This is a genomic window from Idiomarina abyssalis (assembly GCF_900116625.1).
GTDB lineage: Bacteria > Pseudomonadota > Gammaproteobacteria > Enterobacterales > Alteromonadaceae > Idiomarina > Idiomarina abyssalis.
In genome coordinates this window covers 114,082-169,007 of record NZ_FPBE01000006.1, presented here as the reverse complement: position 1 = coordinate 169,007, position 54,926 = coordinate 114,082, and the positions used below count along the sequence as shown (strand labels likewise).

The following is a 54,926-nucleotide window of genomic DNA, read 5'->3' as shown; positions in this document are numbered from 1 at the left end:
TACCCAGTGTATAACCAAAGCCGCGTTCCAGAGGCTCCAGTGTCACCTTGGCATGAGTCGGGCTGATTTGCTCGATGTCGACTAACCTCGGCTTTAGGAATTCGGTAACAGAACCCTGCATTGTGTCCTCTCTCTATGCTTAAGCTTTACTTAGAGTAAAGCTCTACGATCAACTGTTCGTTAATTTCAGCAGACAAGTCGCTACGTTCTGGAAGACGTTTAAATTCACCTTCCAATTTGCTGTTGTCTACTTCTATCCAGACTGGCTTCTCGCGTTGTTCTGCAAGCTCCAGTGCTGCTCCGATACGTGCCTGCTTTTTCGCTTTTTCGCGAACAGAAACGACATCTTCAGGACGAACCTTGAACGATGGAATGTTCACTACCTGACCATTCACAACAACTGCTTTGTGACTGACCAGCTGACGAGCTTCTGCGCGTGTTGACGCAAAACCCATGCGATACACTACGTTATCCAAGCGCTGTTCCAGCAACTGCAACAGGTTCTCACCGGTATTGCCTTTCAGTCGTGCAGCTTCTTTGTAGTAGTTACGAAATTGCTTTTCCAGAACGCCGTACATACGACGAACTTTCTGTTTCTCACGCAACTGAACACCGTAGTCTGACAAACGGCCGCGACGCGCGCCGTGTTGTCCTGGTGCAGTCTCGATCTTACATTTAGAATCGATTGCGCGAACGCCGCTTTTCAGGAACAAATCTGTTCCTTCGCGACGGCTCAGCTTGAGCTTAGGACCCAAATATCTTGCCATGATCTTTCTCCAACTATCGATTCACGCCTTAAACGCGACGTTTCTTAGGCGGACGACAACCGTTGTGAGGAATCGGTGTCACATCGGTAATATTTGTGATTTTGTAACCAACGGCGTTCAGGGCACGAATCGATGATTCACGACCTGGGCCTGGACCATTCACAAATACTTCCAGGTTTTTCAGTCCGTATTCCTTCGCCATTTCACCTGCTCGTTCTGCTGCAACCTGTGCTGCGAACGGCGTTGATTTCCGTGAACCACGGAAGCCCGATCCACCTGCGGTAGCCCACGCTAATGCGTTACCCTGGCGATCAGTAATGGTAATAATGGTGTTGTTGAAAGATGCATGTACGTGAGCCATGCCATCGGCGACCTGCTTTTTAACGCGCTTTCGAGAGCGAGTTGGTGTTTTAGCCATTACTCAATCCCCCTATTTCTTAATTGGTTTGCGCGGACCTTTACGAGTGCGCGCATTTGTTTTAGTGCGCTGCCCACGTAGAGGTAAGCTACGACGATGACGAAGTCCACGGAAACACCCGAGGTCCATCAAACGTTTAATGTTCATAGATACTTCACGACGCAGATCGCCTTCTACTGCGAACTTTGATACTGCGTCACGAAGCGCGTCCAGTTTGTCTTCTGACAATGAACCAATCTTAGTGTCTTCAGCAATACCCGTTGCAGCAAGAATCTGCTGTGAACGAGTACGGCCAACACCGTAGATTGCAGTCAAGGCAATGACTGCATGCTTATTGTCAGGAACGTTAATGCCAGCGATACGGGCCACTAACACGTCTCCTTTAATTTGTAGGCTTCAGTTGAAAAGCCCGTTAGGATACTCAACCGATTGCCGAATTGCAAATACTTCAAAGGCCGCGGCTGTTAAGCCGCTAGCCTTTCCTTCGAATCAACCTTGTCGTTGCTTATGCTTAGCATCAGTGCAAATAACGCGAACTACACCGTTACGCTTGATGATTTTGCAGTTACGACAGATTTTCTTCACGGAAGCACGAACTTTCATTGCTACTCTCCGTTCTACCCAATCTTACCGGCCGTAGCCTTTGAGATTGGCTTTTTTCAGGACAGAGTCATATTGATGCGACATCATATGAGTCTGAACCTGTGCCATAAAGTCCATGATAACAACAACGATAATCAATAATGATGTACCGCCGAAGTAGAATTGCACATTCCATGCAATCATCATGAACTCCGGAACCAAACAGACAAAGGTAATGTACAGTGCGCCTGCTAATGTCAAGCGCGTCATTACTTTATCGATATATCTCGAGGTTTGCTCACCTGGGCGTATACCCGGGATAAACGCACCTGACTTCTTCAAGTTATCCGCTGTTTCGCGAGGGTTAAATACCAACGCTGTATAGAAGAAACAGAAGAAGATTATCGCAGCCGCGTACAATAACACATATAACGGCTGACCGGGAGACAATGTCATTGATACTTGTTGCAAAAAGTCTGCAACCGCACCTTCACCAGAGCCAAACCAAGTGGCAATGGTACCCGGAAATAAAATAATACTCGACGCGAAAATTGGTGGAATAACACCTGCCATATTCACTTTCAATGGCAAGTGAGTGCTTTGTGCAGCGAATACCTTACGACCCTGTTGACGCTTGGCGTAGTTAACGACTATACGACGCTGACCACGTTCAACAAAAACAACGAAGTAGGTTACTGCAATAACCACAACACCAATTAACAATAACAATAACAAGTGCAAGTCACCTTGACGCGCTTGTTCGGCCGTTTGGCCGATAGCGGAAGGTAATCCTGCAACAATACCCACAAAGATCAGGATAGAGATACCGTTGCCTATACCACGCTCAGTAATTTGTTCACCTAGCCACATAAGGAACATTGTCCCTGTGACTAAGCTCACAATAGCAGTGAAATAGAAGCCGAAACCAGGGTCTATTACGAGTCCTGGCATTAAGTTTGGTAAGCCAGTAGCTATACCAATCGACTGGAACGTAGCCAGTATTAAAGTACCCCACCGCGTATACTGGTTTATCTTACGACGACCAGATTCACCTTCTTTCTTAAGCTCGGCCAGGCGTGGATGAACCACACTTGCCAACTGCATAATAATCGAAGCCGAAATATACGGCATAATACCTAATGCAAATACTGAAGCGCGCTCCAAGGCACCACCGCTGAACATGTTAAACATAGCAACGATGGTATCTTTCTGCTGCTCGAATAGCTGAGCTAATACAGCGGCATCAATACCAGGAATAGGCACAAAGGAGCCCGCTCGGAAAACGATAATCGCTCCTAACACAAACAACAGGCGACGCTTAAGTTCCGACAAGCCACCTTGCGCTCGATTTGATTCCAATCCTGGTTTAGCCATTTGCTCTATCCTTCGATTTTGCCGCCAGCAGCTTCAATAGCTTCGCGAGCGCCTTTGGTGACTTTCAGACCTTTTACAGTCACAGCACGACTTAACTCACCAGATTTGATGACTTTAGCGTGTAGTACGTTCTTACGAACGAGACCTGCTGCTTTCAAAGTCGCCAGTTCAACGGTATCACCGTCAACCTTCGCGATCTCTGCCAAGTTTACTTCCGCGGTAACCATTGCTTTGCGAGAAGTAAAACCAAATTTTGGCAGACGACGTTGAATTGGCATTTGTCCGCCTTCGAAACCTGGCTTAACAGTACCACCAGAGCGAGATTTCTGCCCTTTGTGGCCACGTCCACCAGTCTTTCCAAGACCTGAACCAATACCGCGTCCAACGCGCTTTTTGCTGCTTTTTGCACCAGGTGCGGGAGCAAGAGTATTAAGTTCCATCGCTTATCCCTCCACCTTAACCATGTAATTAACTCGGTTCACCATACCGCGGACTGCAGCAGTGTCTTCCAACTCTACTGTGTGACCAATGCGGCGGAGACCCAAGCCACGTAGTGTAGCTTTATGCTTCGGCAAACGGCCGATAGAGCTACGCGTCTGTGTTACTTTGATTGTCTTATTCGCCATTGTTCACTACCCCAGTATTTCGTCAACGCGCAATCCACGCTTCGCCGCAACTTGCTCCGGCGATTTCATGCCGTTCAACGCTTTGATAGTCGCGCGAACAACGTTGATTGGGTTGGTTGAACCGTATGCTTTTGACAGCACGTTATGTACACCTGAAACTTCCAGAACCGCACGCATTGCACCACCAGCGATGATACCCGTACCTTCTGAAGCAGGTTGCATGTATACCTGTGAACCTGAATGACGCCCTTTAACAGGGTGCTGTAAAGTGTCGCCTTTCAGCTGAACGGTAACCATATTGCGACGTGCTTTTTCCATTGCTTTTTGAATAGCAGCGGGTACTTCACGCGCTTTACCATAACCAAAACCGACTTTACCTTTACCGTCGCCAACCACAGTCAGTGCAGTGAAGCTAAAGATACGACCACCTTTAACAACCTTTGCTACACGATTAACTGTGATCAACTTTTCTATCAGTTCACCGGTTTGAGCTTCTACATTTGCCATGTTCGTCTCCTAGAACTGAAGTCCGGCTTCACGAGCTGCGTCCGCTAATGCGGCTACGCGACCGTGGTATTTAAAACCACTACGATCGAAAGAAACGCTTTTGACGCCTTTTTCAATCGCTCGTTCAGCGATAGTTTTGCCCACGACTTTGGCTGCATCTACATTACCTGTAGATTTAAGCCCTTCGCGAACACTTTTCTCTGCAGTCGATGCGGCTGCCAGCACTTCAGAACCGTTAGGTGCGATCAACTGTGCGTAAATATGCCGTGGTGTACGGTGAACGACCAGGCGATTTGCACCCAACTCTTTAATTTGTTTACGTGCGCGAGTAGCACGACGTAAGCGAGCTGCTTTATTGTCCATCGTATTACCCTACTTTTTCTTGGCTTCTTTACGGCGCACTTGCTCGTCAGCATAACGAACGCCTTTGCCTTTATAAGGCTCTGGCTTACGGTATGCGCGAATGTTAGCGGCAACTTGACCAACTAACTGCTTATCTGCACCTTTAACGACGACTTCAGTCTGAGTCGGAGTATCGATTGTAATTCCTTCTGGAATTTCGAACTCCACAGGATGCGAAAAGCCTAGCGTCAGGTTCAGTTTTTTACCTTGTGCTTGCGCACGGTAACCAACACCCATCAACTGTAACTTACGTTCGAATCCTTTAGTGACTCCGACCACCATGTTTTGCAACAATGCACGAGCCGTACCAGCTTGAGCAGTGGAGTTAGCAACACCTTCACGGGCGTTAGTACGTAACTCACTGTCTTCTTTCACTAGTTCAACTGCATCGTTTACAACACGACTCAGTGAGCCCTGGGCACCTTTAATCGTGACTTCCTGGCCATTTAGCGTAACTTCAACGCCAGCAGGAATTTCAATGGGTGCTTTAGCAACACGTGACATTTCCTACCTCCTAATTACGCTACGTAACCGATAATTTCGCCACCAAGACCAGCTTGGCGAGCGGCACGATCAGTCATCAGGCCTTTAGACGTCGAAACTACTGCGATGCCAAGGCCACCCATTACGTTAGGCAGCTCGTTGCGTTTCTTATAGATACGCAGACCGGGGCGACTAACGCGCTCGATTGTTTCAATTACTGGCTTGCCTTCGAAATATTTCAATTCGACTTCAAGCTCAGGTTTAACAGTACTCTCGGCACTGTAACCAGTAATAAAACCTTCTTCTTTCAGAACTTGAGCAATCGCCACTTTCTGCTTAGAAGACGGCATTTTAACCGTTACTTTGTTAGCACCTTGAGCGTTGCGAATGCGTGTGAACATATCCGCAATTGGATCTTGCATGCTCATATTTGCTTTCTCCCGTGATTCGTGGCTTACCAGCTAGCTTTTTTCAAGCCAGGAATTTCACCGCGCATCGCCATCTCACGGACCTTGATTCGGCTCATACCGAATTTACGAAGGAAACCATGAGGACGACCAGTTATACGACAACGGTTACGTTGACGCGTCGGACTGGCATCACGTGGGAGCTGTTGCAACTTAAGTACGGCTTCCCAACGCTCTTCGTCTGATGCTTTAGGGTCATTAATGACCGTTTTCAGTGCGTTGCGTTTTTCTGCGTATTTTGAAGCGATTTTAGCTCGCTTCACGTCACGCGCTTTCATTGACTGTTTTGCCATAACTCTACACCTTACTTTCTGAACGGGAAGTTAAAGGCAGCTAGCAAAGCACGAGCTTCGTCATCTGTGCCAGCATTAGTGGTAATGGTGATATCCAGACCACGTACCTTGTCGACTTTGTCATAGTCGACTTCCGGAAAGATGATCTGCTCACGAACACCCATGCTGTAATTACCACGACCATCGAACGATTTAGGGTTCAGGCCACGGAAGTCACGGATACGTGGGATTGCAATCGAAATTAAGCGTTGCAAAAAGTCCCACATGCGCTCGCCGCGCAGAGTTACTTTACAGCCAATCGGGAAGCCTTCACGGACTTTGAAACCGGCGACAGACTTGCGTGCCACAGTACGAATTGGCTTTTGACCAGAGATAGCCTCTAGGTCCGCCACTGCGTTATCAAGTACTTTTTTGTCAGCCAGAGCTTCACCAACACCCATGTTAAGGGTGATTTTTTCAATCCGAGGGACTTGCATGACGCTGTTGTAGCTGAACTCTTTCATCAGTCCAGGAACTACCGATTCTCTATAAAAATCATGCAGTTTCGCCATCGTAAAACTCCAAGTTTGAATTAAATGATTGCGTTGTTCGATTTGAAGAAGCGAACTTTCTTGCCATCTTCAATACGAAATCCAACACGATCTGCTTTACCTGTCTCTGGGTTAAGGATCGCTACGTTCGAAATGTGGATGGCTGCTTCTTGTTCAACGATGCCGCCAGATTCACCTAAAGCCGGATTTGGCTTCTGATGTTTCTTGACTACGTTGACGCCTTCCACGATCACGCGATCTTTATCAGTAAGAACTTTCAGGACTTTGCCTTGCTTGCCCTTGTCCTTACCTGCCAGGACGACTACTTCGTCATCACGTTTAATTTTTGCCGCCATAATTGACTCCTTATAGTACTTCTGGTGCCAGCGAGATAATCTTCATAAACTGCTCTGAACGCAGTTCACGAGTTACCGGCCCGAAAATACGAGTGCCAATGGGCTGTTGGTTGTTATTCAACAACACAGCCGCGTTGCGGTCAAAACGGATGACCGACCCGTCTTGTCGACGGACGCCTTTTCTGGTGCGAACGACCACCGCATTCACTACATCGCCTTTCTTCACCTTACCGCGAGGAATTGCTTCCTTAACAGTAACTTTGATGATATCGCCGATGTTTGCGTAGCGACGGTGCGAACCACCTAGAACCTTAATACATTGTACGCTGCGCGCGCCGGAGTTATCGGCAACGTCCAGGGTAGTTTGCATTTGGATCATTTCAGTGCCCCGCTTAGTTAAAAAAACAGACCCTCTCGGGTCGTGCTGCCTTTGGTTTTTCCCTTATAAAAAGGGTCGCGAAGTGTAACAGATAAATTTTAGGAGTGGTAGGGTAATCTCAGAATTTTTCGTAGGTGTACGGTGAACTAACGACTATAACGGTTTAGTTTAGTTGGATTGCGACAAAACCAATGGTAAATTCAATACTTTAAGTTGCTCTGCTACATCCACCTTAATATAAAGAGCACAAGCTGACTTGGGACTTCGATGGTATGAATCTGTTATTCATTATTTTTGCCCCATTTTTTGGTGCGCTCTTACCACTATTGGTTAAACGTGCGTCACGACCGGTAAAGACCGGAGTTACATTACTGGTTCCTGTTCTGTGCTTAATTGTTTTATTTCAATACGCACCTGCAACGTTAGCTGGTGATGTCCCCAAACAAATGGTTGAGTGGCTTCCCAGCATCGGTCTGGACTTTGCTGTTCGGCTCGATGGACTCTCTCTGCTCTTTGTCGGGCTTATCTTAGGAATTGGCGTACTCATTATTACATACGCCCACTACTATTTAAGTCGCGAAGACGATGAAGCTCGTTTTTATGCGTGCTTATTATTATTCATGTCATCGATGCTTGGCATCGTTATGGCTGACAATATCTTATTAATGTGGGTGTTTTGGGAACTGACCAGTATTTCTTCCTTTTTACTGATTGGTTATTGGTTTCATAGTAGTGATGCCCGACGCGGTGCGCGAATGGCACTGGCAACGACCGGAGCCGGCGGACTCGCTTTATTGGCGGGTTTGCTTATTATTGGCAGTATCGCCGGCAGTTATCAGTTAGATGATATTTTTGCGGCGGCAGAACAAATAAAGGCTCATGCCTATTATGTCCCCGCTTTAATATTGGTTTTACTTGGCGCCTTCACTAAGTCAGCGCAGTTTCCTTTTCAGTTTTGGTTGCCACACGCCATGGCAGCCCCAACTCCGGTCAGTGCGTACTTACACTCAGCTACCATGGTAAAGGCTGGTATCTTTTTACTGGCACGATTTCATCCGGTATTAGCTGAGACAGAGCTCTGGTTTACCCTAGTAACTTTAACCGGCTTAATCACCATGTTAGTAGGTGCTTACTTTGCGCTGCTAAAACATGACTTAAAAGGACTACTGGCATTCTCTACCGTGAGTCATCTCGGTCTCATTTGTATGTTACTCGGCATTGGCACGCAGGGTGCTGTCATAGCCGCCTTATTCCACATTATTAATCACGCTTGTTTTAAAGCCGGTCTATTCATGACCGCCGGTATTATTGACCATGAATCAGGCACGCGTGACATGCGCAAATTACAAGGCTTGATGAGCCTGATGCCAATTACCGCAACACTGGCCATGATTGTTGCTGCCTCTATGGCAGGCATTCCGCCTTTCAATGGCTTTATGTCGAAAGAACTCTTCCTTGATCAGGCACTCCAACAACACCTATTTGGCGGATTGTCCTGGTTTATTCCAATCCTGGCGACAGTCGGAGCGATGTTGTCTGTAGCCTACTCTATCCGTTTTATTCATGACGTTTTCTTTAACGGCGAATACAAAGAGTTACCGAAGAAACCTCATGACCCTCCAAGGATGATGTCGGCTCCGGTCGTTGTTCTGGCTTTACTGTGTATCGCTATCGGGCTGGCTCCCATGACAATGGTCTCAGGTATACTTGACCAGGCTGCAGCCGCAGTTACCGCCGCCCCTGTTGAGGTTAAACTGTCTTTATGGCACGGGTTCAATATACCTTTACTAATGAGTGCTGTAGCGGTTATAGGCGGAATCCTTATTTATCTTGCGCGAGACCAGCTATTTACTTTCAACCGACAGTTTGACGGACAGGACGCGAAACACAACTTTGAGCACATTATTCAAAAAGTGTCGGACGCCGCAGCAAACTTCTATGAACGGCTAGATACAGGCTCGCTGCAGCGCTACATTGCGTTTGTGCTTATCAGTGTCATTGTTGTTTTATTGCCGTCATTAAGTGATTTAAGTGTCGTCACCGGCGGCAAACCGCAACTGCCCGTTGATATGGTTAGCATGGTGGGTGCTCTGGTCCTTATTGGAGCGGCATTTGCAACAGCAACATTACACCGCAACCGTTTTGTCATGCTAAGCATGTTATCGGTCGTTGGCCTGGTTGTATCACTGGCGTTTGCGCATTTTTCGGCGCCCGATTTAGCTATGACTCAATTAGTCGTGGAAGTAGTTAGCATTATTTTGATGATACTGGAGCTATTCTTTATGCCACAAAAAACCAGTCGGGCTTCCTCAGGACACCGCGTTTTTAGAGACATTATTATTGCCAGCTTTATTGGTGGTATTGTCGCGACACTTAACTTCGCCATTCTTACCTCACCGTTTGAAAGCATTTCGGACTTTTTCCTTGCCAATGCCAAATCCGGTGGCGGTGGAACAAACGTGGTTAATGTGATTTTGGTAGATTTCCGTGGCTTCGATACATTAGGTGAAATTACCGTGCTGGCTATAGCTGCAGCCGGCATTCATAAACTATTAAACAAATTGAAGCCCTTTATGCCCTCCAGCGATATCGATGGCCGCCCTTGGCACCGTATCAAACACCCACTGATGTTAACTACGGTAGCTAATATCATTCTGCCTATAGCGATGATCGTTGCAGCTTACATCTTCCTTAGAGGGCATAACTTACCCGGTGGCGGCTTTATCGCCGGGCTTATTGTCGCATCCGCCATGATCCTGCAATACATTGCAAATGGTGTTGATTGGGTAAAAGAACGGTTCAATGTTAATTACCAATCACTCATGTCGTTTGGTGTGATGACCGCGGCATTAACGGGGATTGGTAGCTGGGTGTTTAATAAGCCCTTCCTGACATCATGGTTTACCTACTTAGAATGGCCGTTGGTTGGTAAATTTGAATTTGCAACAGCCTTACTGTTCGATTTGGGCGTTTTCCTGACCGTTGTCGGCGCAACCATGATGATTTTAAGTAACTTTGGCAAGATGACGACGCGTCATCGCCCAACGCATGAGGGACATTAATGGAAACTTTATACTCTGTTACCGTTGGCGTTTTGACCGCATGCAGCGTTTTCCTTATTTTACGCGGCCGCTCTTTTCCTGTGGTCGTGGGCATAACTATGCTGTCTTACGCTGTTAATTTATTTCTCTTTTCCACCGGACGACTAACAATAGACGGGGCACCAATTTATGGTACCCAGGAAACTTATGCAGACCCGTTGCCTCAAGCCCTGGTTCTTACCGCTATTGTTATCGGTTTTGCTATGACAGCTTATTCAATCATCTTAGCCGTACGGGCCCGTGGAGAAATTGGAACCGACGAAGTTAATCAGCAGGATAACAGCACGGAGGGCAACCGCTAATGTGGCAACAACATTTGGCGATACTTCCGATTTTAGTGCCGCTTTTTGCAGCACTCTTACAACTTCTGCCTTGGGGAGATAGACCTCAACCCAAAAGAAGAGCTATTGGTCTTCTGGCAAGTATATTGACACTCGTATTAAGCATCGCGTTACTCATTCAGGTTAATCAGGACCAAATGATTGTTTATGCTCTGGGGAACTGGTCGGCGCCTTTTGGCATTGTCCTGATGGTAGACAAACTCAGTGCATTGATGATGCTAATAACAGCAATATTAGCCCTGCCCGTTCTGATTTATGGCTGCTACGCTGAGGATAATCTCGGTTCCCATTTCCAGGCCCTATTCCAATTTCAGATTATGGGCATAATGGGGGCTTTTGCCACGGGCGATATTTTCAACTTATTCGTATTTTTTGAGGTGCTTTTAATTTCTTCGTATGCATTACTTATGCATGGAGGAGGAAAATTCCGTTTACGCACCACATTGCATTATGTCTTGCTTAACCTGTTAGGTTCTGCACTTTTCTTAATAGGCATAGGTACATTGTATGGTGTGACTGGTACGCTGAATATGGCTGACCTTGCCACACAAATTCAGCAGTTAACCGGTGATCAGGCCGCTTTAGCGAAAGCCGGCGGTATGATGTTATTAATCGTTTTCGGAATAAAAGCAGCTATCTTGCCTCTGCATTTCTGGTTGCCTCAGGCATACTCTACAACCACCGGAGTGGTAGCTGCGTTGTTCGCGATAATGACGAAAGTCGGTGTCTACGCTATCGTTCGGGTTTACACTCTTATTTTTGGTCCCGAAGCAAACGAACTGGCCTTTATTGCCCATGACTGGCTATGGGTTATGGGTCTTATTACCATGTTGGCAGGAGCCATTGGTATTCTTGGCGCGCGCGACCTGAGATTATTAGTCGCCTATTTAGTCGTCATTTCTATAGGCACGCTTATAGCGACATACAGCTTAAATGACATCGCCACCACCGGCGCAATGCTGTTTTATTTAATACACTCGACCTTTATTACTGGTGCGTTGTTCTTATTGGCTGATCTCATTGCATTTGAGCGTGGTAAAACAGCCTCTCGCATTGTCTCTGGTAAGAAAATGGCAAATCACTCAACTTATTCTGTCATGTTCCTGGTCGCAGCAATTGCAATTATCGGATTACCACCGCTGTCCGGCTTTGTTGGAAAGCTCTTTATATTAGAGTCAGCCAGTCCTAATGGAACAAGTTTTTGGCTGTGGGGCGCTGTATTAGGCGCCACCCTTATTATGCTTATTTCTGTAACCAGAGCGGGAAGTAAGATGCTTTGGCACACGCTATCAGGCAAACCTAATGAGCAATCGGCTCCTTTAGGCAAACGCGCTGCAGTCATCATGCTGCTTGCGCTGTCACTGACCATGACAATTTTTGCCAACCCTATTCGTAGTTACACTACTGATGTCGCGGAGCAGCTTTATGATATACAACAGTATCCATCACGCGTACTAACTGAAGGGGAGAAATAATCGTCATGAAAAAACTTTTCCCGACACCTTGGCTGTCAGTATTTTTACTGGCTGTCTGGATGCTGCTGTTTAACTCTATTGCTCCCGGAGTCGTATTGCTGGGCGCCATATTTGCGTGGTTTGTTCCATTTCTTTTTCGCTCAGCATGGCCTAAATTCGCAACCATTAAGCGCCCAGATTTAGCGTTGGTTTATTTCTTTATTCTTTTAAATGACATTGTCGTCGCCAATTTTAAAATTGCAGGAATGATAATAGGAAAACCTCGCTCGATAAAACCGGCACTTTTCGTCTTTCCACTGGATATGAAAGAGGAACTACCGGTTACTATTCTTGCCAGCACAATCACATTAACGCCTGGTACTGTTTCTTGCGAAATAACTCGCGGACGTAAAGGGATTCTTATTCATGCATTCTCTGAGGAAAACCCCGAAGAAGTCATAAACACCATTAGAAATCGTTACGAGCGACGCCTGAAGGAGATTTTTAAATGTTAACGACAGTACTGCAAATTGCCTTCTTGCTATTCAGTTTATCGGTGTTGCTAAACTTCTGGCGGCTGGTTAAAGGCCCTGATTTACCGGACCGGATATTGGCATTAGATACCATTTATATTAACTCCCTGGCTTTATTACTTCTGCTGGGAATGTATCAGAACACCCAAACCTACTTTGAAGCCGCCCTGCTTATTGCCATGTTTGGCTTTGTTGGCACCATCGCCGCTGGTAAATTTTTACTGCGCGGCGACTTAATAGAATAAAGGTAGACAATTATGGACGCACTAAATCAATTACCCGAATGGTCGCAATGGTTAGCTGCTTTTTTTATTCTTTTAGGTGCTTGCTTTGCTTTTATTGGCTCACTCGGTCTGGCTATATTACCTGACTTTTTTACCAGACTTCACGCTCCAACAAAGAACACGACAATTGGTATTGGCGGTATTGTTATTGCCACTATTATCATTACGGCAGCTCAGGGAACACCAAATTTTAATGAGCTTTTAATCGCCATTTTCTTGTTTTTGACGGCTCCTATCAGCGCACATATTATGGCAAAAGCAGCTCTGCATACGGAACTAAAAATGTTCAATCGCACAAGAGATTTCCGTCAGGAAGGCGATTCTTACGAACATATACTGCCCAAAGAAAAAGACATGGAACCCTAATAGGGAACCATGTCTTCAATTTTTTCTATACAGGCTTAAGGCTTTTTAGAAATAATACCCGAAGTTAATATTGAAACGGTCATTGACTTCCCCACCGTCTGTCGCTGTATTACCTCCAATAAAGGGTTGGTTTTTCGCTTTTACGTAATCAACGTAAGTGTAAAAGCCCCCGCCGGCTGCTACAGCGACACCCAACACATTCATCCAGGTATCGTCCTGATAACCCATTTTATCCGTCATTAAACTGTGGTCATTATAAAAGGTAAAGCTAGTAATAGGACCAATATCAACAGGTAAGGTGTAAGCCACGTTAGCGGTATAAAGCTTAGCTTCGGTTGGGATAGCGTCGTAATAAGCATAGGCAGCCATATAGACGCCTCTGTTTTCTAATTTCAAGTCATAGTCATAGTCAGAATACTGCAGCTGGACATTCCATGGTCCGTTATTATAAACCCCGTGAGCAGCCCATGCTAAACGATTACCAACATTTTGGTTTTCGTATTCTTGTGCTGCGGTAAAGCCTTCTCCTGCAGTTCCTGAATATAAGTTACCCCCCTGAACCGATACACCGAGCTCTAAGTTTTCGTCATCACTGAAATTAAACTTGCGAGCCGTACGGAATGCATAGCTATTACTTTCTCCAATAGGTAATCCAGGTTCATCATAGGCACCCTGTCCTGGCAGCCTAATACCTACTGTATCGTAATTATAGCGAGCGGTTCTGTCAGAGGTTGAGCCATCGATACCACCTTGCTCATCAGACTTAAGATAAGCTAAATCAAAATCCCATTCGTCCCCCCGATACTTAAACCGAAGTCCATTATCGTGCTCATCTTCTAAACCGACATAAAAGGTAGTGTTAAAAAAGTAACTGTGGGAGTTATACGGCATGTTACCGAAAGGTATTTTTACGACACCAACCTGGCCTTGAAGCTTGTCAGTAAAATCATAACCAAACCAGGCATGTTTAACGACATCTTGATAATTGAACCAACGGTATTCGGCAGATAAAATCACTCCACCCATTTCGCCATCAAAATTCAGCCGGAAAATATCGAAATCTAAATCACCCATTCTGTCTTCATTATCAGAATCGTAATTATTGTATTCATACTGAAAACGGACCGCACCATGAACCTTTATTGGCCAATTTTCGTTTTCTTCCGTTCTTTTTTCCAATTCATCTAAGCGAGCGTGAACACCTGAGTCATAGACAACTCTGCGCTTGCCATCGCTTTTATCAGCTGTTGTTTCTTCCTCAATATCTTGTTCTTTGACAACAACAACTTCTTCTTTCGAACTTTCTTCTTTTTCTGCTAAACGCTTTTCCAATTGAGCCAACCGCTCTTTAAGCGCTTGTATCTCTTGTTCGACAGAGTTACTTTCCTGTGGAGCGGCAACCACCGGACTTGCTGCAAGTACCGTAGCTGCAAAAAATAAGCTCTTTGACATAGGTTGACTCCCTCTGAGTATTACGCGCTGATATGCGCTTTTATTATTAATTCTTTAATAAAAATAAATTATTTAATTTCAGATATTTGTACTCAACCTATTAAGGTTTAGATCAAAAAAAAGGCCTCCGCAAGGGAGGCCTTTGTATTTTTTACTTCGTTATCTGCGTTTAGACAACAGTAGCACGCTCTACGATTTCTTCCAGAGTCCAAGATTTATTCTTAGACAGCGGACGACTTTCGCGAACAATCACGGTGTCGCCAGCTTTACACTGGTTTTCTTCGTCATGCGCATGTACTTTAGTTGTACGCGTGATGTACTTCCCGTATACCGGGTGTTTTACACGGCGTTCAACAGCTACAGTGATGGTTTTATCCATCTTATCGCTGACAACTTTGCCTTGCAGAGTACGAACACGTTTTTCATCAGTCATTACGCACCTGCCTTCTCATTTAAGATGGTTTTAACACGTGCGATATCACGACGCACTTGTTTCATCATGTGAGTCTGATTCAGCTGACCAGTTGCCGCCTGCATACGCAGATTGAACTGCTCACGACGCAAGCCTAGCAATTCTTCCTGCAGCTGCTCAACGGTTTTATCTTTCAGTTCACTTGCTTTCATCACATTACCGTCCGAGTCACAAAAGTGGTTTTGAAAGGCAGTTTACGCGCCGCCAGGCGGAACGCTTCACGTGCCAACTCTTCAGGAACACCGTCCATTTCATACAGAACGCGACCTGGTTGAATCTGAGCAACCCAGTATTCGACGTTACCTTTACCTTTACCCATACGAACTTCTAAAGGCTTTTTGGTAATAGGCTTATCAGGAAATACGCGGATCCAGATTTTACCTTGACGCTTAACGTGACGAGTCATTGCACGACGGCCTGCTTCGATTTGACGCGCGGTCATACGACCACGATCAGTAGCTTTTAAACCAAAAGTACCGAAGCTGACTTTGTTACCAGACTGCGCCAGACCACGGTTGCGGCCTGTGTGAACCTTACGGAATTTTGTACGCTTAGGTTGTAACATATCGTCTCTCCTTACTTACGGTTCTTGCCGCGCTTAGGAGCTGGCTTTTCTTCAGTTGGAAGTCCACCAAGAACTTCACCACGGAAAATCCAGACCTTAACACCGATGATACCGTAAGTGGTGTTCGCTTCTGAGGTCGAGTAGTCGATGTCTGCACGTAATGTGTGCAGCGGTACACGGCCTTCACGATACCACTCAGTACGTGCAATTTCTGCGCCGCCTAAACGACCACTCACTTCAACTTTGATGCCTTTGGCACCCAAGCGAATGGCGTTTTGTACAGCACGTTTCATAGCACGACGGAACATGACACGACGTTCCAACTGACCAGCAATATTGTCAGCTACTAGCTGCGAATCCAACTCAGGCTTACGAACTTCTGAGATGTTGATTTGCGCAGGAGCACCTGTCAATTTAGAAACTTGCTTACGCAGCTTTTCTACGTCTTCGCCTTTCTTACCGATAACCACACCAGGGCGTGCCGTGTGAATAGTCACACGAACGCTCTTAGCTGGACGATCGATAACGATACGAGAGACTGATGCGTTGCGCAGTTCTTTTGTCAGGAACTTACGTACCTGAAAATCACTGTGCAGGTTATCAGCGAACTCATTTGTATTCGCATACCAGGTTGCATTCCATGGTCTGGAGATACCTAGGCGAATACCATTAGGATGTACTTTCTGACCCATAATTTATCTCCTAGCTATCTGACACGACCACAGTAATGTGGCTGGTGCGCTTAAAGATACGATCGGCACGGCCTTTCGCCCGTGGCTTGATGCGCTTCATAGTAGGACCTTCGTCTAAAAAGACCCGGGCTACTTTTAACTCATCGATATCCGCACCTTCGTTATGTTCCGCGTTCGCGATTGCTGACTCAAGTACTTTCTTGATTAAGACAGCAGATGCTTTGGGGCTGTATGCCAGGATATCCAGTGCTTTTTCTACTGGAAGTCCACGGATTTGGTCTGCGACCAAACGGCCCTTCTGCGCTGAAACGCGGGCAAATTGGTGTTTAGCAATTGCTTCCATCACTCTCTACCTCTTACCGTTTCTTCGCTTTCTTATCAGCAGCATGGCCGCGATAAGTACGGGTTGGCGCGAATTCGCCTAATTTATGACCGATCATTTCATCTGTCACGTAGACAGGAACGTGCTGACGACCGTTGTGAACAGCGATTGTCAGGCCGATCATATCTGGGATGATCATTGAACGACGGGACCAAGTTTTAATTGGCTTTTTATCCCCGGCTTCCAACGCTTTCTCCACCTTATTTAGCAGGTGAAGGTCAATAAATGGACCTTTTTTAAGAGAACGTGGCATGTTTTATCCTCAACTCTTATTTGTTGCGACGGCGTACGATGAACTTATCAGTACGCTTGTTTTTACGGGTTTTGTAGCCCTTGGTCGGCGTGCCCCATGGAGTCACAGGATGACGTCCACCAGAGGTACGGCCTTCACCACCACCGTGAGGGTGATCAACTGGGTTCATCGCCACACCACGAACGGTAGGACGAATACCACGCCAGCGGTTTGCACCGGCTTTACCCAATTGACGCAGCATGTGTTCTGCGTTACCTACTTCACCGATAGTTGCACGACCTTCAGACTGAACGCGACGCATCTCACCTGAACGCAAACGAACGGTAACATAAGCACCGTCACGAGCAAGAATCTGGCAATAAGCACCCGCTGAACGAGCCATCTGTGCGCCTTTACCTGGCTGTAACTCTACTGCGTGAACAACACTACCCACAGGGATGTTGCGCATTGGCAGACTGTTACCAGGTTTAATCGGTGCATCAACACCAGACTGGATACGATCGCCTACAGATAGGTTTTTCGGAGCCAGAATGTAACGGCGTTCACCGTCAGCATACAAAACTAAAGCGATATTCGCTGAACGGTTAGGATCGTATTCAATACGCTCAACCTTTGCAGGGATACCATCTTTATTACGTTTAAAGTCGATTACACGGTAGTGGTGTTTATGTCCACCGCCAATGTGACGAACCGTGATACGACCGTTATTGTTACGACCACCAGACTTGCTGTTTTTTTCCAGCAATGGTGCGTAAGGCTTGCCTTTGTACAGGTCCTGACCGACGACTTTAACGACGTGGCGTTGACCCGGAGACGTAGGCTTACTTTTAACTACAGCCATGTTTATTCCTCCTGTTACTCAGCGCCGCCAGAGAAGTCAATGTCAGCACCTTCATTCAAGGCAACATACGCTTTTTTCCAGTTACTGCGTTTTCCAAAACGGAACCCAGTACGCTTGGTTTTACCCTTTACGTTTACTGTACGTACGTTTTTGACTTCAACTTCAAACAGTTTTTCGACAGCCGCTTTAATTTCGGATTTCGTCGCATCAACTGCTACTTTGAAAACAACCGTGTTGTTGCCTTCAGCAGTCATAGTCGATTTTTCCGAAACGTGAGGTGCTAAAATCACTTTAAGCAAACGTTCTTCGCGCATCATGATAACACCTCCTCAAGCTGCTTGACGGCGTCTGCAGTCATCAGCACTTTCTCGAAAGCAATCAGACTGACAGGGTCGATACCCTGAACATCACGCACGTCGACTTTATGCAAGTTGCGAGAAGCTAAGAATAAGTTCTCATCAACTTCTTTAGTCACGATCAAAACGTCGTTCAGATCCATTTCTTTCAGTTTCGCTGCCAGCTGTTTTGTTTTTGGTTCTTCAACACCAAACTTCTCAACAACAATCAAACGTTCCTGACGAATCAATTCCGACAAAATGCTTTTAATCGCACCGCGATACATTTTTTTGTTAACTTTCTGGCTGTGATTTTGCGGCTTAGCTGCAAAAGTCGCACCACCAGAACGCCAGATAGGGCTACGGATTGTACCTGCACGGGCACGACCAGTACCTTTTTGACGCCAAGGCTTCTTACCACCACCGGCTACTTCAGAACGAGTTTTCTGAGCTTTAGTGCCCTGACGAGCACCTGCAGCGTAAGCTACAACTACTTGATGGACAAGGGCTTCATTAAACTCACGTCCAAAGGTAGCTTCGGAAACCTCAAGAGCGCCTTTTGCGTCTTTCAATGTTAATTCCATCACTATTCTCCTCAGACGTTACGCCTTGACCGCTGGTTTAACGATCACATCACTACCGGTTGCACCCGGGACCGCACCTTTGATCAACAACAAACTGCGTTCTGCATCAACTCGAACTAATTCAAGTGACTGCGTAGTGACTCGCTCATTACCCATCTGACCAGCCATTTTCTTGCCTTTGAATACTTTACCAGGCGACTGGTTTTGACCGATTGAACCCGGTGCACGGTGGGACAATGAGTTACCATGAGTAGCGTCCTGCATGCTGAAGTTCCAGCGCTTCACAGTACCGGCAAAGCCTTTACCTTTAGAAGTACCAGTAACGTCTACTTTCTTAACTTCTGCGAAAATATCAACAGTCAGTTCAGAACCAACCGCGTAATCTTCGCCTTCGCCGTTTTTCAGGCGGAATTCCCAAAGACCACGACCTGCCTCTGTACCAGCTTTAGCAAAATGACCTGCTAAAGGCTTGGTTACACGGCTCGCTTTCTTCTCGCCTGTGGTCACTTGAAGGGCACGGTAACCGTCAGTGTCATCAGATTTAACCTGAGTCACACGGTTCGCCAGCACTTCGATCACAGTAACAGGAACAGAAGCGCCGTCTTCCTGGAAGACACGCGTCATTCCTACTTTACGACCGACTAGACCTATAGCCATTGTTAAAACCTCTCGTGTGTAATCCTATTACTGCCCACTTAACCCAAGCTGATCTGTACATCAACGCCAGCTGCCAAATCTAAACGCATAAGCGCGTCAACCGTTTTGTCAGTAGGGTCCATGATATCAATCAGACGCTTGTGGGTGCGGATTTCGTACTGGTCACGCGCGTCTTTATTCACGTGTGGAGAAGTCAGCACGGTGAAGCGTTCTTTCCGAGTTGGCAGTGGGATAGGGCCACGTACCTGAGCACCAGTGCGTTTTGCAGTTTCAACAATCTCTGCAGTCGACTGGTCGATCAGACGGTGATCGAACGCTTTCAAACGAATCCGAATTCTTTGATTAGCCATAAATAAATCAAAGCCTCAATAAAAGAGCATTTAAAAAAGAGCACAGAAAATCGCAACCTCCCTGGCACATACCGGGGGTGCGACATTCTACGTCAACCGTTCAGTCCCCAATCGGGACTGTTGTCGAACGCCTTTTACACGGCCAAAGCCGATAAACTCAAAAGACGTGGCCGCGAATTATACCGACTCACGGCCGGGTGTCAAGCCCTTAATGTGTTTCGGCGTAGTCTTCCACTTGTTCCCAAACACGCATTAAATTACCACCCAGAATCATTTCAATTTCTTTATCTGAGTACCCTCTGTCCATTAAGCCCTGAACAAGGTTTGGATAGGTAGATACATCTTTTAAGCCGACCGGTAATGAATCACCGACACCGTCATAATCTGAGCCAATACCTATATGCTCAACGCCAATTAAGTCGCGCACGTGGTCGATATGGTCCAGAACTGTGTCTAATGTCGCAAACGGGTACGGATTATTTGCTTCTATGTCTTTAATGCGACGTTTGGCTTCATCGCTGTCTTCACCATACTGCTCTTTTACAGCATTAATACGCTTTTTCATCATATCGCGGTAACGGTTTGCCTGCTCAGCCAAAAACGATGAACCAAAGTTAATCTGGATAACGCCTTCATTTTCCGCTAAAGCTTTTAGCATGTCATCGCTCATATTACGCTCGAAACCGGGGGTGTATGAGCGCAGCGACGAATGCGACGCTATGACTGGCACGTCACTAATTTCGACGGCCTGGTAGAACGCCTCATCGGAGATGTGAGAAACATCAACCATAACGCCAATTTTGTTCATTTCTTTGACCAGTTCCTTACCAAAGGGGCTTAAACCATCCCACTGGCGGCGAATGTCATAAGAGGAATCAGAAATGTGATTAGATAATGAGTGAGCCAGAGTAATGTAGCGAATGCCACGCTCATAAAACATGTGCAAGTTATCAAGGTCACCTTCAATTGGTGTGCCATTCTCCATCCCCAAAGCAATAGACATTAGCCCTTGCTCTTTATTACTACGGATGTCATCCGTACTATAAGCCATGGCAAACTTATCAGGGGCTCGTGCAACCAGAGCTTCCATGCCATCAATAAGTTCGTGAGCCAGTTGAACACTGCCACCGCTTTGCTCATAAGAAGCTGGAATATAAATTGACATGAAAGGCGCATCCAGGCCGCCTTCAACAGCGCGGGGGTAGTCAAAATCGCCTTCGGCAGTCGCTTCTGTTACATCTTCCCATTTATCGTGAATTCGGTAAGGCACATCAATATGTGTATCAACCAGAAGGTACTCTTTTGCCAGCCTTTCAGCTTTATCACTCGCTGTATACTTTGCTTGTTCAGCGTTACCTTCTGTGGGCTGTGCGGCTGTTGCGCAGCCAGTTATTACGGCCAGCACGGACGCGGCTATCAGAGACTTAAACATACGTATTCCTCTTTTATTGTTATAACGAGATATACGCAGAGTACCAAAAGTCTAGCTGTGCCGCATTAGGGATGCGCTGAAACTTATGACAGCACCGACGACTAACGTTCCTAATACCGGCGCGGTCAACCAAATGAGCCACCATTGATCTAATAAAATCATGGGAGCTCCCTACTGAGTTTGCTGACTTTTTTCTTCGGACGCTTTACTTTGAGTTTCAGTCAACTGCAGACTGGAAAACAATTCAAGGCCCCACTCCTGAATAGAATCAGAAACTGACTGCTTGATAGTTTCCATACCTTGCTCTGATATTTCAGCAATCTGAGCTTGTATCTCAGCAGCGATAGAATCTCTATTATCATCGGCAGCTGAAGCCGATGCGCTGAACAACATAACACCACTGACAACACTTACGATTAACGCTTTCATAATTTTTCTCCTTTGAATAAATGACAGTGCGTTAGTTAAGTCGCACTAACTAATTCAAAGGTTGTGCCAGCTTTTTGATTTTATTTAAGATTTTGTTTTATATGGATTTATTGAATTAACAGTAAAAACCTTACCTTCAGCAGGTTAGTGTTTTTCACTAATTTTTAGTGTATTTATGAGGTTAGTGACGAAACATGTTGACTGTGGTCATCCCGAAACGCCAAGGCACCGTAAAGCAATTGCTCAGCACAAGTCGCCCTCGGACCTTTCACGCTAAGATACTGTCGCCAACGCTTCCCCCCGGCCATTCCCTGAAAGAGTCCCAGCATATGTCTGGCCACGTGCCATGCTCGGCCACCCTGACGGATATGGTTATCGATATAAGGTATCATTGCGGTAACAATCGCTTCCCGGGACAACTCTGACCGCTCAACCCCCGTCAACGAATCCAACTCAGTCAACAACCAGGGGTTCTGATAAGCCGCTCGCCCTATCATCACACCTTGAACTTGAGCTAAATGCTCTTTAACGTCCTCAATAGTTGCAACTCCGCCATTAATCGAAACAGGAATACCGGGATACCGTTGCTGTGCCCGGTAAACACGCTCATATTGCAACTCGGGAATATCTCTGTTTTCTTTAGGACTCAGGCCTTGTAACCAAGCTTTGCGCGCGTGCAAAGTCAATTGGTCGGCACCTGCTGCGACTACGGCATCAGTTAGCTGATAAAGGAAGTCATCGGAGTCCTGATGGTCTATTCCGAGTCGGGTCTTTACCGTTATGGGAATATCGGTAACCGCTTTCATCGCGCTCACACAATCAGCTACTTTTTTAGGTTCCGCCATTAAACATGCACCAAAACTTCCATTCTGAACCCGGTCAGAAGGACAACCAACATTAATGTTAACTTCATCATAGCCCCGCTCTTGGGCTAAAGCGGCACAGTGAGCCATTGCGTCAGGCTCAGAGCCTCCCAATTGAAGCGCAACGGGGTGTTCCTCTGAGTTGAATGCTAAAAAATCCTGTTGGCCATGAATAATAGCGCCAGTCGTCACCATTTCAGTATAAAGAAGGGTGGTTGATGTTAGTAAACGATGGAAGTACCGACAGTGACGATCGGTCCAGTCAAGCATAGGCGCTACTGAGAGCTTGTAAGAATATGGTACAGCCAAAACATCCACCCGGTTAAAAAGTTAGTCAATAAATTTCGAGTAATTGCCTGACATTTTAACTCAGAATAGGCGACTAAGCAGCCTCTTCCGTAAAACCCTTTTCCTTGCCTGTAAAACTCTCTACAATGACCAGAACGATCTTAAATAGTAGTAGACAATGACAGCTCAAGAAGCACAACGATTGATACATAAAGCAGAGAAGCTCTGCCAACAACGCGGTGCCCGACTCACAAATGCCCGGCGCGAAGTTTTTGCAATACTCGCTGAGCACTCAGGAGCTGTCGGAGCCTACGATTTACTCGATCAACTGCGTGAGGTCATGCCAAACGCAAAACCTCCTACTATTTATCGCGCTCTAGACTTTCTACAAGAGCAAGGCTTCGTTCATAAAATCACATCATCAAACAGCTTTGTTCTTTGCTCACATTTTGATCATCAGCATCCTGTGCAAATGCTCATTTGTGAATCCTGCGGAGACGTTCAGGAAATTCAGTCTGAGGGTGTTTATGACGAGTTAAAGCACCAGGCGGAAGATCAAGGCTTTAAAGTTCAAAACCAAACTATAGAGGCACATGGCTTGTGCGCTAAGTGCCATTGAATAGTTGTACCCATAAATAATAAATAACAATAGGTAGCACAATGAAACTCAGTCATCTTTTAGCGGCTGCAGCGGTTTGCTTTACCGTAAACCAAGCGGCAACAGCCCAGGCATTCGAGGATCAGTTCCGTCAACTGAACGACGACAAATTTCGCAGTCCAAATATCTACCGGACAGCGTCCGGAGCGCCCGGCCACGCATACTGGCAACAAGAAGCCGATTATAAGATCCAGGTCGCGTTAGATGACGAGAATCAACGTATTACCGCTAAAAGCACCATTACTTACACCAATAACTCACCAGACACCCTGCGTTACTTGTGGGTTCAGCTTGATCAAAACCGATTCAAAAAGGACTCTATCGGGCCACAAAGCCGGGCCACAGGAAGTTTAGAGCGTGTTAGTTTTTCCCGTATGGAAAGTATGTTAACTCAGGAAAGCTTTCCTGCTGGCTATGAGCTTACTGAAATCAGTAAAGAAAATGGTGAACCGCTTGCGCATTATGTTAACGACACCATGTTACGGCTTGATCTCAGTGAGCCGCTAAAAAGTGGTGATAGCGTCACATTTAATATCAACTGGCAATTCAACATCATTGAAGCTGAGGTGCTGGGCGGTCGCGGCGGCTACGAATACTTTGAAGAAGACGGCAACTACTTGTACGAAATGGCACAGTGGTTCCCTCGTATGGCAGCGTATTATGACGCTGAAGGTTGGCAGAACAAACAGTTTGTCGGCAATGGGGAGTTCGCTTTGGAGTTCGGTGACTACCGTGTAGAAATTACGGTTCCGGCGGATCACATTGTTGCCTCTACCGGTGTTTTACAGAACCCGGAAGATGTTCTGACGTCCATCCAACGCCAGCGTCTGGAAGCTGCACGTAACGCCGACGAACCAATAAAAATTGTTACCGAAGAAGAAGCTCTGGAGAACCAAAAAGAAGGGACCAGCCAAACCAAAACCTGGATTTTTGAAGCTGAGAAAGTTCGTGATTTTGCCTGGGCTTCCTCACGCAAATTTATCTGGGACGCTCAGGGCTACAAGAAAAACGACACTGATGTACTGGCTATGTCCTTCTACCCCGAAGAAGGCAACCCTTTATGGGAGCGTTACTCAACGGCTTCTATTATCCACACCATTGAGCATTACAATGACTATAGCTTTGACTACCCCTACCCGGTAGCAATTTCAGTCAATGGGCCTGTCGGTGGTATGGAGTACCCAATGATAACCTTCAATGGCCCTCGTCCATACGTTGACGAAGACTCGGGTGAGAAGTACTACTCCAAACGCACGAAATACGGCTTAATTTCGGTCATTATTCACGAGATTGGTCATATTTACTTCCCGATGATCGTCAATACGGATGAGCGTCAATGGACCTGGATGGACGAAGGAATAAACACGTATTTGCAATTCCTGGCTGAACAAAAATGGGAAAAAGATTACCCTTCATGGCGTGGTGAGCCGCGTAACATTACCCGTTACATGGCCAGTAGTAACCAGATGCCCATTATGACCAACTCAGAGTCTATCCTGCAGTTCGGTAATAACGCCTATGGGAAGCCAGCTACCGCTCTAAATATACTGCGTGAAACCATTGTCGGTCGCGACCTGTTTGATTTCGCATTTCGCGAATACGCGCAGCGTTGGAAATTTAAACGCCCGACACCAGAAGATTTATTCAGAACCTTAGAAGATGCTTCAGGGGTCGACTTGGATTGGTTCTGGCGCGGCTGGTTCTATTCGACTGACCATGTTGATATCTCGCTGGAACAAGTTAACCAGTTAACGATTAATACTCAGGATCCGGAAGTTGAAAAAGCCTGGGCGGAAGAACAGCATGATGCAGAGCCTGAATCTTTAACCACCAAGCGCAACGCCGATGTTAATTATAAAATTCATCAACAACCACAGCTTGCCGACTTCTATAACGAGAACGATGAGTTTACGGTAACTAATGCAGACCGTAACGAATACAGAAAACTCATTGAAGGACTCAATGACGAACAGAAACAAATGCTGGAAAACGGCAGTAATTTCTATGTGCTCGACTTTGCTAACAAAGGCGGCTTAGTTATGCCTATCTTGCTAGACCTTCACTATGAAGACGGTACTAAAGAGCATGTTCGTATTCCTGCTGAAGTTTGGCGACGTTCACCAGAGAGCGTCAGTAAGTTATTAATCCGTGATAAAACGCTTACTCAGGTCATTGTTGACCCTAACTGGGAAACAGCAGACGTAGACACCGATAATAATTATTGGCCGGCTCGTGCTGTACCATCACGAATTGAGCTTTTCAAACGAGATGACCGTAATAAGAGCATGATGGAAGACTATAACCAGGAGTTGGAGTCAGGTAACGATGATTAAATTCGTTGCTGCTATTGTTCTGACTTTTGCGCTGATACCCTCGGTATCAGCGCATCGGTACTTTTTTGGGTTGACCGAAATTAGCACCAACAAGAACACCGATGCTATTGAAATTGTGCATCAATATACTTTGCACGACGTACAGCAGGCGCTGAAAAAGCGGCTGGGTAAAGCCTTCAGACTTGAGCAAGAAGATGCGGAAAAGCAAATTCGTAGCTGGGTAAATGAAGAGTTTCAACTCACAAACGCCCAGGGAGAAACCGTTAAACCAAGCTGGGTAGGTTTTGAAGCAGACTATCAGAAAATTTGGATTTATCAGGAAGTCCCTAAGCGTGATAACCTGTGCAGGTGGACATTATCCAATACGCTTTTGATGAACAATTTTTCAGCACAGGTAAATACTATCAATGTTGTTGATGACTATGGTAATCGTAGTCTAATTTTAACCATTGAAAACACATCTGACACAATTAAGTGTCAGCAAGATATAAAGGAATAAACAATGAATGCCGAGTTCGTAAATCCATTTCTTCAGGCACTGCAAAATGTCTTGTCGATGATGGCTCAAATGGAATTGAAACCCGGTAAAGCGCAGCTTAAAAAAGATGAGTACGCTCGTGGGGATGTATCGGGCATCATCGGTATGGTCGGACCGCAAATTAAAGGCTCATTTTCCATATCTTTTGAAGAGAACTTAGCCTGCGAAATAATGAACAAGATGTTAGGCGAGCTGCCGGACTCAATTAATGAAGATGTGTGTGACATGGTCGGTGAAATCACCAATATGGTCACTGGTGGCGCAAAAAAAACTTTGGGTGAAAAAGGCTATGATTTTGATATGGCAACACCGATAGTGGTATCCGGAAAGGACCATACCATTTCGCACAAATCAGAAGGTTCAAAACTGATTATGCCGTTCAATCATGTCGCCGGAAAAGCTTATATTGAAATCTGCTTCGACAGAATTAACTAGCGACGATTAGTAACGGTCGTCGCTAATGTTACGGGCATAGTTATCGAACCTCGATAGTTGCCCATGGAACTTCAGCTCTACCCTGCCAATAGGCCCGTTACGCTGCTTACCAATGATAATTTCCGCCAGGCCTTGTTCCGCTGATTCGGGATGATAAACCTCATCCCGATAGATAAACATAATGACGTCTGCATCCTGCTCAATAGAACCTGACTCACGTAAGTCTGAGTTAACCGGACGCTTGTCCGAGCGTTGCTCTAATGAACGGTTAAGCTGCGACAGTGCGACAACCGGCACTTCCAATTCTTTCGCCAGGGACTTTAAAGAACGCGAGATCTCGGCAATTTCTAGTGTCCGGTTCTCCGACATACCCGGTACTGTCATGAGCTGAAGGTAATCGACCATAATCATAGAAATACCCTTGTGTTCTCTATGAATACGGCGGGCACGGGAACGAACTTCGGTAGGCGTTAAGCCTGAAGAGTCGTCTATGTATATATTGTTTTTATCATTTAACATATTCATGACCGAGGCAATGCGCGCCCAGTCATCATCTTCAAGTTTACCCGTACGCACCTTATTCTGATCAACCCGGCTTAGCGACGCCAACATACGCATCATTAACTGCTCAGCAGGCATCTCTAAACTAAATACCAACACTGGCCGGTCATCGTTAAGCGCAATATTCTCAGCCAGGTTCATAGCAAAGGTTGTCTTACCCATAGAAGGACGTGCTGCAACGATAACCAAATCGGAAGGTTGTAGCCCGGCAGTCATTTGATCCAAATCGGTAAAGCCGGTCGACACACCGGTTACGCCATTATTGTTTTTAAGTTTACTTAATTGCTCAATACGGCTAACCGTGCGCTGCAAAATCAGGTTAATGCCTTGCGGCCCTTCACTTGAGCTGACACGTTTCTCTGCTATCTGAAAGACTTTAGATTCGGCTAAGTCTAAAAGCTCTGCGCTGCTGCGCCCTTGTGTATCATAGCCGGACTCAGCAATTTCATTTGCTGCACCTATCATCTCACGCAATACCGCTCGCTCGCGGACAATATTTGCGTAGGCGAGTATATTAGCGGCACTTGGTGTATTTTTTGCAATCTCTCCCAAGTATGCGAACCCGCCAACCTGTTCTAATTCACCAGAGCTTTCCAGGGTCTCAGAGACGGTAACTAAGTCCATTGGCTGACTACGCTGCGCAAGCTCGTGCATTGCTTTGAAAATGAGTCGATGCGAGCGGTGATAGAAGTCTTCTGCGATGACACTGCCGGCGACATTATCCCAGGCATCATTGTCCAGCATGAGTCCACCAAGAACGGACTGCTCCGCTTCAATTGAATGTGGAGCTGATCTTAAAGCTTCTATGGATGCGTCGCGTTTTTTTGACTTCTCTGCCATGAGGAAAGTTGTCTCGCCAAGGGAAATAATAAGAGGGGATTACTATACAAAATCCCCTCTTATTTAGAAAGCACAGCAAGGCTTAACTGAAGTATTTAATTTTTATCGAGTGTAATTTCACCGCTAACGGTTGTCGCTGAAACATCTGCACTTGCGTCACCGACAGAGAACTCCAGTCTGGACGATGGGCCCCACTCTGCTTCATTGGCTTTATCATCAGTTAGTCGGTTGGTGATTTCACCACCTGCATTAGACTTAATATTAAAGCTGGAATGAATATCGCCCATCCACTTAAAGGTTAAGTCCCCACTTACCGAACTGGACTCTATGCGAGCAGTACTGTGCAAGCCGGCGGTCAGTATGGCGTCGCCACTGACTGTTGTCACTTTCCCTTTGCGCAGTACACCGGCTTTAACATCAATATCGCCTGACACTGACTGCACTGTAAGTTCCGCAACAGAATCTGACTGGCTGGTAATATCACCGCTTACTGACTGATAAGTCGCTGACTCTGAACCATTGTTAATGTCCATAATGTCGCCACTAACGGTTTCGAAGCGAACCTCTCCTTCAAGTTCTTCAGCATCGATATCACCGCTGACAGTCTTTAAAAGCACCCGGTTTTTAATGCCACTAACCTCTATGTCACCACTAACCAAGCGGATTTCCAGGCCGCCATCAAAGTCATTTGCAGAGACATCCATGGAGACACCATTGACACTAATATCCATAGATGAAGGCAGGTATATTTTGAGATCTGAACCTTCAGAGTCGTCTGAAGACACGTTAAAGCCTCTTTGTTCAGGTACTTTTACGTTAATGTGAACCCCTGTCCCCCTCTGTTCAAAAACAAAGTCTTCCGCTTTTTCATCGAGTTTTCCCACAACCCGAATTTCATCTTTGTCATTTACTATAAGCTCAACCTTCCCTCTCATATTATCAATAGAGACCCTTGCCGCTGGTGAAACAGCCAGCGTTTCATCCACCTTTTCCTGAGCTGCTATAGCAGAGCCGAACATAAGTAGCGATAAACCAACTATGGTTAATATTTTTTTCATTTTTAACTCCTGGTTAGATTTCTTGTACGGTCTTGGTCAACGTATAAGATTGACTAAGTAACTTTAATTCCTGTTCATTAACCCAACGCAATAATTCCAATAAGTTCGGGTCTCCAGGTGTTTTGCGCAGGGACTCTGTAATTTCTTCTCTGGCAAAAGCCAGCTGGGTTAAATTCTCTTCAGTATTACCATTCACCTGGCGGTAACCTGCCGTTTCATAGCCAACACGCATGCTATATATTTGTGCCTGTTGCTCTGCATTCATTTTTTCCGCCAATAAATAGTACCCGGTCACGGGATTATCCAGTGACTTCGGCACACTAAGCTGCCATCCTGCCATGAAGGTAGCAATAACAATACTCGCGGCTACCGCACCAGACCAAAAACCCCGCCCTTTTTTTGCCAGAGGCTCGGAGTGACTCAGTCGGTTCTCAATCACCGGCCAGAAGTCTTGAGGAGGCTCAATACCCTCCTTTTTAATCTGTTCGAGTTGGTCTTCAAGGTTTTGAGCCTGTTTGTTATCACTCATCTTGTAGCCACTCCTCTAAACGTTTACGAGCCCGGTGAAACTGCGCTTTACTGGTGCCTGGCGCAATTCCCAGCCAGTCGGCAATTTGTTGATGGGACTCACCTTGCAAAGCATGTAAAACAAAGACCTGCCGGGTCTGTTCCGGTAATTTTAAAATCAGTTTATCCAGTTGGCTCACATCGAAGTTACCTTCATTTATTGGTTCTGAAGTCTCTTTGCTGTCAGAGGTAAACCTTGAAAACCATCGCTTTTGTTTACGTATTTCGGTTAGGCAGATATTGGTTGTTACCCGATACAACCAACTACTAAATTTTGATTCGCCCCGAAAGGAGCCTAATTTTTGCCAGAGTTGCACAAAAACTTCCTGAACTAAGTCGTCTGCGAGCGCCTTATCAGCACAGAGTCTAAGCACTAATCCATACACTTGCTTTATATGTCGGTAATACAGTCGCTGAAAAGCGTCCACGTCACCTTGCGCCGCTAATAGCACGTCATCACTGGCTGGTTCACGTTGCAAGGTTATCTCCCTGATACCACTTTATAATTGCTTTGTTAGTTTAGACGACACTTACACAGGAAAGGTTTACACGAATGAAAATTTTCCAAAAAAAAAGCTGCCATAAGGCAGCTTTTTCTAAAAACTATAGTGACTTACTCAGCCGCTACAATTTTCAATTTGATGTTTGCAAATACATCAGCGTGTAAATGTAATTCGATATCGAACTCACCAACTTCACGCAGTGTACCGTGCGGCATTAATACTTCGCTCTTCTTCACTTCAACGCCTGCAGCTGTTACTGCATCAGCGATGTCACGAGTACCGATAGAACCAAATAATTTGCCTTCATCACCTGCTTTAGAGGCAATAGTGACTGTATCTAAAGCATTAACTTTTTCAGCACGTGCTTCCGCAGCAGCTAAGTGATCAGCTAATTTAGCTTCATACTCAGCACGACGTTGTTCAAACAGTTCAACGTTGCTTTTCGTTGCAGGTACTGCTTTTCCTTGAGGGAAAAGAAAGTTACGTGCGTAACCTGATTTTACACTGACTTGATCGCCAAGGCTTCCCAAGTTAGCAATTTTATCTAACAAAATGACATTCATTTCTCGCTACCTCTACTTTTGGTAATCGAACCGGTGCTAGCTTACTGATGTGAATCAGTATAAGGCAGCAGTGACAAATAACGAGCACGCTTGATAGCGCGCGCTAACTGACGCTGATACTTAGCGGATGTTCCAGTAATACGGCTAGGAACGATTTTACCAGTTTCAGTAATGTAGTTCTTAAGCGTAGCGATATCTTTATAATCAATTTCTTTTACGCCATCTGCTTTAAAGCGGCAGAATTTGCGGCGACGAAAAAAACGAGCCATGATGGTCTCCTTAAATCAATTCGAGATGCTGAGCATGAAGTACCAAACGAGGTGAGCCATTGCTATCCTCGTGACGGTGCAGAAAACCTTCTGCTAAAACTTCACAACCCACCGTCAATTTTTCTAACCAGTGTTGTAAACCTTCACCACTTAAAACGACCTGAATACGCACATAAGATTGGCGATTCATACCGGCTTCCGGTTGCATAGAACGATGTTCAATCACTAATTGTAAATGCTCAATACCTGAAGGGCTGGTTTCCAGCTTAGGTACTTTGCCAAGTGTTCCGGTTAAATGCAGTCGATTCATAAGGGTTATAGAAAGTCAGCAAGCTTACGCTGCTTCACTGTCACCTTTACGATCTTCCTTCGGCTTAGTCAGCGGCGAAGGCTCTGTAATAGCTTCTTTCTTACGCATGATCATGTTGCGTAAGACTGCATCGTTGAAACGGAATGCAGTTTCAAGCTCTTCCACAACTTCTGCAGACGCTTCAATGTTCAACAGAACATAGTGAGCTTTATGCAGTTTGTTGATTGGGTAAGCCAATTGACGACGGCCCCAGTCTTCTAAACGATGGATTTGACCACCACCTTGCTTGATCGTTTCGCTGTAGCGCTCGATCATGCCAGGTACTTGCTCGCTTTGGTCCGGGTGGACCATAAATACGATTTCGTAATGACGCATTACAGTTTCCTTTTGGTTCGTATAGCCTCAGTTTAGCTCAGCCGCACTAACATAGAAGCAAGGAACACATTCAGTAAAATTAAAATATGGCTGATTTAAGCCGCGCGATACTAACTAAAATGAACGCCAATTGCAAATTAATCGGCGTTTTTATGGGCTTTTTCAATGCGGGAACTGAGCAGAGCAACAATGCGGTCGGCTAACTCATTAGCCACGGCAATTTCTCCGCGTACAACAATATGATCAACAATCTTTTCCTGACGTCTTACAGTGGCATCAATTTGTATCGCTTCCTGCTGGTTCTGAAACACCAGATTCACCTGCCACTCAGCGTTATTGTCCTCGACCCTGTGCCATTCGTGTCTGACTTCCAGGCGATTACTGATATCAAAAGCCAAGTTTTCCACCGACTTTTCAGCGTCATCCTGCAGTTCGAAATGAAAAGCAACATAAGGCTTTTCTGAGCGCAACCAGGTGGGAGATTCCCAGTTAGGCGTCCAGCTTACAAAGAGCACAGCAACCATGCCTAAAGCAATAGCAATAGGCAAAAGACGACGTTTAAGATCCATTGCGCTGCCTGACTACCTCAAATAGACACACACCACTGGCTACTGAAACATTCAGACTACTGACACTGCCAGATAAAGGAATAGATACTAAATCGTCACAAGTTTCGCGGGTCAAACGGCGCATTCCTTTTCCTTCAGCGCCCATCACCAAAGCCACCGGTCCGCGGTAATCGACATCGTAGACTGACTGAGTCGCTTCCCCTGCCGTACCGTACACCCAGACGCCCAGCTCCTGAATATCGCGCAGAGCCCGCGCTAAGTTTGTAACAACAACCATAGGCACGTTTTCTGCCGCACCAGAAGCGACTTTACGTACCGTTGGCGTGATCTGTGCCGATTTATCCTTAGGGACAATAACAGCTGTTACACCAGCGGCATCGGCTGTACGTAGACAGGCTCCTAAATTATGCGGGTCAGTTACGCCATCAAGCACCAGAAACAACGCCGCGGGTTCCCTTTGTTCCAATAACCCCGGAAGATCTTGCTCCGTTAAGGTAGGTGGAGACTGAACCGTTGCAACCACCCCCTGGTGATTCCCGCCTTCGGCTCGTTTTTCTAAAGCTTGTTTAGGCACCCATTGAGGACGAACTCCCGTCGCGTGACATTGGTTTACAATGTCACGCACCGAATCGTCCTGGCGTTCTTTAGAAACATAGAGCTCAACCAAACGATCCGGGTGGTTTTTTAATATAGCCCGCACCGCGTGCAGGCCAAACACGGTCACTTTTTGGCTCATGACTTACTACGTCCTTTACCGCCACCGCGATTTGTGTTTTTCCGTTGGCCACCCTTGCCTCTGGGCTGACCTTTACGTTTACCCTTTCCAGAACCTTTTGCCGGCATACTGCGCTTTTTGCCACCCGGGCTCGTCGCTTCCAGTAAGGTTAAATCAATCTTTCTGTCGTCCAGGTTTACGTCTTTAACTTTCACTTTAACGTTATCACCCAGACGGAATACGCTGTGGCTGTTCTCGCCAACTAACATCCCTTTTTGCTGATCAAAATGGTAATAGTCATTGTCGAGGTTACTAATATGAATAAGACCGTCAATTTGGTAGTCACTAAGACGAACAAATAAACCAAAGTTAGTAACAGATGAAATAACCCCTTCAAACTCCATACCAATGTGGTCGAGCATGAATTCGCATTTTAACCACTCATCTACCTGACGAGTCGCATCATCTGCCCGACGTTCTGTCATTGAGGTATGCACGCCCAGTTCATCCAGCTGTTTTTCCGAATAAGCCCAGGCTCCGACAAGCCCTTTACCTTCGCCTTCATTTTTGCGCAGAATAGCTTTTATCGCACGATGCAAAATCAGATCGGGATAACGACGAATAGGTGAAGTAAAGTGTGCATAAGATTTCAATGCCAGACCGAAATGGCCTTTATTCTCAGGCTGATAAACGGCCTGTTGCATTGAACGCAGCAACATAGTCTCAATAAGTTCGTGATCCTGACGATCTTTAACTTGTTCAAGCAGTGTCGCGTAGTCCCTCGGAGAGGGCTCATCACCACCTTCGAGATTCAGGCCAAGTTCACCAAGAAAACTGCGGAAGTTGTTAAGACGTTCATCCGCCGGGGTTTCATGCACACGGAATAACGCGCCAATTTCTTTGTCAGACTCAATAAGCTGGGCGGATGCCACGTTAGCCATGATCATGCACTCTTCAATAATTTTATGAGCAACATGACGTTTAACCGGCTCGATACTTTCAATTTTACGCTCAGCGTTAAAAATGAAGCGGGTTTCCTGCGTATCGAATTCGATAGCCGAACGGCGTTTGCGGGCAGCACTTAACGCATTGTAAAGACGTTCAAGCTCCTGAACGTTGTCCATCACATGCTGATACTGTTGTTGCAGCTCTTCGTCGCCATCAAGCAACTTCTTAACTTTGTTGTAAGTCAGACGAGCATGACTTTTCATTACTGCCGGGTAGAATTGAGTCGATTTCAGTTTCCCACGAGGTCCAAGTTCCATCTCTGCAACCATACACAGACGGTCAACATCGGGGTTCAATGAACATAAGCCGTTTGAAAGCTTCTCCGGTAACATAGGAATAACGTTACTGGGAAAATAAACCGAATTCCCTCTATCAGTTGCTGCTTTATCAAGCACCGTATCGGGTCTTACGTAATAGGAAACATCGGCTATAGCGACCCATAAACGCCAACCTTTCTCTTCAGGCACACAGCAAACCGCGTCATCAAAGTCGCGAGAGTCTTCACCATCAATAGTAATAAGCGGAAGTTCACGTAGGTCTTTACGTCCTTCATAAGCTTCTGCCGGAACCTCTTCACTGTATTTTTTTAATTCTTCATCAACTTCTGATGGCCATTCAGTGGGAATATCGTGCTCGCGAATAGCCACCTGAATTTCCATGCCAGGCGCCATATGTTCACCCAGAACCTCGGTCACCCGGCCTATGGGGCTGGTGCGACGACTTGGCCGACGAGTTATCTCTACAACAACTAACTGACCGTGACGAGCACCACTTTTATCCGCATCCGGAATGAGGATATCCTGACTAATGCGACCATCGTCCGGCACTACAATACCTAAGCCGTGTTCAATGAAGTAGCGGCCAACAATGTTACTGTCTCTTGGCTCCGTAACACGTACAATACGCCCTTCGGTGCGACCCCGACTGTCTTTACCACTAGGCTGAACGAGTACTCGGTCGCCGTGTAATACAGAATACATTTGGTGATGCGGAATAAAGAGATCTTTTCCGCCGTCTTCAGTCTGGCAGAAACCAAAACCGTCTTTATGACCAATGATACGACCTTTAATCAAGTCCATACGCTCAGGCAGACCATAAGCATTTGCTTTACTGTAAATAAGCTGCCCGTCGCGCTCCATTGCCCGCAACCGACGTTTTAAGCCAACAGCCTGACGTTCGTCATCCAGGTTGAAATGGCGAATAAACTCGTCAAAATGAACAGGTTTCTTATTGGAAGTAACAAGTTCCAATAACTGTTCGCGGCTTGGAATTTCGACTTCGTAGTCTGGCGTATTGTTGTTCTGCTGATTATCTGACATAGAATCCTATATATGTATGGTTGCACGGTTAAGGACGACCGATGCGGACAGTATACGTGCTGAAAAGGATAATGTCAGTGCTTCTGCTATTTTCGTTCGGGATTTCAAAGAAGAAATTTGGTGCCGAGGGGGGGACTTGAACCCCCACGCTGTTACCAGCGGTGGATTTTGAATCCACTGCGTCTACCAATTCCGCCACCTCGGCTAAGGGGTGTGCTGTACTATTTTCAATTTGGTAACGGGACGGGATTATACCCTTGAACTTGCGCTAATCAAGCAATAATTCGCGAAAAGTCATGGGAAGCTGATTAACTGCTGATTCCTTGTACAGATTGAGGCTGCTGTCAGCTTGCTTTGCTCATGGTATGATCATACCCACGACTAATTCGAATGAGTTCCGCATGAGTTCTGAAGCACAAAGACTACACGCCAGCTTTCCCAGTGCTGGCTTTACCAGACGACTGGCAGCCTGGGTTTATGACCTTTTAGTTGCTGCAGCAATTATTATGCTGGCGTCTGCGTTAGCGTTACTTTTTGCCGCGCTACTAACCTCTTTCAACTGGCTGGTGCTATCGGACGATATGGATCACGCCGCCTGGCTGGCTCAGGGGCCATGGTACAGCTTATATCTTATTACTGTTGTTGCGGTATTTTTTGGCTGGTTCTGGAAACGTTCAGGACAAACATTAGGCATGCGCGCCTGGCGTTTAAAACTGCAAAACCGTGACGGCTCACGCTTAACCAACCGCCAGGTATTCATAAGGTTGCTGACCTGCTGCGGAGGTCTCGGGAATCTTTGGGTTCTTGTTGACTTTAAAAACCGAAGAGCCTGGCAGGATTACGCCGCAGCAACAGAGGTTGTCACCCTTTCGAAAGAAGCGAATCAGCTTTTTTACTGGAACGAACTTTAAGTGTGGTCGGCCTGTTGTCAGGCCGTGCGCCCACGCATGAAGTAGACCGCAATCCCCGCAAACAACATACTCGGTAGTAATGCCCCTAAAATAGCCGGAATTTGATAAACCTGCGCCAGAGGCCCAAAAATCTCATTACTCACATGAAATCCGAAGCCGGTGATAACACCTAACAAGACCCTTGCGCCCATCGTTGTCGAACGCAGAGGTCCAAAGATAAACGACAGAGCGACCAACAGCATTACAGCCACAGTTATTGGAGCAAAAAGCTTACGCCATAACGCAAGTTCATAACGTTCCGCAGACTGTTGGTTGCTTTCCAGGTACGTCAGGTAATCCAATAGCCCGCTAATGGAAAGTGACTCTGGTTTAATGGTAACAACCCCGAGTTTATCGGGCGTCAAACTCGACTGCCACGCCATACTGGCTTTTTCATCGCGTAGCATACGGTTTTCCGTCATTTGCGTTACCGTCACCTCCTGCATACGCCATTTGTCACCGCTAAAATTAGCGGTTCGGGCGTAAGTTACCTGCTGCAATTCCCTATTATCATTAAAGTCATAAATCAGAACATCGTTCAGACGCCCGGTGTCCTCAACTTCACCAATATTGATAAAGTCAGAACCGTCTTTTGCCCAGACGCCCTGTTGTGCCGAAATTAAGCTGCCACCTGAAATAGCCTGTGAGCGGATAGCTCGTCCCTGAGACTCCATGGGCGGTGCTATCCATTCGCCTATCGCCATGACTGCCACCATCATAATAATGGCGGATTTCATTACAGCTCCAATAATATTCAAGCGAGAACGTCCTGCTGCCATCATAACCACAAGTTCAGAGCTGCTCGCCAACATACCGACACCAATGAGGCCACCGAGTAAAGCGGCCATTGGAAAGAAGGTTTCAACATCTCTGGGCAAGCTGTAAAAGACGAAAAGTGCAGCATCCATAACGTTGTAGTCGCCACGACCAACCGATTTCAGTTGCTCGACAAAGCGAATTAAAGACGACAGACCGGTTAATACAGCAAGACTTAACAGCGAGGTTCGTAGTACGGCCAGACCTATGTACTTATCTAAAATACTAAACATCATTGCCCCCGAGCCGCGCCGAAGCGTAGATTTGCCAATAATCTCAAGCCAACAGGTCTGCCTTTACCTATCAACACTAAGCCAAACACCAGTAATATGAAGTGTATCCACCATAACCCGATAACTGGAGGAATGACGCCGTCACGTATGGCCGACTTAGCTGCCATAAGCAATAGGAAATAGCCTAAATAAATGAGTAAAGCCGGGGCCATTCGTCCAAACTTACCCTGACGAGGGTTCACACGGCTTAACGGTACAGCAATAAGTGTCAATAACGGCATAGCCAGAGGAATCGCAATACGCCACTGCAGTTCAGCAACCGCAGCAGGTTCAGTTTGCGACATTAACTCCACAGTGGGATAGGCTTCGAGTTTTCGTAATTGCTCACTGGCCTGTTGCTCCTTAATTTGAAGCTGATAACTGTCAAACGACATCATCTGATAACTGTCGTTGTCACCGGCGTAGCGTTTTCCCTCACCCAGTTCAAGCCATTGCGACCCCGTTGTTTCACTGATTACTTTACCGGTCTTTGCCATAACCACGCTGCCCGACTGTAACTCGCCCTGACTGTGGTTATGCTGCGCGACAAAAACTTCCTCAAGGTCGCCATTATCACCGACACTTTGCACGAATATGACTGCTTTGCGGTTACTTGCTTGTTGGAAGCGTCCCGGCATTAAAGCCGTTAAGCCACTTTCTGAACGAGCTTTGTCTTCCAGCTTTTGTTCCTGATCGAGTGACCAGGGCACTAACCATAAAGTGAAAGAAGCTGTTATCAAAGCCAAAACTAATGACAGCACCAAAGTCACCCGGGTTACATACCACTCACTTACCCCACAGGCGTGCAGAACCGTCATTTCGTTGTCAGCATAGATACGTCCATGAGCCAGTAAAATACCCAAAAACAAACTAAGAGGCAGAATCAGAGACACTAATGCAGGGAGGTTCAGCGACAGAAGCTGAAAAATAATTGCGCCGGGAATATCCCCTTCTGATGCATCCGACAGGACACGGACAAACTTCTGACTGACAAAAATCGTCATCAGGATAAAAAGCACAGCAAGCTGCGACTTCAATGTTTCACTGATCAAATAGCGGAATATGCGCACTGGCGTTCACTCATAACTTAGGTTTTTACTGGAATAGCTGTGATTTTTAAGTAAACTTGTTATTTTAACAACAAAGTGTCTTTATAGTGAAACTATAGCAGGCATTGAAGCCACCTGAAACAGGAGCACTGTCATGGAGTTCAGCGTCAAAAGTGGTAATCCGGAAAAACAACGTTCTGCTTGCATCGTTGTTGGCGTGTTTGAACCTCGTCGTCTGTCTGGCGTTGCCGAACAATTAGACAAAGTCAGTGATGGTTATTTAAGCAACTTATTGCGCCGCGGAGACCTTGAAGGTAAATCAGGTCAGGTTCTGCTGTTACATCATGTCCCCAATATTCTTGCCGAACGGGTATTACTGGTCGGCTGCGGTAAAGAGCGCGAACTTGATGAGCGCCAGTATCGCCAAATTATAGCCCGCACTATGAACACGTTGAACGAAACCGGCTCAATGGAAGCGGTCTGCTTTCTTAGTGAGCTGCACGTTAAAGGTCGCGATACTTACTGGAAGGTTCGTCAGGCCGTAGAAGCTGCGCGGGCAACATTGTACAACTTTAACGAGCTTAAGAGTAAAAAAGAAGAACCTCGACGCCCGTTGCGTAAACTGGTCTTTAATGTTCCAAGCCGAAAAGAGCTGGCTTTGGGCGAACAAGCTGTGCAGCACGCGTTAGCCGTAGCTACGGGTATGGATATTTGCCGCAACGTAGCAAATATGCCACCTAACATTTGTACACCTCGTTATTTAGCCGATCAAGCCAAATTAATGGCTGAAAATTACGACAATTTAACGGTTAGCACCGTTGAAGAAGCCGAAATGGAAAAGCTGGGTATGAACGCATACTTAGCCGTTGGCCGTGGTTCAGAGCATGAGTCAGTACTAACTTTAATGCATTACAAAGGCGCACCCGATGACCAGCCTCCCATAGTTCTGGTCGGTAAAGGCCTGACATTTGATTCTGGCGGTATTTCCATTAAACCATCCGCCAATATGGATGAAATGAAATACGACATGGGCGGTGCCGCCGGTGTTTTAGGAGCTATGCAGGCTCTTGCTGAACTGCAACTCCCCATAAACGTTATTGGCGCTGTGGCAGGCTGTGAAAACATGCCAGATGGAAAAGCATACCGCCCAGGAGATATCCTGACGACGATGAGCGGTCAAACAGTTGAGGTGCTGAATACCGATGCAGAAGGTCGACTCGTACTGTGCGATACCCTGACTTATATCGAGCGCTTCGAACCCGAGTCCGTGATTGATTTAGCCACGCTGACAGGCGCCTGTGTTATTGCGTTAGGCAGCCATGCTTCAGCCGTACTCAGTCAACATAATCCGTTAGCACACGAAATTCTAAATGCTGCCCAACAAAGTGGCGACAAAGCCTGGCGTATGCCGCTATGGGATGAGTACCAGTCAATGCTCGATAGCCCTTTTGCAGATATGGCTAACATTGGTGGTCGCGAAGCCGGCACCATTACCGCCGCTTGTTTCTTATCTCGTTATACAAAGAAATACAATTGGGCACACATGGATATTGCCGGTACGGCCTGGCAAGGTGGTAAAGACAAAGGCTCCACAGGCCGCCCGGTTCCATTATTGACGCAGTTTTTAATTAACCGGTGCAGCGCAGAGGTCGCAGAGTAAGATGCCCTCAGCCACTTTTTTCTTAATGCCTGACAAAGCTGAAGACGAGCAAAATCGGTTAATTTGCGATAAGATAGCGGAGCTATACAGAAAGCATAAAAGGTTGCGGGTTTGGGCCCGCAATCAGCAACAGGCGGAAGCGCTGGACGAACTGTTATGGCAACAACCAAGTGATGCCTTTATTCCGCATAATTTGCTTGGAGAAGGCCCGGCTACCGGAGCGCCGGTAGAACTTTGTTGGCCGGAGTCTGGCGACATTAAAAGCCGACCCGGTTACGCCCTGTTTAACCTGGCTGAAGACATTCCGGTACAAGCTCAACAGAGCCAGAAACTTTATGACACAGTTCCAGCCGATGACAATGGCAAAAAGGTAGCTCGCGAGCGATACAAACATTACAGGGCCAGAGGTTGCCAAATGCATACCGAGCCCCTGACATCCGAACAGAAGTAAGGTTAATATGGATAAAACATACTCCCCTGCAGCGATAGAACAAGACCTCTACCAACAATGGGAAGACAAAGGCTACTTCAAGCCTTCAGGTAAGGGCGACTCCTACTCTATTATGATTCCGCCGCCCAACGTTACCGGCAGTCTGCACATGGGTCACGCCTTCCAACACACCATTATGGATACGCTCACCCGCTACCAGAGAATGAACAGCCGTAATACATTATGGCAAGTCGGTTCTGACCACGCTGGTATTGCCACGCAGATGGTCGTTGAACGCCAGTTAGCCGCTCAAGGACAGACTCGCCAGGAACTTGGTCGTGACGCTTTTATTGATAAAATTTGGGAATGGAAGGAACAGTCAGGCGGCACCATCACTCAGCAAATGCGCCGTCTAGGCGACTCTGTTGACTGGGATCGTGAACGCTTCACTATGGACGAAGGCCTTTCAGATGCGGTACGTGAAGTCTTCGTAAAACTGCACGAAGATAACTTGATTTACCGTGGTAAACGCCTGGTCAACTGGGACCCGGCACTGCAAACCGCTATTTCTGATTTAGAAGTCGAGAATAAAGAGCAACAAGGTTCTATCTGGTATTTACGTTACCCGCTAGCCGATGGCGAGAAAACCGAAGACGGCAAAGACCATTTAGTGGTCGCGACCACCCGCCCGGAAACCATGTTAGGCGATGTCTGTGTTGCTGTGCATCCCGACGACGAGCGCTTTGCTCATTTGGTTGGGAAACACCTCGAGTTACCTATTGTTAACCGTCGTATTCCTATTGTTGCCGACCACCACGTTGACAGCGAATTCGGTACAGGTTGCGTAAAGGTAACTCCGGCGCATGATTTTAATGACTACGAAATTGGCAAGCGTCATCAAACTGGGATGATTTCTATTTTTGATGACACTGCGCACGTCATGGCAAAAGCAGGCCTTTACACCAGTACGGGTGAAGCGCTTGAAGAGCTGAACGGGTTTGATGGGGCTTTACCTGAGCGATACGCTGGTAAAGAACGCTTTGAGGCCCGTAAGCAACTTATTGCTGAATTTGACGAACTTGGCTTACTGGAAAAAATTGAAAAACACACCAACAAAATACCATACGGCGACCGCGGTGGCGTTCCTATTGAACCGCATTTAACCGACCAATGGTATGTTCGCGTTGAACCTATGGCCAAACAAGCAACCGAAGCGGTTGAAGACGGACGCATTGAATTTGTCCCTAAGCAATACGAGAACATGTATTTCAGCTGGATGCGCGATATTCAGGACTGGTGTATTTCGCGTCAATTATGGTGGGGGCACCGTATTCCGGCATGGTACGACGAACAGGGCAATGTCTATGTCGGTCGCACCGAAGAAGAAGTGCGGGAGAAGCACAACTTAGGTGATACGCCTCTTCAGCAGGACGAAGACGTACTGGATACCTGGTTCTCTTCCGCGTTATGGACCTTTTCTACCCTAGGTTGGCCAAAAAATACCGAGGACTTAAAAACCTTCCACCCTACCGATGTGTTGGTGACTGGTTTTGACATCATTTTCTTCTGGGTTGCCCGCATGATCATGATGACCATGCACTTTATGAAAGACGAAGAAGGCCAGCCGCAAGTTCCGTTTAAGAAGGTCTATGTGACTGGTCTTATTCGCGACGAAGAAGGCCAGAAAATGTCTAAGTCTAAAGGTAACGTGTTAGATCCGCTGGACATGATTGACGGCATTAGCGCTGACGAGCTGGTTGCTAAACGCACAGCCAATATGATGCAGCCGAAAATGCGCGAGAAAATTGAAAAACGCACCCGCAAAGAGTTTCCTGAAGGCATTACCGCTCACGGAACCGATGCACTGCGCTTTACATTAACAGCACTTGCATCGACTGGGCGCGATATCAACTGGGACATGAAGCGTCTGGAGGGTTATCGCAACTTCTGCAACAAACTGTGGAACGCCAGCCGGTATGTGTTAATGAGTACCGAAGAGAATGACTGTGGTCTTGAAAACGACGATATGACCCTGTCACTGGCTGATGAGTGGATTATTGCCCGCTTTAACAGCACAGTAAAAGACTTCCGTCAGGCTTTAGATACCTATCGTTTTGATCAGGCAGCCGCTATTGCATACGAGTTTACCTGGAACCAGTTTTGTGACTGGTATCTTGAACTCACTAAGCCGGTTCTCCAAAGTGGCACGGAAGTGCAACAACGCGGTACTCGCCACACACTGGTGAATGTTTTAGAACAGTTACTGCGCTTACTGCATCCGGTTATGCCGTACATTACTGAAACTATCTGGCAACGGGTGAAACCGCTGGTTGGTAATACGGATGATACCATTATGCTGCAGCCGTTCCCGCAGGTTGAGGACAACGTCAGCCATCAGGCAATGCAGGACATGGAGTGGCTGAAGCGCGTTATTTTAGCTATTCGAAATATTCGTGGCGAAATGGATTTATCACCGAATAAGCCTTTGCCTCTGCTGCTTTCAAATGCTGATTCAATGGCCAGAGGCCGTATTGAGAATAACCAAAGCTTCCTCAGTAGCCTGGCAAAGCTGGAGTCTATTGAGTTTATTGAAAGCGATGATGATGCACCAGCCAGTATGACCGCACTGGTTGATACGTTGAAGCTGCATATTCCAATGGCCGGTTTAATTGATAAAGAAGCAGAGCTACAGCGACTGCAAAAATCTATCGAGAAAGCGAACAAAGAGTGGCAGCGTCTGAACGGTAAGTTGGGCAACGATAACTTTGTCAGTAAAGCACCAGAAGCTGTCATTGCTAAAGAACGTGAGAAGCTTGCTGAAGCAGAAACTACGCTCAAGCAACTGCAAGAGCAGCAGGAGAAAATTAAAGCGCTTTAATTTTCATTAAAAGTGTATCGCTAAAAGCCCGAGTCTCTGATTCGGGCTTTTTTTTGAAAAATAATCTATTTTAAGAGGGCTCTCGTAGTGAAAAATAACGAGACAAAGGGAGAGAGTCATGACTATTTTCGAAGAACTGAGAGTTGATCACGATAAACAACGTAAATTGCTTGAATTGCTATTGGAAACGACCGGAGAAGCGCCGGAGCGTGAACAATACTATCAGCAACTAAAGCTCCAGCTGGAACAACACGCTGCCGCTGAGGAACGATACTTTTATAACCCTCTTATCAAAGACGATGACACAATAGAAATGTCGCGACACGGTATCGCTGAGCACCATGAAATTGACGAACTGATTGAAACCTTAGAACAAACGGAAATGTCGTCGCCAGCCTGGCTTCAACACTTTAAAAATTTAAAACATAAAGTTTTACATCATCTGAAAGATGAAGAGCAGGGATTTTTCCAGCGCGCAGGAAAGGTATTAAGTGAGTCCGAAAAATCCGGCTTAGGAAGTGACTACCGCAATATGATGAAAGAAAAAGGTTTGTAAAATCAGGAGAGGTTATTCCTCTCCATCGTCGAACTCTTCACCTTCAAGTTCATCATCTTCAATCAAGGTGCCCCAGCCATCGTATTCAACCTCACAGTCATCGGCTATAGCAGCTATTTCTCTCACCTGCCGGTTTAGAATATCGCTATCAAGCTCAGCATCTGTGACCGCCATAAACGCAAACCAACGCTTACCGCGTTCGTCTTCAAACTCATCGGCATCGTCCACATGGTAGCCTTGCTTAACAAGCTCTACGGCCGCTTTTTCCAACTTAGTAAAGTCCTGGCTGGCCAGGTGATGCTCAATTTCATACAGGAGATCTGTCTCCGCACCGTCAGCTATCAAAGCCTGTACGGTTTCTTCACTTTGCTTAAGTAGATCATTAAGATCTCGGCTCATGATTTATCCTTTTCCGCCTGTTCTCGTTCAATACTTGTGTTCAGCTGCTTAATTTTATCATCCATTAGCTGATGGCAGTGCCCACTCAGCTCACGTAAGTTTTCACGCTGGTAGTTTGCAATTCGTACCGGCTCCAGAAAAGCAACTTTCAGCACACCATTGTTCCAGCGGTTCATCTTTACCTTGCCATGTAACTCAGAGACACATACCGGAACCACGTCAACCTGAGCCCGAAACGCAGTATGAAAAGCACCATTCTTAAAGGGTAACAGCCCTCTTCCGTAACTTCGGGTTCCTTCCGGAAACATCCATACCGAAATGTCTCGTTGCTTTATAGCATCCGCCGTTTGTCCTATGGTGCCATGAGCTTTTCCGGCGTTTTTTCTGTCAATCAGAATATTTCCTGCTAACCAATAAAGCCACCCGAAGAACGGTATCCAGCGCAGGCTTTTCTTGCCCACAGTAACGGTATTTTTAGGCAGCATTGCTGCAATGGTGAATATTTCCCAACTGTTCTGATGGTTACAGACAAAGACGTAAGGGCCACCCTTTTCAATGTCCGGGTGACGACTCACTTCAATTCGCATGCCTAAAACTCGTATTGCCCACCCAAAAATATGAGCGAACCTGTAAGTATTATTACGATGAAAGGGGCGGATGATACAAAATAAGCAACCGACCACACCGAACAATACAACGAATCCACCAAGAAATACCCACCGCAACAAGGCTAACATTCAAACTCCTCAATTATCCTTGTCTTGCTCAACCACTATTTCATCAACACGTTGTAATCCGCGCGGTAGTTTATTACCACGCCGTCCGCGTTCTCCATAGTAATGCTCTAAATCTGCAGGTTTCAGAGTCAGCTTACGCTTACCGGCAATCAAAGTAATAGCTTTGTCCGGCGCCGCAGTAGCCAATGCAACCACATATTCTTCGCGAGACTGCGCACGCAAAGCAGGAATACTAATTAACTTGTTGCCTTTTCCTTTACTCAGTTGAGGCAAGTCTGCGACAGGGAAGACCAACATCCGGCCTTCATTGGAAATAACAACAACTTTGTCTTCCTGCAAATCATTCACTTTATTAGGTGGCAGTATCTTAGCGCCGGTCGGTAATGTGATAATAGCTTTACCGTTTTTATTACGGCTGACTAAGTCGCTGAACTGGCAAACAAACCCATAACCAGCGTCGGATGCCAATAGTAAATGACTTTCGTCTTTGGCCATTAGAACGTGCTCAACGTTTTCACCCGCAACTAAACTGAAACGTCCGGTCAGAGGTTCACCCTGGCTCCTTGCTGATGGCAACAGATGCGCTTCACAGGAGAAGCTTTTCCCTGAAGTATCAAGGAACACCACAGGCTGATTACTCTTACCTTCAGCCGACGCCAAATAGCTGTCACCGGATTTATAACTGAGCTTCTCACCTTCGATATCATGACCTTTAGCAGAGCGCACCCAGCCTTTCTTCGATAACACAACAGTTACCGCTTCGGCTGGCGTTAAATCACGCTCGCTTAACGCTTTAGCTTCAGAGCGCTCAACAATTGGCGAACGGCGCTCGTCACCATAAGTTTCCGCATCAGCTAGCAACTCTTTCTTGATCAGTGTTTTCAAACGACGATCTGAGCCCAGTAAAGTCTGCAGCTTTTCGCGCTCTTTATTAAGTTCATCTTGCTCGCCGGTCAGCTTCATTTCTTCTAATTTTGCTAAGTGGCGTAACTTCAGCTCCAGAATAGCTTCAGCTTGTTTATCCGATAACCCAAAGCGACTCATTAACTCGTCTTTCGGTTTATCTTCAGTACGGATAATCTCAATAACTTCATCAATATTGAGATAAGCAATAAGTAAGCCTTCTAAAATATGCAGGCGCGCCAGCACTTTATCTAAGCGATGCTGCAAACGTCGCGTTACTGTTGTCTGACGAAACTCCAGCCACTCTTTAAGAATGCCAACCAGCGGCTTCACTTTCGGCCGGCCATCTAAGCCCAGAATATTCAGGTTAACCCGGTACTGCTTTTCCAGATCTGTTGTGGCGAACAGGTGATTCATTAACTGTTCTGTATCCACCCGATTTGAGCGAGGAACCACAACTAACCGTGTCGGGTTTTCATGGTCTGACTCATCACGCAAGTCCGAAACTAAAGGCAGTTTCTTGGCCTGCATTTGATGCGCTATTTGCTCTAATACTCTTGCCCCGGATGCCTGGTGCGGTAAGGCCGTAATAACAATTTCACCATCTTCAACACTGTAGCAGGCACGCATTTTAATACTACCGCGCCCCGTTTCATAAAGCTTAGTGATGTCATCCGTTGGCGTAATAATTTCAGCATCGGTCGGGTAATCCGGTCCCTTCAGCACTTCCATAATATCTTCAAGCTGACTACCCGGCTTTTCCAGTAACATTGCGCAGGCATTAGCCACTTCACGAGCATTGTGAGGAGGAATGTCCGTGGCCATACCGACAGCAATGCCGGTTACACCATTTAATAAAATATGGGGTAAACGCGCAGGCAGCACCTGAGGCTCTTTCATGGTGCCATCAAAGTTCGGTATCCAGTCGACCGTCCCCTGACCCAGCTCGCTGAGTAAGACTTCACTAAATTTAGACAGTCTGGCCTCGGTATAACGCATAGCTGCGAAGGATTTAGGGTCATCCGGTGAACCCCAGTTACCCTGACCGTCGACCAGCGGGTGACGGTAGGTGAAGGGCTGAGCCATGAGCACCATAGCTTCATAACATGCACTGTCACCATGAGGGTGAAATTTACCAAGAACATCACCCACGGTACGGGCTGATTTTTTATATTTAGCAAGTGCCGAGAGTCCAAGCTCTGACATTGCGTATACAATGCGTCGCTGTACCGGTTTTAAACCATCACCGATATTCGGTAGTGCCCTGTCCATGATCACGTACATGGAATAATTCAGGTAGGCTTCTTCCGTAAAGCGACTCAGTGGGCGGGTTTCTGTAACTTCCGTCGACATTCTGACTTCTCCTTGCTCACAAGTGCTTACAGTTCAGCCAAGTCGGCCATGTTACCTTTGCTTTCCAACCAGGTACGGCGGTCTGCAGCTCGTTTTTTCGCTAAAAGCATATCCATCAGCTCTTCCATTAGTTCGCCATCGTCAATGGTCAACTGAACCAGTCGGCGGGTATTTGGATCCATAGTGGTTTCACGTAAGGTTAACGGGTTCATCTCACCCAAACCTTTAAAACGCTGAACATTCACTTTGCCTTTGCGCTTTTCAGCCTCGATACGATCTAAAATGCCCTGCTTTTCACCTTCATCCAACGCGTAATAGACGTCCTTGCCGACATCTACGCGATAAAGTGGTGGCATCGCGACAAAAATATGACCGTTTTCCACTAATGGTCTGAAGTGCTTCACAAACAGTGCACAAAGCAATGTTGCGATGTGCAAACCGTCTGAGTCGGCATCCGCTAAAATGCAAATTTTCCCATAACGCAATTTGTCTAAATCGACACTGTTTGGGTCAACGCCTACCGCAACCGAAATGTCGTGAATTTCCTGCGACGCCAGAATTTGTTCCGGGTCAACCTCCCAGGTATTCAGAATTTTACCGCGAAGCGGCATAACCGCCTGAAACTCACGATCTCGAGCTTGCTTCGCAGAGCCTCCTGCCGAGTCCCCTTCCACTAAAAACAGTTCACTTCTGCCGGGCTCCTGACTTGAACAGTCTGTGAGCTTTCCGGGGAGCGCCGGGCCCTGCGTTACTTTTTTACGAACAACTTTTTTACTGGCTTTTAGTCGTCTTTGCGCGTTGCTAATGCAGACATCGGCTAAAAGTTCAGCTTGATCGGTATGCTCATTCAGCCAAAGGCTAAAAGAGTCTTTTACCACCCCGGAGACAAAGCTGGCGGACTGCCGCGAGGACAAGCGCTCTTTTGTCTGCCCTGCAAACTGAGGGTCCTGCATTTTGGTCGACAAAATATAGCTACAACGTTCCCATACGTCTTCCGGAGTTAACTTGACCCCTCTGGGTAACAGGTTACGGAACTCACAAAACTCACGCATAGCCTCCAGTAGCCCCTGACGTAGTCCGTTTACATGGGTACCGCCCAGCGTGGTCGGAATTAAGTTAACGTAACTTTCAGAGACCCCTTCGCCACCTTCAGGCAGCCAGGTAACAGCCCAGTCAACACCTTCTGTTTGCGAGCTAAAACTACCATCGAAGGGTTCTTCCGGTAAGGTCGGTACATCCTTAACCGCCTCAACCAAATAATCCGTTAAGCCATCCTGATAAAACCAGGTATCTTCCGTGTCATCAATTTTATTACGGAAGGTAATTGTCAGGCCTGGACATAGCACAGCTTTAGCGCGCAATATGTGTTTTAACTTGGTAACAGAGAATTTTGCAGAATCGAAATATTGAGGGTCCGGCCAAAAGTGAACTCGTGTACCGGTGTTTCTTTTCCCCACCGTTCCGGTTACTTCCAGCTCACTGACTTTATCGCCGTTCTCATAGGCCATTTCATAAACTTGCCCATCACGCTTAATCGTCAGTTCAACACGCTTGGATAAAGCGTTAACCACCGAGATACCAACACCATGCAAACCACCGGAAAATTGATAGTTTTTATTCGAAAACTTACCGCCGGCATGCAGTTTACTCATGATCAGCTCAACACCCGGAACACCTTCTTCCGGATGAATATCCACCGGCATTCCCCGACCATCGTCGGTGGCTTCCAGCGACTGGTCCTGATGCAGAACAACAAGCAACGTTTTGGCATGCCCCGCCAGAGCTTCATCGACACTATTATCTATAACCTCCTGACCTAAATGATTAGGCCGAGAGGTGTCAGTGTACATACCGGGGCGGCGCTGAACCGGTTCCAGTCCGTTCAGCACCTCAATGGAGTCGGATTTATAGTCTGTCATGAGTCCCTGTTTTTATTATTGGCTCGATCCACGAAAAGTGTGCTTCAATTTACCGCTAACTGGCGTCTATTTGAAGTAGTACGGCATAAATTTCTGAGCAGTTTCGCTCAGCTTAGGCTGAATATGGCCCTGCTTACGACACAAGGTTAACCAGTCGGCCAAAAATTGATTCACCTGATGCTTTTCATCCTGGTGCCGCATTTCACGGTTAGGCTGCTGATAACGTGCGGCTAAACGAGTAACGCCCTGACTGGATATAATCTCAGCCATACGCACATCATGATATAACCGCACCGTCATTTTAGCATGCAGGTAGTCTGCCCAGTCCGGCTTCAACTGTTCAATTTCAATGTCTGAGGTATAGCGCGCTTCACTCACGTTGCGCAAACTGAACGCTAAATGCTCCCCGGCATAAATCGTAACCTGAGCCTGAGACTCAAGCTGGGACAGCAGAGGCAACAACCCTGCGTAGTTAAGTTCGTTCAGTCGGTGCAGTTCAGCCACGTCGACAACATAGCGCTGTAGCATAATAAAACCTCAGTTTACTCCAGATCAGAGAACACCTTATCATGGTGTAACTGCAACCATTGTAACCCAATTACACTGGCTGCGTTGTTGATTTCTTCACGTTCAAGCATAGCGATAACTTTATCCCTTGGTATCACATGCACGCGTATATCTTCGTCTTCTTCAGGGAGACCACCAAAGTCGGCAGCCGATTTACTATCAACTTCTGCAATATAAATCGTTAACTTTTCATCGGTACCACCCGGGCTGGAGTAATAACTGGTAGCGTAAATTAAACGTTTGGCTGTTAAACCAGCTTCTTCTTCCAGTTCACGAGTTGCCACTTCTTCAGCGCTCTCGTCGGCATCAAACATCCCGGCGACAAATTCAAATAGCCAAGGCCCGTTGGGGTCGTCTAATGCACCTACCCGAAATTGTTCCAGCACGACTAACTCGTCGCGAACAGGGTCATAAGGTATCACCACGACAGCGTGGCCACGCTCCATCAATTCACGCTCAATAGGCTGACTCCAGCCGCCTTGAAACAAACGGTGTTTGAGTTTGTATTTATAAACCGACAAAAAGCCTTCATAAAGCGGCTGTTTTTTATCGAGTTCAACATCTTTTCGAGTCAATCTTGACGCCATTTCACCTTCTCACTTCAACTTTTTTTGATATGAGAGTAAAGCCTGCTTTCTGATCTACTATACAGCAAACATTCTGTTACACTTGAGCAGATTCTGAAACCATGTTTTGCTTAAATTATCAGCGTGAATCAATTACACTGGTAATCATTCAACACTGTATGTAAACTAACGCGCAATCACTTTAAGACTATTGCATGTCAAGTAACGGGACACTGACTACCATGAAAAAGCACCTCTTGTCAGCGGCTGTAGGAATTGCATTAACTACAGTCTCTTTTACGTCAAATGCGGAAGATTTAGCTCAAATTTATCGTTTAGCGGTTGATAACGACCCTACGTTGTTAAGAGCTGCGGCTGAACGTAATGCAACCCAAAAAGGCGTCGATATTGCCAAATCAGGGTTCTTACCACAGGTTAACGGTGAAGCTGGTTATAGTGAGTCTACGAGTGACTCGCCACAGTTTGTTAACAATCAAATCCAGAAATTTGCAATAGATAGTAGTGGTTGGCAAGCAGGCGTTACTTTAAACCAAAGTATCTTTGACTGGAGCGTCTGGAAAAACGCTGACATTGCTGAAAAGCAAGCCTATCAAGCCGAGATTTCATACAGTAATGCTCAGCAGGAATTAATGCTGCGTGTTGTAAACGCTTACTTCCAGGCACTTCAGGCAAAAGACGACCTGTCATTTGCTGAAGCCGAGAAAAAAGCCATTAAACGTCAGCTTGAGCAAACCAAACAACGTTTCTCTGTTGGTTTAACCGCCATTACTGACGTGCACGAAGCACAAGCACAATATGACAGCGCCGTCGCCCGTGAAATTCAGGCTCGTAATGCCGTAGAAATTGCTTACGAAAGCATTCGTGAAATCACTGGGCAATACCCACAGACGCTGGCCGCATTAGACACCGAAACCTTTTCGCCCAGTAACCCTGCACCGGAAGATGTCATGAAATGGGTAAAGAAAGCGGAAAATAGTAATCTAAGCTTATTAGAGAGCATGGTGCAGGTTGAGATTGCTGAACAGCAAATTAAGCTTCAGCAAGCGGGTCACTACCCGACCGTGTCATTATCAGCGAACTATTCAGCCAATGATATCGATAGAACAATACAAGGTGAGCCATCCCCAGATACGGGCCGTCTTGATAGCCGTTCAATTGGTCTAAACGTCAGCGTACCTATTTTCTCAGGCTTCCGCACCTCAGCTGAAGTGTCTCAGGCGCGTGACAACTACGTAGCAAGTAGCCAGCAAATGGTTCAGACCCGTCGTCAAATTGAGCGTGAAGTGCGTAACGCTTACTACGAAGTATCTGCGTCAATTGCCAGTATTAGCGCATTCCAGCAGTCTGTAGTTTCAGCAGAAAGTGCCTTAAAAGCAACAGAGGCAGGTTTTGAAGTCGGTACCCGTACTATCGTTGACGTACTGAATAGCACTCAAAACCTGTATAACGCTAAGCGTAACTTATCAGAAGCTCGCTATGGCTATATTCGCCAAATGCTACGTTTAGAGCAAGCGGCAGGACAGCTTCAGGAAAACGACCTATTGGCAATTAACAGCAGTCTGTCAGAGGACGTTGAAGGAACTGCAGCGGACTAACTCCGCTGACCACAGGCACCACTGCCCGTTAGTGGTGCCTTATCCCCTTATTTCTATGTTACTATCCGCTCCAATTTTATAAACAACAACGGTTCTTGTTGTGATTGAACAACCCAAATTTAAATTCTATTTTCTGCACCCAAAGTTCTGGCTTACCTGGCTTGGCGTTCTTATCCTTTATACCGTTTCCTGGCTGCCTTATCGTGTACAGCTGGCTATGGGGCGTGGTCTTGGCTTACTGTTTAAAAAGCTTATGCCCCGGCGCGTTAATATTGCCCGCACTAATTTAAAGCTATGCTTTCCCGAATACAGCGACGACAGCATTGAAGAACTGGTCACCGAGAACATGAAAAACACCGGCATTGCCTACTTTGAAGTCGGCATGGCTTGGTGGTGGCCGGACTGGCGCATTCGTCGCAAGCTCCATATTCACGGTGAGGAGAACTTACGCAAAGCCCAGGAAGACGGCAGTGGCGTGTTGTTATTGCTGTTTCATTTTCTCAGCCTGGAAGTGCATGCTCGCTTGCACGGGTTTGTAGAGCCTGCTGTTGGTTTGTATCGCCCTCATAACAACGCAGTAATGGAGTTTCTGCAAACTCGCGGACGTGCTCGCTCCAATAAATACATGATTCAGCGGAAAGACGTTAAAGGCATGCTTAAAGCTCTGTCTCAAGGCGATATTGCCGGTTACTTACCTGACCAGGATTACGGCCGCCGCCGTACTGAGTTCGTTAAATTCTTTGAGGTCCCTGACGCCTCAACCACCACTGGCACTATGTTGTTCGCCAACGCACCTAATTGCAAAGTGTTGGTATCTCGCTGTGTTCGCCGCAAAGACGGTACGGGCTATGACTTATATTACGAACCTGAGCTTCAAAACTTCCCGTCAGGCGACGACAAAGCGGACGCTCGCTACGTCAATACCCTAGTCGAAGAGGCCGTGAAAAAAGCTCCCGAGCAATACCTCTGGGTTCATCGCCGGTTTAAAACGCGGCCTGACCCCGATATGCCTAGTTATTATCAGTAGGTTCTATCTCAGTGTCGCCAAGCAGCTTATTCCAGCAACGAATAACAGCTTGGCGCTCTGTGTCTAAGTTGTGCTTTTCTAAAAGCTGCTCTCCCTGCAACGCCAGGGCGTGACTCTCACAACGGAAAATCTGAAAAGCGTTAATCAAATTTTGCGCATTCACCTCAGATAACAAATGCAGTTGTTGTGCCTCAGTCAGAAGTCTGACGTTATCACTGTATTGACATAACTCCGGGTGATTATGTGCGTGCCGTAGTACGATGTACTGCGTTATAAACTCAATGTCCGCAATGCCACCCGCGTCCTGTTTTAGGTCAAACATGCTGCTGTTACGTTGTGCTAAATGCTCACGCATTTTCTCTCGCATCTCCACAATGCTTTTACGCAATTCCTGCTCGTTTCTGGGCTGAGACAAAATACTGCGTCGTATATCCATAATGGTTTCACGCAATGCCGGAACACCAAATACCGGTCTGGCCCGAACCAATGCCTGTAATTCCCAGGTCCAGGCATCGTCCCTCAGATAACGTGCAAATGAGCTTACCTGAGTCACCAGTAGTCCCGCCTGGCCTGAAGGCCTTAAGCGCAAATCAACATCGTACAAAATGCCAGCCACAGTCCGAGTAGTAAATAAGTGCAAGATCCGTTGCGCAAGACGCAAGTAAAATTGCTGAACTTCTATAGGTCGTTGACCATCGGTCTGGCCCTGATAATTGGCGTCTGTAACAAAAACGAGATCGAGATCAGAGCCATAGCCTAATTCCTGACCACCGAGCTTTCCATAGCCGAGCACGGCAAAGCCTGTGTTGTCGACACTGGTGCCCTCTGGCTTGCCATGCTTTTGTGTCAGGTGATGCCATGCGAGACCGACCACCTCAGCGATAATAGCTTCAGCCAGCGCGCTTAAGTGGTCACTGACATTCATCAGTTCAAGAACACCACTAATATCGGCCGCCGCTATTTTTAACTGCAACGCTTGTTTGGCTTGCCGTAAAGCGTCCATCTGCGTTTCTAAGTCCTGCTCGGGGATCCTCAGCAAATACTCCCGCAACACCGACGCATAATCCTTCGATTCGGGCAAACTATAGAGTTGCTGGGGATCGATAAGCTCATCTAAAAGTATCGGGTGTAATGCCAGCTGCTCCGAAATCCATGGGCTTGCCATGCAAAGTTTGCACAGTTGTTCGCGTGCACCGGGGTTTTCCGCAAGCAGCTCGATATAGGCCGTACGACTCATCACGGCTTTAATGATGGATAACAGCCTTTCCAGCAAACGTTCCGGATGTTGATGTTGAATTGCGTGGCGCAGCATCATGGGCATTAAGCGAGCTAAAGCTGCTCGTCCACGGGGGCCGGAACTGCGGCGACGGCTCTCCTGACGGAAGTTTTTAATTGGTGTCCATAAAGCCTGTGGCTCGTTGACCCCTTCACTTTCCAGAATTTCTATCGCCGCATCATCATCCAGCATGTCCTGCCATAAAACCTGCAAGCTCTGCTCATCTTCGTCATCTTCGGACTCAGCCCCAACCACCTGCCGAAATTCACTATGAATGCGAGCCATACATTGATCAATTTTATCTTGCAGCTCTTGCCAATTCGGCTCATCTAACATAGCGCATAAGCGCGCTCGACCCAGCTCATCTGACGGTAATTGCTGAGTTTGTTGGTCATCTATTTGCTGCAGACGATGCTCTATAACACGCAAATATTCATAGTCATCCAATAACTGACTGGCTTGCTTCTGACCAA

At 46.6% G+C, this 54,926-nt stretch carries 68 protein-coding genes and 1 tRNA gene (2 of these 69 only partly in view); 17 read left to right on the top strand and 52 right to left on the bottom strand.

Annotated elements, in window-relative coordinates:
- From BM359_RS11285 to rplN, 16 genes are all read right to left on the bottom strand, one after another.
- Window positions 1-121: the beginning of a DNA-directed RNA polymerase subunit alpha gene (locus BM359_RS11285; protein ID WP_054489083.1), read on the bottom strand. 869 nt of this gene lie to the left of the window's left edge; the window shows 121 of its 990 coding nt (coding positions 1-121); its start codon is at window positions 119-121; its stop codon lies beyond the left edge, outside the window.
- Between the two features lie 25 nt (window positions 122-146).
- Complete coding sequence (rpsD, locus tag BM359_RS11280) at window positions 147-767, bottom strand: 30S ribosomal protein S4 (RefSeq protein ID WP_054489085.1); 621 nt, start codon at window positions 765-767, stop codon at window positions 147-149.
- Between the two features lie 28 nt (window positions 768-795).
- A complete protein-coding gene (gene rpsK / locus BM359_RS11275) occupies window positions 796-1,185 on the bottom strand; it encodes a 30S ribosomal protein S11 (RefSeq protein ID WP_011235125.1) in 390 nt (129 codons plus the stop codon).
- Window positions 1,186-1,197: 12 nt separating this feature from the next.
- The gene (rpsM, locus tag BM359_RS11270; RefSeq protein WP_011235126.1) at window positions 1,198-1,554 is read right to left on the bottom strand and encodes a 30S ribosomal protein S13; all 357 of its coding nucleotides are present in this window, start codon (window positions 1,552-1,554) and stop codon (window positions 1,198-1,200) included.
- Between the two features lie 120 nt (window positions 1,555-1,674).
- Window positions 1,675-1,788, bottom strand: a complete 114-nt coding sequence (gene rpmJ, locus BM359_RS11265) for a 50S ribosomal protein L36 (protein WP_006956433.1) — start codon at window positions 1,786-1,788, stop codon at window positions 1,675-1,677.
- A 24-nt stretch (window positions 1,789-1,812) separates the two neighbouring features.
- Entirely contained in the window at window positions 1,813-3,141 is a 1,329-nt protein-coding gene (gene secY, locus BM359_RS11260; RefSeq protein WP_054489087.1) for a preprotein translocase subunit SecY, read from the bottom strand.
- Between the two features lie 5 nt (window positions 3,142-3,146).
- Window positions 3,147-3,581 (bottom strand): 50S ribosomal protein L15, encoded by a 435-nt coding sequence (gene rplO, locus BM359_RS11255; protein ID WP_054489089.1) that lies wholly within the window; start codon window positions 3,579-3,581, stop codon window positions 3,147-3,149.
- Window positions 3,582-3,584: 3 nt separating this feature from the next.
- Window positions 3,585-3,767: a 50S ribosomal protein L30 gene (rpmD, locus tag BM359_RS11250; protein WP_054489091.1), complete on the bottom strand. Its 183-nt coding sequence runs from the start codon at window positions 3,765-3,767 to the stop codon at window positions 3,585-3,587.
- A gap of 6 nt (window positions 3,768-3,773) precedes the next feature.
- The gene (gene rpsE / locus BM359_RS11245; RefSeq protein ID WP_011235130.1) at window positions 3,774-4,274 is read right to left on the bottom strand and encodes a 30S ribosomal protein S5; all 501 of its coding nucleotides are present in this window, start codon (window positions 4,272-4,274) and stop codon (window positions 3,774-3,776) included.
- A gap of 9 nt (window positions 4,275-4,283) precedes the next feature.
- On the bottom strand, window positions 4,284-4,637 hold the full coding sequence (gene rplR / locus BM359_RS11240; RefSeq protein WP_054489093.1) for a 50S ribosomal protein L18: 354 nt from the start codon (window positions 4,635-4,637) through the stop codon (window positions 4,284-4,286).
- Window positions 4,638-4,646: 9 nt separating this feature from the next.
- On the bottom strand, window positions 4,647-5,180 hold the full coding sequence (gene rplF / locus BM359_RS11235) for a 50S ribosomal protein L6 (RefSeq protein ID WP_054489095.1): 534 nt from the start codon (window positions 5,178-5,180) through the stop codon (window positions 4,647-4,649).
- A 14-nt stretch (window positions 5,181-5,194) separates the two neighbouring features.
- Entirely contained in the window at window positions 5,195-5,587 is a 393-nt protein-coding gene (rpsH, locus tag BM359_RS11230; RefSeq protein ID WP_011235133.1) for a 30S ribosomal protein S8, read from the bottom strand.
- 26 nt (window positions 5,588-5,613) lie between these two features.
- A complete protein-coding gene (gene rpsN, locus BM359_RS11225; protein WP_011235134.1) occupies window positions 5,614-5,919 on the bottom strand; it encodes a 30S ribosomal protein S14 in 306 nt (101 codons plus the stop codon).
- Window positions 5,920-5,930: 11 nt separating this feature from the next.
- Complete coding sequence (gene rplE / locus BM359_RS11220) at window positions 5,931-6,470, bottom strand: 50S ribosomal protein L5 (RefSeq protein ID WP_054489097.1); 540 nt, start codon at window positions 6,468-6,470, stop codon at window positions 5,931-5,933.
- A gap of 20 nt (window positions 6,471-6,490) precedes the next feature.
- Window positions 6,491-6,805 (bottom strand): 50S ribosomal protein L24, encoded by a 315-nt coding sequence (rplX, locus tag BM359_RS11215; RefSeq protein WP_034822544.1) that lies wholly within the window; start codon window positions 6,803-6,805, stop codon window positions 6,491-6,493.
- A 10-nt stretch (window positions 6,806-6,815) separates the two neighbouring features.
- Complete coding sequence (rplN, locus tag BM359_RS11210; RefSeq protein WP_006956444.1) at window positions 6,816-7,184, bottom strand: 50S ribosomal protein L14; 369 nt, start codon at window positions 7,182-7,184, stop codon at window positions 6,816-6,818.
- Window positions 7,185-7,456: 272 nt separating this feature from the next.
- On the opposite strand from rplN, the gene BM359_RS11205 reads away from it, so the two are divergent.
- Genes BM359_RS11205 through BM359_RS11180 form a run of 6 tightly spaced genes read left to right on the top strand, consistent with a single transcriptional unit; the run spans window position 7,457 to window position 13,263 of the window.
- Entirely contained in the window at window positions 7,457-10,246 is a 2,790-nt protein-coding gene (locus BM359_RS11205; RefSeq protein ID WP_054489099.1) for a monovalent cation/H+ antiporter subunit A, read from the top strand.
- Complete coding sequence (locus BM359_RS11200; protein WP_054489101.1) at window positions 10,246-10,587, top strand: Na+/H+ antiporter subunit C; 342 nt, start codon at window positions 10,246-10,248, stop codon at window positions 10,585-10,587. The genes BM359_RS11205 and BM359_RS11200 overlap by 1 nt, the downstream gene beginning before the upstream one ends.
- Window positions 10,587-12,101 (top strand): monovalent cation/H+ antiporter subunit D, encoded by a 1,515-nt coding sequence (locus tag BM359_RS11195; protein WP_054489103.1) that lies wholly within the window; start codon window positions 10,587-10,589, stop codon window positions 12,099-12,101. Before BM359_RS11200 ends, BM359_RS11195 begins: the two co-directional genes overlap by 1 nt.
- Before the next feature lie 5 nt (window positions 12,102-12,106).
- Window positions 12,107-12,595 carry a Na+/H+ antiporter subunit E gene (locus tag BM359_RS11190; RefSeq protein WP_054489105.1) on the top strand — a complete coding sequence of 163 codons (489 nt, stop codon included), beginning with the start codon at window positions 12,107-12,109 and terminating at the stop codon, window positions 12,593-12,595.
- Window positions 12,589-12,858, top strand: a complete 270-nt coding sequence (locus BM359_RS11185; RefSeq protein WP_054489107.1) for a K+/H+ antiporter subunit F — start codon at window positions 12,589-12,591, stop codon at window positions 12,856-12,858. The genes BM359_RS11190 and BM359_RS11185 overlap by 7 nt, the downstream gene beginning before the upstream one ends.
- Window positions 12,859-12,870: 12 nt before the next feature.
- Window positions 12,871-13,263 carry a Na+/H+ antiporter subunit G gene (locus BM359_RS11180; protein WP_054489109.1) on the top strand — a complete coding sequence of 131 codons (393 nt, stop codon included), beginning with the start codon at window positions 12,871-12,873 and terminating at the stop codon, window positions 13,261-13,263.
- Between the two features lie 45 nt (window positions 13,264-13,308).
- Here BM359_RS11180 and BM359_RS11175 read toward each other — a convergent pair whose 3' ends face one another.
- The 15 genes from BM359_RS11175 to dusA form a co-directional block, all read right to left on the bottom strand.
- On the bottom strand, window positions 13,309-14,715 hold the full coding sequence (locus BM359_RS11175) for a hypothetical protein (protein WP_054489110.1): 1,407 nt from the start codon (window positions 14,713-14,715) through the stop codon (window positions 13,309-13,311).
- 169 nt (window positions 14,716-14,884) lie between these two features.
- On the bottom strand, window positions 14,885-15,148 hold the full coding sequence (gene rpsQ / locus BM359_RS11170; protein WP_054489112.1) for a 30S ribosomal protein S17: 264 nt from the start codon (window positions 15,146-15,148) through the stop codon (window positions 14,885-14,887).
- The gene (gene rpmC / locus BM359_RS11165) at window positions 15,148-15,339 is read right to left on the bottom strand and encodes a 50S ribosomal protein L29 (RefSeq protein WP_011235145.1); all 192 of its coding nucleotides are present in this window, start codon (window positions 15,337-15,339) and stop codon (window positions 15,148-15,150) included. Before rpmC ends, rpsQ begins: the two co-directional genes overlap by 1 nt.
- Complete coding sequence (rplP, locus tag BM359_RS11160; protein ID WP_011235146.1) at window positions 15,339-15,752, bottom strand: 50S ribosomal protein L16; 414 nt, start codon at window positions 15,750-15,752, stop codon at window positions 15,339-15,341. The genes rpmC and rplP overlap by 1 nt, the downstream gene beginning before the upstream one ends.
- Window positions 15,753-15,763: 11 nt before the next feature.
- The gene (gene rpsC, locus BM359_RS11155) at window positions 15,764-16,444 is read right to left on the bottom strand and encodes a 30S ribosomal protein S3 (RefSeq protein ID WP_054489113.1); all 681 of its coding nucleotides are present in this window, start codon (window positions 16,442-16,444) and stop codon (window positions 15,764-15,766) included.
- Between the two features lie 10 nt (window positions 16,445-16,454).
- Window positions 16,455-16,787 carry a 50S ribosomal protein L22 gene (rplV, locus tag BM359_RS11150; RefSeq protein WP_054489115.1) on the bottom strand — a complete coding sequence of 111 codons (333 nt, stop codon included), beginning with the start codon at window positions 16,785-16,787 and terminating at the stop codon, window positions 16,455-16,457.
- 13 nt (window positions 16,788-16,800) lie between these two features.
- Entirely contained in the window at window positions 16,801-17,079 is a 279-nt protein-coding gene (rpsS, locus tag BM359_RS11145; RefSeq protein WP_034822534.1) for a 30S ribosomal protein S19, read from the bottom strand.
- Window positions 17,080-17,095: 16 nt separating this feature from the next.
- The gene (rplB, locus tag BM359_RS11140; protein WP_011235150.1) at window positions 17,096-17,920 is read right to left on the bottom strand and encodes a 50S ribosomal protein L2; all 825 of its coding nucleotides are present in this window, start codon (window positions 17,918-17,920) and stop codon (window positions 17,096-17,098) included.
- Between the two features lie 14 nt (window positions 17,921-17,934).
- On the bottom strand, window positions 17,935-18,237 hold the full coding sequence (rplW, locus tag BM359_RS11135; RefSeq protein WP_054489117.1) for a 50S ribosomal protein L23: 303 nt from the start codon (window positions 18,235-18,237) through the stop codon (window positions 17,935-17,937).
- A complete protein-coding gene (gene rplD, locus BM359_RS11130) occupies window positions 18,234-18,839 on the bottom strand; it encodes a 50S ribosomal protein L4 (protein WP_054489119.1) in 606 nt (201 codons plus the stop codon). The genes rplW and rplD overlap by 4 nt, the downstream gene beginning before the upstream one ends.
- 18 nt (window positions 18,840-18,857) lie before the next feature.
- Window positions 18,858-19,496, bottom strand: coding sequence for a 50S ribosomal protein L3 (gene rplC / locus BM359_RS11125; RefSeq protein ID WP_054489121.1), 639 nt, complete (start codon window positions 19,494-19,496; stop codon window positions 18,858-18,860).
- 38 nt (window positions 19,497-19,534) lie between these two features.
- Window positions 19,535-19,846 (bottom strand): 30S ribosomal protein S10, encoded by a 312-nt coding sequence (gene rpsJ / locus BM359_RS11120; RefSeq protein ID WP_053954198.1) that lies wholly within the window; start codon window positions 19,844-19,846, stop codon window positions 19,535-19,537.
- A 208-nt stretch (window positions 19,847-20,054) separates the two neighbouring features.
- Window positions 20,055-21,266: a dipeptidase gene (locus tag BM359_RS11115; protein WP_412458236.1), complete on the bottom strand. Its 1,212-nt coding sequence runs from the start codon at window positions 21,264-21,266 to the stop codon at window positions 20,055-20,057.
- A gap of 183 nt (window positions 21,267-21,449) precedes the next feature.
- Window positions 21,450-21,707 (bottom strand): hypothetical protein, encoded by a 258-nt coding sequence (locus BM359_RS11110; protein ID WP_054489123.1) that lies wholly within the window; start codon window positions 21,705-21,707, stop codon window positions 21,450-21,452.
- A gap of 173 nt (window positions 21,708-21,880) precedes the next feature.
- Entirely contained in the window at window positions 21,881-22,879 is a 999-nt protein-coding gene (dusA, locus tag BM359_RS11105; RefSeq protein WP_143441145.1) for a tRNA dihydrouridine(20/20a) synthase DusA, read from the bottom strand.
- Window positions 22,880-23,036: 157 nt separating this feature from the next.
- Between dusA and zur the strand changes: the two genes are divergently transcribed.
- From zur to BM359_RS11085, 4 genes are read left to right on the top strand one after another with little or no spacing between them, the layout of a single operon-like run.
- Window positions 23,037-23,477 carry a zinc uptake transcriptional repressor Zur gene (gene zur, locus BM359_RS11100; protein ID WP_054489128.1) on the top strand — a complete coding sequence of 147 codons (441 nt, stop codon included), beginning with the start codon at window positions 23,037-23,039 and terminating at the stop codon, window positions 23,475-23,477.
- A gap of 41 nt (window positions 23,478-23,518) precedes the next feature.
- Complete coding sequence (locus tag BM359_RS11095) at window positions 23,519-25,849, top strand: M1 family metallopeptidase (RefSeq protein ID WP_054489130.1); 2,331 nt, start codon at window positions 23,519-23,521, stop codon at window positions 25,847-25,849.
- Window positions 25,842-26,348 (top strand): DUF6702 family protein, encoded by a 507-nt coding sequence (locus tag BM359_RS11090; RefSeq protein ID WP_054489132.1) that lies wholly within the window; start codon window positions 25,842-25,844, stop codon window positions 26,346-26,348. The genes BM359_RS11095 and BM359_RS11090 overlap by 8 nt, the downstream gene beginning before the upstream one ends.
- 3 nt (window positions 26,349-26,351) lie before the next feature.
- On the top strand, window positions 26,352-26,822 hold the full coding sequence (locus BM359_RS11085) for a chemotaxis protein CheX (RefSeq protein WP_054489135.1): 471 nt from the start codon (window positions 26,352-26,354) through the stop codon (window positions 26,820-26,822).
- Window positions 26,823-26,828: 6 nt separating this feature from the next.
- On the opposite strand, the gene dnaB is transcribed toward BM359_RS11085, so the two are convergent.
- From dnaB to BM359_RS11025, 12 genes are all read right to left on the bottom strand, one after another.
- On the bottom strand, window positions 26,829-28,223 hold the full coding sequence (gene dnaB, locus BM359_RS11080; RefSeq protein WP_054489137.1) for a replicative DNA helicase: 1,395 nt from the start codon (window positions 28,221-28,223) through the stop codon (window positions 26,829-26,831).
- A gap of 95 nt (window positions 28,224-28,318) precedes the next feature.
- Entirely contained in the window at window positions 28,319-29,281 is a 963-nt protein-coding gene (locus tag BM359_RS11075) for a DUF4097 family beta strand repeat-containing protein (protein WP_054489139.1), read from the bottom strand.
- Between the two features lie 13 nt (window positions 29,282-29,294).
- On the bottom strand, window positions 29,295-29,810 hold the full coding sequence (locus BM359_RS11070; protein ID WP_054489141.1) for a hypothetical protein: 516 nt from the start codon (window positions 29,808-29,810) through the stop codon (window positions 29,295-29,297).
- Entirely contained in the window at window positions 29,803-30,327 is a 525-nt protein-coding gene (locus tag BM359_RS11065) for an RNA polymerase sigma factor (protein WP_054489144.1), read from the bottom strand. The genes BM359_RS11070 and BM359_RS11065 overlap by 8 nt, the downstream gene beginning before the upstream one ends.
- A gap of 134 nt (window positions 30,328-30,461) precedes the next feature.
- Window positions 30,462-30,914 carry a 50S ribosomal protein L9 gene (rplI, locus tag BM359_RS11060; protein WP_054489146.1) on the bottom strand — a complete coding sequence of 151 codons (453 nt, stop codon included), beginning with the start codon at window positions 30,912-30,914 and terminating at the stop codon, window positions 30,462-30,464.
- A gap of 41 nt (window positions 30,915-30,955) precedes the next feature.
- A complete protein-coding gene (rpsR, locus tag BM359_RS11055) occupies window positions 30,956-31,183 on the bottom strand; it encodes a 30S ribosomal protein S18 (protein ID WP_011235166.1) in 228 nt (75 codons plus the stop codon).
- A 10-nt stretch (window positions 31,184-31,193) separates the two neighbouring features.
- Window positions 31,194-31,493: a primosomal replication protein N gene (priB, locus tag BM359_RS11050; RefSeq protein ID WP_011235167.1), complete on the bottom strand. Its 300-nt coding sequence runs from the start codon at window positions 31,491-31,493 to the stop codon at window positions 31,194-31,196.
- Between the two features lie 24 nt (window positions 31,494-31,517).
- On the bottom strand, window positions 31,518-31,868 hold the full coding sequence (gene rpsF / locus BM359_RS11045) for a 30S ribosomal protein S6 (protein WP_054489148.1): 351 nt from the start codon (window positions 31,866-31,868) through the stop codon (window positions 31,518-31,520).
- Window positions 31,869-32,005: 137 nt separating this feature from the next.
- Window positions 32,006-32,437, bottom strand: a complete 432-nt coding sequence (locus BM359_RS11040) for a hypothetical protein (protein ID WP_054489150.1) — start codon at window positions 32,435-32,437, stop codon at window positions 32,006-32,008.
- Window positions 32,427-33,173 carry a 23S rRNA (guanosine(2251)-2'-O)-methyltransferase RlmB gene (gene rlmB / locus BM359_RS11035; protein ID WP_054489152.1) on the bottom strand — a complete coding sequence of 249 codons (747 nt, stop codon included), beginning with the start codon at window positions 33,171-33,173 and terminating at the stop codon, window positions 32,427-32,429. The genes BM359_RS11040 and rlmB overlap by 11 nt, the downstream gene beginning before the upstream one ends.
- Window positions 33,170-35,479, bottom strand: a complete 2,310-nt coding sequence (gene rnr / locus BM359_RS11030) for a ribonuclease R (RefSeq protein ID WP_054489155.1) — start codon at window positions 35,477-35,479, stop codon at window positions 33,170-33,172. Before rnr ends, rlmB begins: the two co-directional genes overlap by 4 nt.
- A 118-nt stretch (window positions 35,480-35,597) precedes the next feature.
- Window positions 35,598-35,684: transfer RNA gene (locus BM359_RS11025), tRNA-Leu, on the bottom strand.
- A 196-nt stretch (window positions 35,685-35,880) separates the two neighbouring features.
- Between BM359_RS11025 and BM359_RS11020 the strand changes: the two genes are divergently transcribed.
- Complete coding sequence (locus tag BM359_RS11020; RefSeq protein WP_054489157.1) at window positions 35,881-36,390, top strand: RDD family protein; 510 nt, start codon at window positions 35,881-35,883, stop codon at window positions 36,388-36,390.
- Between the two features lie 17 nt (window positions 36,391-36,407).
- On the opposite strand, the gene lptG is transcribed toward BM359_RS11020, so the two are convergent.
- Both lptG and lptF read right to left on the bottom strand, forming a co-directional pair.
- The gene (gene lptG, locus BM359_RS11015; protein ID WP_054489159.1) at window positions 36,408-37,478 is read right to left on the bottom strand and encodes an LPS export ABC transporter permease LptG; all 1,071 of its coding nucleotides are present in this window, start codon (window positions 37,476-37,478) and stop codon (window positions 36,408-36,410) included.
- Window positions 37,478-38,587: an LPS export ABC transporter permease LptF gene (lptF, locus tag BM359_RS11010; protein WP_174507663.1), complete on the bottom strand. Its 1,110-nt coding sequence runs from the start codon at window positions 38,585-38,587 to the stop codon at window positions 37,478-37,480. The genes lptG and lptF overlap by 1 nt, the downstream gene beginning before the upstream one ends.
- A 133-nt stretch (window positions 38,588-38,720) precedes the next feature.
- Between lptF and pepA the strand changes: the two genes are divergently transcribed.
- The 4 genes from pepA (at window position 38,721) to BM359_RS10990 (ending at window position 44,090) form a co-directional block, all read left to right on the top strand.
- Window positions 38,721-40,226: a leucyl aminopeptidase gene (pepA, locus tag BM359_RS11005; RefSeq protein ID WP_054489161.1), complete on the top strand. Its 1,506-nt coding sequence runs from the start codon at window positions 38,721-38,723 to the stop codon at window positions 40,224-40,226.
- 1 nt (window position 40,227) lies between these two features.
- On the top strand, window positions 40,228-40,677 hold the full coding sequence (locus BM359_RS11000) for a DNA polymerase III subunit chi (RefSeq protein WP_054489163.1): 450 nt from the start codon (window positions 40,228-40,230) through the stop codon (window positions 40,675-40,677).
- Window positions 40,678-40,684: 7 nt separating this feature from the next.
- Window positions 40,685-43,534, top strand: coding sequence for a valine--tRNA ligase (locus BM359_RS10995; protein WP_054489165.1), 2,850 nt, complete (start codon window positions 40,685-40,687; stop codon window positions 43,532-43,534).
- 118 nt (window positions 43,535-43,652) lie between these two features.
- Entirely contained in the window at window positions 43,653-44,090 is a 438-nt protein-coding gene (locus BM359_RS10990; protein ID WP_054489167.1) for a hemerythrin domain-containing protein, read from the top strand.
- Between the two features lie 12 nt (window positions 44,091-44,102).
- Here the strand turns inward: BM359_RS10990 and rraB are convergent, their stop codons facing one another.
- From rraB to BM359_RS10960, 6 genes are all read right to left on the bottom strand, one after another.
- Window positions 44,103-44,489, bottom strand: a complete 387-nt coding sequence (gene rraB, locus BM359_RS10985) for a ribonuclease E inhibitor RraB (protein WP_054489169.1) — start codon at window positions 44,487-44,489, stop codon at window positions 44,103-44,105.
- Complete coding sequence (locus BM359_RS10980; protein WP_054489171.1) at window positions 44,486-45,226, bottom strand: 1-acylglycerol-3-phosphate O-acyltransferase; 741 nt, start codon at window positions 45,224-45,226, stop codon at window positions 44,486-44,488. The genes rraB and BM359_RS10980 overlap by 4 nt, the downstream gene beginning before the upstream one ends.
- A gap of 9 nt (window positions 45,227-45,235) precedes the next feature.
- Entirely contained in the window at window positions 45,236-47,482 is a 2,247-nt protein-coding gene (parC, locus tag BM359_RS10975; protein ID WP_054489173.1) for a DNA topoisomerase IV subunit A, read from the bottom strand.
- Between the two features lie 26 nt (window positions 47,483-47,508).
- On the bottom strand, window positions 47,509-49,401 hold the full coding sequence (gene parE / locus BM359_RS10970) for a DNA topoisomerase IV subunit B (protein WP_054489175.1): 1,893 nt from the start codon (window positions 49,399-49,401) through the stop codon (window positions 47,509-47,511).
- Between the two features lie 66 nt (window positions 49,402-49,467).
- Window positions 49,468-49,929: a DUF1249 domain-containing protein gene (locus BM359_RS10965; protein ID WP_054489177.1), complete on the bottom strand. Its 462-nt coding sequence runs from the start codon at window positions 49,927-49,929 to the stop codon at window positions 49,468-49,470.
- Between the two features lie 14 nt (window positions 49,930-49,943).
- On the bottom strand, window positions 49,944-50,543 hold the full coding sequence (locus BM359_RS10960; protein ID WP_412458234.1) for an NUDIX domain-containing protein: 600 nt from the start codon (window positions 50,541-50,543) through the stop codon (window positions 49,944-49,946).
- Window positions 50,544-50,776: 233 nt separating this feature from the next.
- Here BM359_RS10960 and tolC point away from each other — a divergent pair, with 233 nt between their 5' ends.
- Window positions 50,777-52,150: an outer membrane channel protein TolC gene (tolC, locus tag BM359_RS10955; RefSeq protein WP_054489181.1), complete on the top strand. Its 1,374-nt coding sequence runs from the start codon at window positions 50,777-50,779 to the stop codon at window positions 52,148-52,150.
- Between the two features lie 100 nt (window positions 52,151-52,250).
- Window positions 52,251-53,177, top strand: coding sequence for an LpxL/LpxP family Kdo(2)-lipid IV(A) lauroyl/palmitoleoyl acyltransferase (lpxL, locus tag BM359_RS10950; protein ID WP_054489183.1), 927 nt, complete (start codon window positions 52,251-52,253; stop codon window positions 53,175-53,177).
- Here the strand turns inward: lpxL and glnE are convergent.
- Window positions 53,161-54,926, bottom strand: the 3' portion of a protein-coding gene (glnE, locus tag BM359_RS10945; protein ID WP_054489189.1) for a bifunctional [glutamate--ammonia ligase]-adenylyl-L-tyrosine phosphorylase/[glutamate--ammonia-ligase] adenylyltransferase. It continues 1,105 nt past the right edge of the window; the window shows 1,766 of its 2,871 coding nt (coding positions 1,106-2,871); its start codon lies off the right edge, out of view; it ends in the stop codon at window positions 53,161-53,163. The genes lpxL and glnE overlap by 17 nt on opposite strands.

Excerpts from the sequence above, each read along its gene's own strand:
- rpsD (WP_054489085.1), bottom strand. The coding sequence starts at position 767 with ATGGCAAGATATTTGGGTCCTAAGCTCAAGCTGAGCCGTCGCGAAGGA.
- rpsK (WP_011235125.1), bottom strand. The coding sequence starts at position 1,185 with ATGGCTAAAACACCAACTCGCTCTCGAAAGCGCGTTAAAAAGCAGGTC.
- rpmJ (WP_006956433.1), bottom strand. The coding sequence starts at position 1,788 with ATGAAAGTTCGTGCTTCCGTGAAGAAAATCTGTCGTAACTGCAAAATC.
- secY (WP_054489087.1), bottom strand. The coding sequence starts at position 3,141 with ATGGCTAAACCAGGATTGGAATCAAATCGAGCGCAAGGTGGCTTGTCG.
- rplO (WP_054489089.1), bottom strand. The coding sequence starts at position 3,581 with ATGGAACTTAATACTCTTGCTCCCGCACCTGGTGCAAAAAGCAGCAAA.
- rpmD (WP_054489091.1), bottom strand. The coding sequence starts at position 3,767 with ATGGCGAATAAGACAATCAAAGTAACACAGACGCGTAGCTCTATCGGC.
- rpsE (WP_011235130.1), bottom strand. The coding sequence starts at position 4,274 with ATGGCAAATGTAGAAGCTCAAACCGGTGAACTGATAGAAAAGTTGATC.
- rplR (WP_054489093.1), bottom strand. The coding sequence starts at position 4,637 with ATGGACAATAAAGCAGCTCGCTTACGTCGTGCTACTCGCGCACGTAAA.
- rplF (WP_054489095.1), bottom strand. The coding sequence starts at position 5,180 with ATGTCACGTGTTGCTAAAGCACCCATTGAAATTCCTGCTGGCGTTGAA.
- rpsH (WP_011235133.1), bottom strand. The coding sequence starts at position 5,587 with ATGAGCATGCAAGATCCAATTGCGGATATGTTCACACGCATTCGCAAC.
- rpsN (WP_011235134.1), bottom strand. The coding sequence starts at position 5,919 with ATGGCAAAACAGTCAATGAAAGCGCGTGACGTGAAGCGAGCTAAAATC.
- rplE (WP_054489097.1), bottom strand. The coding sequence starts at position 6,470 with ATGGCGAAACTGCATGATTTTTATAGAGAATCGGTAGTTCCTGGACTG.
- rplX (WP_034822544.1), bottom strand. The coding sequence starts at position 6,805 with ATGGCGGCAAAAATTAAACGTGATGACGAAGTAGTCGTCCTGGCAGGT.
- rplN (WP_006956444.1), bottom strand. The coding sequence starts at position 7,184 with ATGATCCAAATGCAAACTACCCTGGACGTTGCCGATAACTCCGGCGCG.
- BM359_RS11205 (WP_054489099.1), top strand. The coding sequence starts at position 7,457 with ATGAATCTGTTATTCATTATTTTTGCCCCATTTTTTGGTGCGCTCTTA.
- BM359_RS11200 (WP_054489101.1), top strand. The coding sequence starts at position 10,246 with ATGGAAACTTTATACTCTGTTACCGTTGGCGTTTTGACCGCATGCAGC.
- BM359_RS11195 (WP_054489103.1), top strand. The coding sequence starts at position 10,587 with ATGTGGCAACAACATTTGGCGATACTTCCGATTTTAGTGCCGCTTTTT.
- BM359_RS11190 (WP_054489105.1), top strand. The coding sequence starts at position 12,107 with ATGAAAAAACTTTTCCCGACACCTTGGCTGTCAGTATTTTTACTGGCT.
- BM359_RS11185 (WP_054489107.1), top strand. The coding sequence starts at position 12,589 with ATGTTAACGACAGTACTGCAAATTGCCTTCTTGCTATTCAGTTTATCG.
- BM359_RS11180 (WP_054489109.1), top strand. The coding sequence starts at position 12,871 with ATGGACGCACTAAATCAATTACCCGAATGGTCGCAATGGTTAGCTGCT.
- BM359_RS11175 (WP_054489110.1), bottom strand. The coding sequence starts at position 14,715 with ATGTCAAAGAGCTTATTTTTTGCAGCTACGGTACTTGCAGCAAGTCCG.
- rpsQ (WP_054489112.1), bottom strand. The coding sequence starts at position 15,148 with ATGACTGATGAAAAACGTGTTCGTACTCTGCAAGGCAAAGTTGTCAGC.
- rpmC (WP_011235145.1), bottom strand. The coding sequence starts at position 15,339 with ATGAAAGCAAGTGAACTGAAAGATAAAACCGTTGAGCAGCTGCAGGAA.
- rplP (WP_011235146.1), bottom strand. The coding sequence starts at position 15,752 with ATGTTACAACCTAAGCGTACAAAATTCCGTAAGGTTCACACAGGCCGC.
- rpsC (WP_054489113.1), bottom strand. The coding sequence starts at position 16,444 with ATGGGTCAGAAAGTACATCCTAATGGTATTCGCCTAGGTATCTCCAGA.
- rplV (WP_054489115.1), bottom strand. The coding sequence starts at position 16,787 with ATGGAAGCAATTGCTAAACACCAATTTGCCCGCGTTTCAGCGCAGAAG.
- rpsS (WP_034822534.1), bottom strand. The coding sequence starts at position 17,079 with ATGCCACGTTCTCTTAAAAAAGGTCCATTTATTGACCTTCACCTGCTA.
- rplB (WP_011235150.1), bottom strand. The coding sequence starts at position 17,920 with ATGGCTGTAGTTAAAAGTAAGCCTACGTCTCCGGGTCAACGCCACGTC.
- rplW (WP_054489117.1), bottom strand. The coding sequence starts at position 18,237 with ATGATGCGCGAAGAACGTTTGCTTAAAGTGATTTTAGCACCTCACGTT.
- rplD (WP_054489119.1), bottom strand. The coding sequence starts at position 18,839 with ATGGAATTAACATTGAAAGACGCAAAAGGCGCTCTTGAGGTTTCCGAA.
- rplC (WP_054489121.1), bottom strand. The coding sequence starts at position 19,496 with ATGGCTATAGGTCTAGTCGGTCGTAAAGTAGGAATGACGCGTGTCTTC.
- rpsJ (WP_053954198.1), bottom strand. The coding sequence starts at position 19,846 with ATGGCTAATCAAAGAATTCGGATTCGTTTGAAAGCGTTCGATCACCGT.
- BM359_RS11110 (WP_054489123.1), bottom strand. The coding sequence starts at position 21,707 with ATGAAAGCGTTAATCGTAAGTGTTGTCAGTGGTGTTATGTTGTTCAGC.
- zur (WP_054489128.1), top strand. The coding sequence starts at position 23,037 with ATGACAGCTCAAGAAGCACAACGATTGATACATAAAGCAGAGAAGCTC.
- BM359_RS11095 (WP_054489130.1), top strand. The coding sequence starts at position 23,519 with ATGAAACTCAGTCATCTTTTAGCGGCTGCAGCGGTTTGCTTTACCGTA.
- BM359_RS11090 (WP_054489132.1), top strand. The coding sequence starts at position 25,842 with ATGATTAAATTCGTTGCTGCTATTGTTCTGACTTTTGCGCTGATACCC.
- BM359_RS11085 (WP_054489135.1), top strand. The coding sequence starts at position 26,352 with ATGAATGCCGAGTTCGTAAATCCATTTCTTCAGGCACTGCAAAATGTC.
- dnaB (WP_054489137.1), bottom strand. The coding sequence starts at position 28,223 with ATGGCAGAGAAGTCAAAAAAACGCGACGCATCCATAGAAGCTTTAAGA.
- BM359_RS11075 (WP_054489139.1), bottom strand. The coding sequence starts at position 29,281 with ATGAAAAAAATATTAACCATAGTTGGTTTATCGCTACTTATGTTCGGC.
- BM359_RS11070 (WP_054489141.1), bottom strand. The coding sequence starts at position 29,810 with ATGAGTGATAACAAACAGGCTCAAAACCTTGAAGACCAACTCGAACAG.
- rplI (WP_054489146.1), bottom strand. The coding sequence starts at position 30,914 with ATGAATGTCATTTTGTTAGATAAAATTGCTAACTTGGGAAGCCTTGGC.
- rpsR (WP_011235166.1), bottom strand. The coding sequence starts at position 31,183 with ATGGCTCGTTTTTTTCGTCGCCGCAAATTCTGCCGCTTTAAAGCAGAT.
- priB (WP_011235167.1), bottom strand. The coding sequence starts at position 31,493 with ATGAATCGACTGCATTTAACCGGAACACTTGGCAAAGTACCTAAGCTG.
- rpsF (WP_054489148.1), bottom strand. The coding sequence starts at position 31,868 with ATGCGTCATTACGAAATCGTATTTATGGTCCACCCGGACCAAAGCGAG.
- BM359_RS11040 (WP_054489150.1), bottom strand. The coding sequence starts at position 32,437 with ATGGATCTTAAACGTCGTCTTTTGCCTATTGCTATTGCTTTAGGCATG.
- rlmB (WP_054489152.1), bottom strand. The coding sequence starts at position 33,173 with ATGAGCCAAAAAGTGACCGTGTTTGGCCTGCACGCGGTGCGGGCTATA.
- rnr (WP_054489155.1), bottom strand. The coding sequence starts at position 35,479 with ATGTCAGATAATCAGCAGAACAACAATACGCCAGACTACGAAGTCGAA.
- BM359_RS11020 (WP_054489157.1), top strand. The coding sequence starts at position 35,881 with ATGAGTTCTGAAGCACAAAGACTACACGCCAGCTTTCCCAGTGCTGGC.
- lptG (WP_054489159.1), bottom strand. The coding sequence starts at position 37,478 with ATGTTTAGTATTTTAGATAAGTACATAGGTCTGGCCGTACTACGAACC.
- pepA (WP_054489161.1), top strand. The coding sequence starts at position 38,721 with ATGGAGTTCAGCGTCAAAAGTGGTAATCCGGAAAAACAACGTTCTGCT.
- BM359_RS11000 (WP_054489163.1), top strand. The coding sequence starts at position 40,228 with ATGCCCTCAGCCACTTTTTTCTTAATGCCTGACAAAGCTGAAGACGAG.
- BM359_RS10995 (WP_054489165.1), top strand. The coding sequence starts at position 40,685 with ATGGATAAAACATACTCCCCTGCAGCGATAGAACAAGACCTCTACCAA.
- BM359_RS10990 (WP_054489167.1), top strand. The coding sequence starts at position 43,653 with ATGACTATTTTCGAAGAACTGAGAGTTGATCACGATAAACAACGTAAA.
- rraB (WP_054489169.1), bottom strand. The coding sequence starts at position 44,489 with ATGAGCCGAGATCTTAATGATCTACTTAAGCAAAGTGAAGAAACCGTA.
- BM359_RS10980 (WP_054489171.1), bottom strand. The coding sequence starts at position 45,226 with ATGTTAGCCTTGTTGCGGTGGGTATTTCTTGGTGGATTCGTTGTATTG.
- parC (WP_054489173.1), bottom strand. The coding sequence starts at position 47,482 with ATGTCGACGGAAGTTACAGAAACCCGCCCACTGAGTCGCTTTACGGAA.
- parE (WP_054489175.1), bottom strand. The coding sequence starts at position 49,401 with ATGACAGACTATAAATCCGACTCCATTGAGGTGCTGAACGGACTGGAA.
- BM359_RS10965 (WP_054489177.1), bottom strand. The coding sequence starts at position 49,929 with ATGCTACAGCGCTATGTTGTCGACGTGGCTGAACTGCACCGACTGAAC.
- tolC (WP_054489181.1), top strand. The coding sequence starts at position 50,777 with ATGAAAAAGCACCTCTTGTCAGCGGCTGTAGGAATTGCATTAACTACA.